Source organism: Pseudomonas japonica, assembly GCF_900188455.1.
Classification (GTDB): Bacteria; Pseudomonadota; Gammaproteobacteria; order Pseudomonadales; family Pseudomonadaceae; genus Aquipseudomonas; species Aquipseudomonas japonica.
In genome coordinates this window covers 1-52,630 of the sequence record NZ_FZOL01000035.1, presented here as the reverse complement: position 1 = coordinate 52,630, position 52,630 = coordinate 1, and the positions used below count along the sequence as shown (strand labels likewise).

Below are 52,630 nucleotides of genomic sequence, written 5' to 3'. Positions count from 1 at the left end.
ACGGGAACGAACCATTCGATACGGCCAAGCTTTTCAGCTCTGATCACCTCAAAAAAGCTTGACCGCCAACAGAGTATCTACATTTGTTGCAACGTGCCATGGCCTGTGAGAGCGGCGTTGCCAGCCTTTGGGGCCTGGCGATTCATCGTGGGGAGGCTGTTGGGGTCGACGCGATACCGCGTCGTACACACAAGGCGGGCAACCATGGCCTGACAGGCATAGGCACGTTGCAACAAATGTAGGAGCGAGCGTGCTCGCGATGCGCCGCGCGGGCGGCGCTCGATCTGGAGAGCGCCGCAAGGCCCAAGACAGGCACCCGGAAGTCTCGACGCAGCTCGAATTGCCTATTCCTCCAGCGTCCTTGTCCAATCCACGCAATTCATCCCGGTTCACTTGAATCAGCGCACAACCGGCGTAGATTGGACAATCCTTCCCCCCAGGACAGCCGATCTTGAAACTCCCCCCGCTGCTGCGTGCGCCGATCGCCAACCATGACCATTCGCCCCAGGCCCGGCAGGGACGCTTTCACAACCTCACGCCGCGCCCGGCCGACTCGCCCGAGCCCAATGCCCGGGTGATCTGGAACCTGCTGTTCAACAAGCCGCGCTCCACCGTGCCGCGTGTCGCCTTGCCAGTGCAGCCACTGAGCCGTGCGGCGCTGGACGCCGCCGCCGATGGCAGCCTGTTCCGCCTCGGCCATTCCACCGTGCTGTTCAAGCTGGAAGGCGGCTGGTGGCTGACCGATCCGGTGTTCTCCAAGCGCGCCTCGCCGTTTTCCTTCGCCGGACCCAAGCGTTTCCACGAACCGCCGATCAGCCTCGCCGAGCTGCCGCCGATCCGCGGGGTGATCCTCTCCCACGACCACTACGACCACCTCGATCGCGCCACCATCCGGGTGCTCGCGCCCAAGGTGGAACTGTTCGTCACCCCGCTGGGCGTCGGCGATCGCCTCCTGGCCTGGGGCGTGCCGGCGGACAAGGTGCGCCAGTTCGACTGGTGGCAGGGCACCGAGGCCGGCGGCCTGCGCCTCACCGCGACCCCGGCGCAGCATTTCTCCGGGCGCGGCCTGCGCGATGGCAACCGGACCCTGTGGTGTTCCTGGGTGATCGAAGCGCCGCGCCTGCGCCTGTTCTTCAGTGGCGACACCGGCTATTTCGACGGCTTCGCCGAGATCGGCCGGCGTTTCGGCCCGTTCGACCTGACCTTGATGGAAACCGGCGCCTGGAACGAGCACTGGCCCTATGTGCACATGCACCCACGGCAGACCGTGCAGGCCCATCTCGACCTCGGCGGACACTGGCTGCTGCCGATCCACAACGGCACCTTCGACCTGGCCATGCACGCCTGGTACGAGCCCTTCGAGGCAGTGCTGGAGCAAGCCGCCGAACACGCCCTCAGCGTGACCACGCCGGGCATGGGCGAGCGCCTCGACCTCTATGCGCCGCAGCCAGGGCAGCGCTGGTGGCGTGAAGCGCAGGTGGCGGAAAGGCTCGCGCAGACCCAGGGCAGTCCGCGTTGCGGCTGCCTGCATGAAGGGCGTTGATCGAATACCGCGAGGTACTTCAAAGACTTTCATGTTCGTCGTGCAATAGAATGCGCGGCTGCTGAACTGAAAATAGGCCAGACATGCCCAGCGTTTCTCCAGAACTACAAGCCAGGGAATGGCACAGCCTGGTTGCGCAATTCCCCCGCGCCCTGACCCGAGCCCTGCAAAGCCTGGTCGAAAGCCACAAGGTCACGCTCGCCGCGCGTTTCTACGAACATATGCTGGCGGACCCGAATGCTTCGCTGATTCTTTCCCACGATGAAGTCAAAAGCCGCCTCGGCAGCTCGATGCAGGCCTGGCTGGTGAAGGTCTACTCCGCCAGTGCCGAGGACGATTTCCTGCCCCTGGTGGCCCTGCAGAAGCAGGTCGGCGAGGTGCATGCGCGCATCGACGTACCGCTGCACCTGGTGCTGAGCGGCGCGCGTCACCTGAAAAAACAGTTGTTCCAGCTGATCGTCGAGCAGGGCTGGGCGGCCGAGGAACATGCGCAGATCCTGCGTCTGTCCAGCGAAACCATGGACCTGGCCATGGAGATCATGAGCCATGCCTACAGCCGCTCCCACGACCGCAATTCGCGCAACGAGGAAGGCTATCGGCTGTTCTCGGTGCTGCAGAACATCACCACCGAGCGCGAGCGTCAGCGCGGCGCCTTGCTCGACTGGGAAAACAGCCTGATGTTCGACCTGGCGATGGGCTCCAACGGCGTCAACCTGCCGCGCCTGGCCGCCTCGGATTTCGGCCTGTGGTTCCGCCACAAGGGTGCCTATGCCTTCCAGAACACCAAGCAGAGCGAGCAGATCCTGAGCATCGTGCGCAACATGGACGATGAGCTGCTGCCGATGTTCCTCGCCGCCGGGGAGGAGCAGCGCATGTCCGTGCTGCGCGAGATCCGCGACCAGACCAAGAGCCTGATGTTCAACCTCGACAGCCTGTTCAACACGGCGAACGAGCTGGAAAGCGGCCGCGACGTGCTTACCCGCATGCTCAACCGCAAGTTCCTGCCGGTGGTGATCGGCAACGAGATCACCATCGCGCAGAAGAGCGCCCAGGGCTTCTCGGTGCTGGCGGTGGACATCGACCGCTTCAAGTACATCAACGACACCTTCGGCCACGATGCCGGCGACCTGATCCTGCAGCAGACCGCGGAAATCCTCAGCAGCCACAGCCGTGCCGGCGACTATGTGTTCCGCATGGGCGGCGAGGAGTTCCTGATGATCCTGGTCGACATCAACCACGCCAATGCGCTGAAGGTCGCGGAAAAGCTGCGTCGCCAGGTCGAGGCGGAACCGCTCAATCTCACCGAGGGCCGCCGGCACCCGGTGACGGTGAGCATCGGCGTGGCCACCTACAACGGTCACCCGGACTACCAGCACCTGCTGCGCCAGGCCGACCAGGCGATGTACCAGGCCAAGCAGGGCGGGCGCAATCGGGTGGTGTCCTACGAGGCCGTCGCCGGCTAGACGACAAAGGCCGCGGCGTGCTCGCGGCCTGGCAGTCGAGGGTGTCGCTCAGAGATGCCTGAGCATGCCCTCGACCTGCTGCCGTTCCCACTGGCTCATGAATTCCACCGGGTTGCTCCCGTAGGGATGCGCGGCATCGAAGATATAGGCCTCGCCGGCGGGGCTGTAGCAGCGGTCGCAGTGCCCCAGGGCATCGCCATCGTTGTAGAGGGTGAAGACCCAGCCGTCCACTTCCACGGTGAGCAGGCCGTTGCGCACTTGCGCCCAGTTCTGCTCGCCGATGCGCCGCATCGGGCGGATGCCCTGGGCGATATCACGAAGAATCTGGTAGGCCTCGCGGGGTGTCAGGGGTCTGGTATTCAAGATGGGCGGGTATCTGGTGAAATTCGCCGGCTAGGGTAGCGCAGGGCATGGCCGAATTCACTCGCTATCGCACGTCCGTCACACCCGTCCGGCGGAAATATCCGCGACCTATCTATTTGAAATTCCACTGCATTCGCCCTTCAACTTGTCCAACTGAACAAACAAGCCTCCCGCGTCTTGTGCACTCGACAGAAGCTGACCCGCGCAACAACTGGCAGGATGCTGGCATCTGCAACAGGAGCCCCTCATGAAAATCGTCATCGCCCCCGACTCGTTCAAGGACAGCCTCAGCGCCGAGGGAGTGGCCGCGGCCATCGCCGGCGGTATCGCCGCCGTGCTGCCCGAGGCGCAACTGCTGTGCTGCCCGATGGCCGATGGCGGTGAAGGCACGATGCAAGCCATCGTCGCCGCCTGCGACGGCGAGCAGCGCACGCTGTCGGTACGCGGGCCGCTGGGCCGTGAGGTCAGCGCCGACTGGGGCTGGCTGGCCGGGTCGCGCACCGCGATCATCGAAATGGCCCAGGCCAGTGGCCTGCAGTTGCTCGAACCGAGCCAGCGCGACGCCTGCCGCACCAGCAGCTACGGCACCGGCCAGTTGATCGGCGCGGCGCTGGATGCCGGCGCCGAGCGGATCATCCTCGCCATCGGCGGCAGCGCCACCAACGACGCCGGCAGCGGCATGCTCCGCGCCCTCGGTCTGCGCACCCTCGATGCCCAGGGCGCGGCGCTGGAGGAGGGCGGCCTGGCCCTGTGCAACGTCAGCCGCCTCGATGCCAGCGGCCTCGATCCGCGCCTGGCCGGCGTGCGCGTGGAGGTGGCGGCGGACGTCGACAACCCGCTGTGCGGCGGCAACGGCGCCTCGGCGATCTTCGGTCCGCAGAAGGGCGCCAGTCCCGCGCAGGTCGAACTGCTCGACCACGCCCTGGGCCATTTCGCCGATCACTGCGCGCAACTGCTGGGGCGCGATGTGCGCGACTTCCCCGGTTGCGGCGCCGCGGGCGGCATGGGCTTCGCCGCCAAGGCGTTTCTCGACGCGCAGTTCCGTCCGGGGATCGACGTGGTGGCGGAGTTGGCCGGTCTGGACCACGCGGTACAGGGCGCCGACCTGGTGATCACCGGCGAAGGCCGCTTCGACGCCCAGACCCTGCGCGGCAAGACGCCGTTCGGCGTGGCGCGCATCGCCAAGCGCCATGGTGTGCCGGTGCTGGTCCTGGCCGGGACGCTGGGCGAGGGTTACCAGGCGCTGTACGAACATGGCATCGATGCCGCGTTCGCCATCGCCAGCGGGCCGATGAGCCTGCAACAGGCCTGTGCCAACGCCGGCGAACTGCTGGCGGCCCGCGCCGGCGATATCGCGCGGCTGTGGCGGGTCGCCAGGGGCGTCTGATTCACTGCGGCAGGCGCGGCAGTACCGGAGAAAGCAGTTCCAGTTCGCCGAACGAGGCGCTGGCGTCCACGTAGCGCAGCGCCGACTTCACATCGCGCCAGCCGACATGGCTCATCAGTGCCTTGGTGTCCCAGCCGCTGGCCGCCGCCCAGGTGGCGAAACCGCGGCGCAGCGAGTGGGCGCTGTAGATCTCCGCGGGGACGCCGGCGTCGGCGAAGATGCGCCGCAGCAGGGCGATCAGGCTGCCGCTGTGCAGCGCCTCCTCGCCCAGGTTGCCCCAGCGGTCCAGTTTGCGGAACAGCGGCCCGTGGGCAATCCCGGCGATGCTGATCCACTCCAGGTAGGCCTGTACCGGGCACAGGCTCTTCAGCGCCGGCATGCGGTGCGTGACCCCGTGCCCCTGGCGATCGCCCTTGCTGCGCGGCAGGTACAGCTGCATGCCGCCACCGGCCTGGGCCTGGATATGCTCGACGCGCAGCCGCGCCAGTTCATCACCACGAAAACCACGCCAGAAGCCGATCAGCAGCAGCGCCGCATCGCGCCGTGCGCGCAGCAGATCGGCCAGGTGCTGCTCGCGCCGAGCCTCGTCGGCGCAACGTTCGAGATGGCTGACGGTCCGTTGCAGATGCTCCAGGCTCAGCGCCGCGGCCTGGCGTTCCTGCACCGGGTGCAGGGCGCGGATGCCCTTGAGCATCTGCCGCACCAGCGGCGCCTTGGTCGGGTCGGGGAAGCCCTGGCTGAGATGCCACTGCGCCAGCGCGGCAAGGCGCTGGCGCAGGGTATTGATGGAGTGTTCGCCGGCGAAGTCCGCCAGGTAGCGGGCGATGCTGTCGGCGCTGGCGGGCAGGAAGCCGCCCCAGGTCACTTCGAAATGCTCGATGGCCGAACGGTAGCTGCGTCGCGTGTTGTCGCGGACGGCGGCCTGCAGGTACTGGTCGATCTTGCTCATGGACGAAGAGGGTATGCCGATGCGGGGTGGCAGCGAGTTTAGCCTCTCGCTGTCCACCCTGCCTATGCCGGCGTCTGGCCGATCAGAACTTCCAGTCCAGCGCCACTTCCAGGCTGCGCGGCTCGCCCAGGTAGTACTGGGTATTGCTCTGGTGAATGAAGCTCGCATAGACCTCGTCGGTCAGGTTGCGCAGGCGCGCGCTGACCTTGGTGTGCTTGTCCAGGTCATGGCTCACGGACACGCCGTACAGCGTGTACGACGGCACCCACATGCTGTTGGCCGTATCGGCGTACACCGAGGCGACGTAGCGCGCATCGGCACCGACCTGCCAGCCGGGGGCGACGTCATAGGTCAGCCACAGGTTGGCGGTGCGCTCGGGAATGTTCACCGGGGTCTTGCCCTTGCGTGAATACACCACGCCGCCAATGGTTTCGTTGAACTCGTCGTACTCGGCGCGGACCCAGGCGAAGTTGCCGGAGGCCAGCAACTGCTCGGTGATCTTGAACGACGCCGCCAGCTCGATGCCGGTGGAGGTCTGCTGCCCGGCCTGTTCGGTGACGTTGGCGCGGGTCGAGGAGGGCACCGAGATGTTCTTGCGCACGATGCGGTAGGCCGCCGCGGTGGCACTGCCGCGACCGTCGAGGAAGTCGAACTTGCTGCCCACCTCGACCTGCCGGCCGCGGCTCAGGTCGAAATTGCCGACCTGGCTGATCGAGGCACTGGTCAGGGCGCCGCCCGGCGGTTCCGCCGAGGTGCTGTATTGGCTGTACAGGCTGAGGTTCGACGTCAGGTCGTAGACCAGACCGAGGCGTCCGGTGATCGCGTCCCAGCGCCGGTCCAGCCCGGTCCGCGCGACGTGATCGACCACGTCGAAGTCGATATGGTCGTAGCGCAGCGCGCTGACCAGCGCCAGGCGGTCGGTCAGGCGGGTGCGGTTCTCGACGAAGGCCGACGAGGTATCGGTGGTGGTGCTGCGGCCCTTGGCGCGTGGCACGGCCATCCCCGGGATATCGAGGAAGTGCCCCGGTTCGAAGGCGCCCGGAACGACCGTGTCGAAGGCGCCCTTGGACAGTGGGTAGTTGGTCTGCCGGTTGTGGTTGTAGTCCAGGCCGAAGGCCCAGTCGCTGGTCAGGCCGAACAGCTCGCCGAGATGGGTCAGTTCGACGCGGTTGCCGTTGACTTCCTGGTCGTGGCGCTGGCGATAGCCGCTGGAACGCAGTATCGCGCTGTTGCCGGCGTTGTAGCGGTAGGCCTCGAGGTTGCGGTAATCGCGCTGGCCTTCGTAGTGGTAGAAGGTGTTGCGCAGTTGGGTGTCGTCGCTGAAGCGGTACTCGGTGATCGAGCGCAGCCAGCGGGTGCGCTGCTCGTAGCGGCCGTCCTCGACGTTGTAGTTGTTGAAACGCTGATGCTTGTCGATGTGCAGCGTGCCGGACAGCGGGCGCAGCACCGGCGTGCCCCAGTACGGGCTGTCTTCCTGTTCTTCCAGGTACTCGATGGCCAGGGTGTGGGACAGGCGCTCGTTGAAGTCACTGAGCAGGGAAAAGGCCAGGTTGCCGGCATTGTTTTCCTGGCGATCGATATAGCCGTTGCTGCCGGTGCGACTGTAGTCCAGGCGCGCGTAGTGACGTGGGCCATCGCCCTGGTTCAGCGCCTGGTTGATGCCGATGGCGGTTTCCCGGGTGTCGTAGCGGCCATAGCTGACCCGGCCTTCGAAGCTGTCCGCCTCGCGGCTGGCCAGGCGCGTGACCATGTTCAGACTGCCGCCGACCGCGCCGCTGCCGTTGAGGAACGAGGACGGCCCGCCGAGCAGTTCGACCCGGTCGTAGATCCACGCCCCGACCGGCCGCGCGGCCGAGCCATATTGCAGGTTGATGCCGTTGAACAGCTGGGCGATCTGCGCGCCGTTGAAACCGCGATAGGCGACATAGCCGCCCAAGCCTGGCGGTGCCGAGGCGTTGACCCCGGGCAGGGCGTTGGCGGCGTCCTGGAAGGTGCGCGCGCCGATGCGCTGCATGGTCGCGCGGTCGGCGACGCTGACCGAGGCAGGGTTTTCCCGCGGGCTCAGGTGCAGGCGCGAGCCGCTGTCGATGGGGCGATCGAGGTCGAGGCGGGTGCCCTCGGCGGGCGTATCGCCGTTGGCGGTCACGCGGCTGGCGGGCAGGGTCAGGCTGTCGTCCTGCGCCCAGGCGCAGGTAGTGGCGCTGCTGATCAGCAGCGCCAGGGTGGTCAGGCGAAACATGCAAAGGCTTCCTGGCTTGATTTGGATAGGCTCGCGCGACCCGCCCGGTTCAAGGCAGGGCAGGCGCGGCGATGTCAGATCACAGCGATGGAAGCGGGGGCGGCGCGGGGGTTGAGCCTGGGCCACTGCTCGCGGGGCAGGGGCAGCAGATGGCCGGGGTCGAGCAGCAGGGTCTCGGGCCAGTAGCGCGGGAACAGGTGGCGGAAGTAGTCGCCGGGCAGCGCGGCGTGAGCGGCGTGGCCGCAGCAGCAGTCGCCGCTTTGCACCTTGCTGCTGGTCTGGCCGTCGAGTTCGGGGAGTTCGGCCTTGAGTTGCGCCAGCAGGGATTTGGGCAGGCTCTGCACGCCGTGGAGGGTACAGAAACTGCCGAGGATCAGTGACTGGTTATCCACGGTGGGCGGGCGCAAGGCACGGTCGAGCGGCATGGCCAGCAGATTGAACAGCACTGCGATGCATGCGAGCAGGATGATGTGGGTGCGCAGGCGTGAAAGCATGGAGTAGCCCGGGGCGAGAGGCGGGCATTAAGCCGGATCGAATGGCCTTGTGCAATCCCTGTTGGCCCTTTTTACCGCCGCGATCTCCGTAGGAGCGTGGCTTGCCCGCGAAAGGACCGCGCAGCGGTCCCAATTCGGCGGAGACTGGATTGGGCCTGCTGTGCAGGCCTTTCGCGGGCAAGCCGCGCTCCTACACCTTGAACTGCGCCACCATCCCGTTCAGTTCCACCGCCAGGCGCGACAGGTCCTGCGCCGCGGCGCTGGTCTGGTTGGCCCCGGCCGAGGTCTGCTGCGACAGATCCCTGATGTTCACCAGGTTGCGATCCACCTCGCGGGCGACCTGGGCCTGCTGTTCCGAGGCGCTGGCGATCACCAGGTTGCGCTGGTTGATCGCGGCGATGGCTTCGGCGATCAGTTCCAGCGCCTCGCCGGCGGCGCGGGCCACGTCGAGGGTGCCGCTGGCATGCCCCTGGCTGCTTTGCATGGCCTCCACGGCGCGGCCGGTGCCGCTCTGGATCTCGGCGACGATCTGTTCGATCTCGCCGGTGGACTGCTGGGTGCGATGGGCCAGGGCGCGCACTTCGTCGGCGACCACGGCGAAACCACGGCCGGCCTCGCCGGCACGCGCCGCTTCGATGGCGGCATTGAGGGCCAGCAGGTTGGTCTGCCCGGCGATCGCGCCGATCACGTCCATGACCCGGCTGATCTCGTTGGCACTGGCCGCCAGCTTCTCGATATCACCCGCGGTGCCGGTCACTTCGTGCACCAGCAACTGGATCGAGTGCAGCGCCTGGGTGACCCGCTCACGTCCATCGCGAGTGGTCTGGTCGGCGCCCTTGGAGGCATCGGCGGTGCTCACTGCATTGTTCGCCACGTCCTCGACGGCGGCGGTCATCTGGTTGACCGCGGTGGCCGCCTGGTCGATCTCGGCGCTCTGCTGGTGCAGGCCGCGGCTGGTGTCCTCGGTCACCGAATGCAGTTCTTCCGAGGCCGAGGCCAGTTGATCGGACGAGGCGCTGATCCGCGCCAGGGTCGAGCGCAGGCTGCTCTGCATGCGCTTCAGGGCGCCCAGCAGCAGGGCCGGTTCGTCCTTGCCGGCGGTCTCGATGTCGCGGGTCAGATCACCGGTGGCGATACGCTCGGCCACTTCCACCGCTTCGGCCAGCGGCACCACGATGCTGCGGGTGAGCAGGGTGGCGATGACGGCCAGCGCGAGCATGATCAGCACCAGGGCGCTGATGATCAGCAGGAACGACTCCCGCGAGGCATCGGCGCTGCGCTGCGAAGCCTTCTCGGCACCCTCGGCGTTGTACTTGACCAGGGCGCGCAGCGCGGCCTGCATGGCGTCGGTGGCTTCGCCCAGCGGTCCGTTGATCAGTTGCCGGGCATTGTCCAGGCGATTGTTCAGCACCGCGTCGCTGACGCTGGCCTGGATCTGCGCATAGCGCTCGCGGGCACTGACGAAGGTGTTGAACAGGTTGCGATCCTGTGGCTCGAAGATGGTTCTTTCGTAGGTGTCGAGGGTGTCTTTCAGGTTCTGGTTGAGCTGTTCGGCACGCTTGAGGGTCGCGGCGCGGGTTTCCGGCTGCTCTTCGAGCAGGCTGCGCATGGTCATGGCACGGGCGCGGTTGATGTCGGTGCCGACCTCGCCGAGGGACACCACGGCAGGCAGCCAGGTCATGCGAATGTCGGAGGATGCCCGGTCCATCTGCCGGGTCTCGTAGAGCGATATCAGGCCAAGCGCCAGAACCAGTAGGCCGAGCAAGGTGAACATGCCGGCAGCGCGCTTGCCGATTTTGATTTGCCTGAACTGCATGGAAACTCCTTGGGAAAAGGCTGAAGCCTTCATTCGATGATGTCGTTTCGACATCGTCCCCAAGAATACCGTGAATTGTTGACTGATTGAGTCGGAAAAGTGATTCGTTTCAGCCCCTTAAGCCGCAGCCCTAGCCGGAATCCCGGGCAGGGCCGCGCAAACCTTAAGCCAGACGCTCGAAACGATACGGCGCGGGGTCGATGATCGGCGTTTCGCCTGACACCAGGTCCGCCGCCAGGTGCCCCGCGGCCGGCGAGGTACCGAAGCCATGGCCGGAGAAGCCGGTGGCCAGGGTCAGACCGGGCAGGGCCGCGACCGGGCCGATCACCGGGTTGGAATCCGGCGTCACGTCGATGGTCCCGGCCCAGGCCTGGGCGATCTCGGCCTTCTCGAACACCGGCCAGGCCGCGCGCAGGTTGCGCAGGGCGTCGCCGTTGAGCGTGGCGTTGGCCGCCGGATCGGTGACCCGCACCCGTTCGAACGGGCTCACGCTGTCGGCGTTCCAGCGTCGGGCCAGGGCCAGGTCGTTGAAGAAGTACTTGCCGAAGGAAATCTTCAGGAAGTCGCGCTGCGCTTTCAACTGCGGCAGGTAGCGGCGGCCGAGCAGCAGGTGATCGAGGGTGAGGAAGGCGTCCAGCTTGCCGCGCTGGGTGATGATGAAGCCGCCGTCCTTGTGCTTGCGGAAGGAGAAATCCGGGGCGCCGACGGCGGTCTCGGTCGGGCCTTCCATGGGCTGGGTACGCAGCACCGAACAGACCAGTGGCAGGGTCGGCAGGTCGATGCCGTGGTTGCCGAGAAAGCGCCGCGACCACAGGCCGCCGGCCAGCAGCACCTGCTCGCAGCGGATCTCGCCGCGCTCGGTGACCACGCCGCTGACGCGCCCAGCGCTGGTCTGCAGGGTGCGCACCGCGCAGTTTTCGATGATGACCGCGCCCTTGGCCATCGCCGCCCTGGCAATGGCGCTGGAGGCTTGCGTCGGCTCGGCGCGGGCGTCGGACTGAGTGAAGATGCCACCCAGCCAGTCGCCCTTGCCGCCGGGCACCTTGTCGGCGATTTCCCGGGCGCTGAGCAGGCGTGTATCGAGATCCAGGTGCTCGACGCTCTTCAGCCAGTTGGCATGCATGTTCATCTGCGCTTCGTTGCGCGCGATGAACATGATCCCGGCCTGGCGATAGCCGACATCCGCGCCGACCCGCTCCGGCATCTGCGCCCACAGGCGATCCGCGGCCAGGGCCAGGGGGATATCGTCGGCGTGGCGGCTGGTCTTGCGTACCCAGCCGAGGTTGCGCGACGACTGCTCGCCGGCGATCCGGCCCTTTTCCAGGACCACCACGGGAATCTTGCGCTCGGCAAGGGTCAGGGCGGCGGTCAGGCCGATGATGCCGCCGCCGATGATCACCACGGTGGTTGCGGGCGGCAGTTGCTGCTGGGTCTGTACGGGGTCGATGGTCGGCGACATGGAGTGCTCTGCGTTGATGCCAGGGGGACGGTTCAGCGGATCACTGGCCGAGGTTGATGTACACGGCCTCGGCCTTCGAAGCACCGCGGTAGGCGGTGACTTCCAGCTCGACCTTGTAGACGGTCGAGCCCAGCGGCGGGCAGGTCACGGTGCTGGCCGGGTCGATGCCGCGGAACTTGCCGCCGATGAAGTCCATGACCTTCGGCACATCGGCCGGGTCCTGGATGAACACCCGCGAGCAGACCACGTCGGCCAGGCTCGCATCGACCGCGGCCAGCGCCCGCTCGATGTTCTGGAACACCTGCTCGGCCTGCTCGATCACGTCTTCCGGGATCAGCTTGGTGTCCGGGTTGCGCCCGGCGGTGTTGGATACGTAGATCCAGTTGTCGACCACCACCAGCCGCGAGTAGCTGGCTTTTTCTTCGAAAATGGAACCGCTTTTCACCTTGACGATCTGGGTCATGGGGATTGCCTCGTGTCTGTATGAAGGAAAGGGATCAGCTGAGGACCGGGGTGTCCCACAGGTTGAGCTTGACGCCGATGCCCAGCTCGACGGCCTTGCGGTACACCACGGTGCCCCAGGCCAGGTCTTCCACCGGCATGCCGCCGACCGACATCAGGATGATTTCCTCGTCGTTCAGGCGGCCCGGCGCGTCGCCGGCGATGATCTTGCCGATGTCCTCGACCTGCTCGGCCTGCAGTTTTCCTTCGGCGATCATGTCCATGTAGCGCACGCCCACCAGCGGCACGTAGTTGTGCGCGGGCTTGGGCAGCTCTTCGAACCAGGCCTGGTACAGACCGGTGTTGTCGACCACCTTGCGGATATCGTCCTGTTCCATGCCTTCGCAGATGCTGCAGGGGGCCGGCATGGCGAGGAAGGCGCCGGGCTTGACCCACTCGCGCCGCACCAGCGGGTACTTGCTCGGGTCGCCGACTTCACCGGTGCTGCAGTAGGTGACCAGGTCGGAATCGCGCACCACTTCTTCCAGGCTGTCGACCACCTTGATGGTGGTGATCCGCGGGTAGGTTTCCTTGACCCAGGCGATGAAGCTGTCGAGGCTGCGCTGGCCGCGGCCCTTGATCTTGATGGTGTCCACCAGCGGGCAGGCGGCCATGAACGCGGCGACGGTGGTCTTGCCCATCACGCCGGGGCCGAGCAGGCCGATGACTTTCGAATCCTTGCGCGCCAGATGGCGCGCGCCGACACCTGGAATCGCCCCGGTGCGGTAGGCCGAGAGCAGGTTGGCCGACATGTAGGCCAGTGGCGCGCCGCTGTCGGCGTCGTTGAGGGTGAACATCAGGATCGAACGCGGCAGGCCTTTCTCGCGGTTGGCGATGTTGGAGCCGTACCACTTGCAGCCGGAGGTGCGGAAGTTGCCGCCCAGGTAGGCGGGCATGGCCATCATGCGGCGGTCCGCGGTGGGCTTGGGCATGTGCGGGAACGGCGAATTTTCCGGGAAGGTGATCATCGCGCCGTGGGAATCGTTGTTCGGCCCGGCCATGCGGTAGTCGCCCTGGTACAGCAGCCCGAACATTTCCTCCATGGTGTCGACGCAGGCCGGCATATCGGTGACACCGGCGCGGATCATGTCCTGCTCGGAAAGGTAGATGAAGTCGATTTTTGTGGTCATGGGCGATCTCGTGGTACAGCGAGCATTTTTGGAGTGTCGATGAGGACGGGCGAAGTCTCTGCATCGTTGCTTTCGCAGGTGTCCGGAGGGACTGGGGGAAGTTTTACTAACGAGCGGTAGGCTGTCTTGAGTGTGAGCGCCAGCGGGTTTGACTGTGCGTGACATTGGCGGGCTCATCGCGGGCATGGGTATCTACACATCTTTGAGGGCTTGCGGGGGAACCGCATCAAGGCCGCGAGGTGCCTGTCTTGAGTCTTGCAGCGCTCTGAAGATCGAGCGCCGCCCGCGCGGCGCATCGCGGATGAATCCGCTCCCACATTTGTTGCAACGTACCTATGCCTGACAGGCCATGGTTGACCGCCTTGTTGGCTCGACGCGATACCGAGCCGTACCCAACAGCCTCCCCGCGATGCATCGCCGCAAGACAAAGGCTGGCAACTCAGCTCTCACAGGCCATGGCACGTTGCAACCGATGTGGGAGCGGATTCATCCGCGATGCGCCGCGCGGGCGGCGCTCGATCTGGAGGGCACTGCAGGACTCAAGACAGGCACCTGGCGGCCTTGATGCGGTTCCCCGGCAAGCCTTCAAAGATGTGTACATACCCATGCTCAACGCGGGCGTTGCCCGCGATGAGGTCGTCGAAGCCCGGGAAAATGCTACTGTTGCCCACCCATGGCCCAGGCGGAGCCCGACCTTGCAACACCTCCAACCCCACTGGCACGGCACCCTCTGGCTGGCCCCCGATCATTGCCTGATCGCCGGCCAGGCCGGGCACACCGGCAGCCACGCCCACTATCCCCACCAGGTGCTGATTGCCCGGTCCGGGGAGGTAGAAGCCCTTGTCGACGGCAAGGCCGAACGCGGCCCGGTGCTGCTGATCGAGTCGGGCCGGGAACATGCCATTCTCACTGCCGAGCAGTCCCTGCTCAGCCTGTACGCCGAGCCGCTGGCCTTCGAACTGCCCCTGCTGCGCAAGGTGTGCGAAGGCGTCGGCGCGGATGTCGAGGGCCTGGTCGCCGCCTTGTCCCGGCTGCCGCGCCGCACGCTGCAACCCCGGTTGGCCAAGGCCGTGCAGCGCATTCGCGAGCTGGATGCCGACGCCTTGCCCGCCGCCGAGCTCGCCAGTGCAGCCGCCTTGTCCCTCAGCCAGCTGGAGCGCCTGTTCAGTGGCGAACTGGGCGTCTCCGTGCGCCGCCTGGTGCTGTGGCAGCGTTTGCGCCTGGCCCTGCAACTGGCGCTGTCCGGCCACAGCCTGACCAGCGCCGCCGCCACGGCGGGGTTCGCCGATTCCGCCCATCTGTCCCGAACCATCCGCCGGCACTTCGGCATCCGCGGCGACCACACCTTGCGTCACCTACAACTGCGCGTGATCGGCTAGCGCATCGCGCAACCCGGGTGGCAGCACTGCCGGTGGATGGCTGGCCTGGGGCCCGACGAAGGGTTGCAGCAACTGCTCGGTGTACGCCACCGGGTAGTCGGGGCAATCGCCGATGCCGAGGTCATCGTCGGCCAGCTCGTACCCGGGCAGGTACAGCGCCGTGCCCAGCAGCCGGTCCCAGCCACTGAAGAACAGGGCGAAGTTGACGTCGCCATTGCTGCCGTACTTCAGGTGATGCAGGCGATGCACCGGCGCCCAGGCGAAGACATGGCGCAGCGCACCCAGGCGCATATCGACGTTGCTGTGCTGCAGCAGCAGTTGGATGGCGATGGCGAAGGCCAGCAGCGCCGTGGTCTCCTGTGGCAGCCCGCAGAGCAGCAGGGGCAGGGTGCCGCCAAGGGCTTCGAGCAACTGGTGCAGGGGATGTTTCATCAGACCGTTGAAGCCGTACATGCGGGTGACACTGTGGTGTACCGCGTGCAGGCGCCACAGCAGCGCCGAACGATGGCTGGCGTAGTGCACCAGGGTGATGCCGAGGTCGGCGATGGGGATGGCCAGCAGCAGTTGCCAGGCCAGCGGCCAGTGGCTCGGCCAGATACCCAGGTTCGGCAGGAAAGGCGCGATCAGGGGAATGGCGGATACGCTGAGGATGTTCAGGGATTCGTTGACGCCGGCATGCAGGACGTCGCGGGTGGTGTCCTTTTGTGGCCGGTTCCAGAAGGGACGATAGGGCCACAGGCGCTCGCAGGTGGCGCTGACTGCGATCGCCGCCAGCAGAAGCGGCAACAGCCAGGCGAAGCCTGCGCCCAGGCTGGCCAGGATTGTTGCCGTGCCGATGAAGCCGAAGAAGAAGAGGGGACCGTACAGGCTGCGCATTTGGCTGCTCCATGAAAGTTGGAGCAGTGAGTGTCGGTTTTTCCTTGTCATGCACGCTTGAACGAACGGCGCATGAGGTGGACGCCGCTGGCTTTGTAGGAGCTGGCTTGCCTGCGAAGGACCGCGAAGCGGTCCCGGTTCCTGATCTACAGGCAGGCCAATGGTCCTCTCCCGGCTAGAAATTGGGAACCGGGACCGCTTTGCGGTCCTTCGCAGGCAAGCCAGCTCCTACGAGGCCAGTTAGAGCTGCACCCGACGCAGCCTGCCGGTCAGCGGCAGGACACCGCCCTCCGGCGTGGGCAACGGCCTTCCCGACAACCCCATGCCTTCGCTGACCAGCACCCCGCCAGGCACTGCACACAGGTTGGACGGTGTATCCAGCCCCCCGGCAAGCACCGTCACCTCGGCACTGTCCAGATCGCAGCGCAACAGCCGCCCGCTGAAGCGGGTAAACCCGCCATGCCGCGGCTCGCCGTTCCAGTCGGCGGTCAGGGGTTGCTGCAGGCTCTCGCAGAGTTCCAGCACCAGCACCCGCCCCTGTGGGTCAAGGGCCAGCCCGGTGGGCAACTGCAGCCCGGCGATCACGCACTCGATCTTCCCGCTGCCCGGCCAGACCCGGATCACCTGGCCGGCCTTGTCGGCAAAATCCACGCCCTTGCGGCTCGGGTCACCCCGCAGCTCACCGGAGAACAGGCTGATCAGCACTGCATCCGTCGCCGATTCATAGACCAGGGTAACGGGCACCGCTTCCTGGCCCTGCTCCAGATCCGGCAGTTCCACCAGCACCTGCTCCCCCTGGCCGGGGCGCAATTCCACCAACTGGTTGGTATCGGGTTTGACCGCCAGCCAGCTGCGGCGGGTCGGGTGGTAGCACAGGGCATTGAGGTTGCCCTGGCTGTGGCACACCGGTTCCGGCGGGCTGTATTGCAGGTCAAGAAGTTTGGAACCTTCGACGTAATCGGTCTGGCTGACCAGGCAGCGCCCGTCGCCGAAGGCGATATCCGATAGCCCCATGATTTCGTCCCGCAGCATGCGGGCCTGCATGTTCATGGAGCGGAAACCCTGTGCCACGGTCTCCCGTGGCAGGTAGGCGCCCGGCCTGGCCGGATCGGCTCGCAAGCGGCTGATCCGGCCACTGAACGGCTCGCCCGCCTGGCCCGAGCCGGCTTCGGCGACCAGCAGGCTGCCGTCGTCCCGCAGGTGGACGCCGCGAGGATTGAGCAGGCCTTCGGCGATGAGGGTGGAGGGGCGCAGGTCCTCGCGGGGCTGCGCCGGGATGGTAATGGGCATGAGTCTCTCTCCGTGGACAAATGCCGGGTGACCGCGAGGTCACCCGGCGCATCTGTGTCAGATGCTCGCGTAGTCGCTCATGCTGAGCGGTTGCGGCGGGTAGTTGCGCTTCACCAGCTTCTGCGCCCAGAGCTCGAGGATCGCCCGGCGGCTTTGCGGCAGGTCGCGGGTGATCGGCATCGCCAGGGTGCTTTCCTCCTGGTACGGCTTGCTGATCAGGACGATGAACTGGTCGATGGCACCCTCAATCCGCGGCAGCGAGTTGAGCGGCATGTATTTGTCCATGATCGGGTAGAGGTAATAGAAGGGCTCCAGGATGCGCGGATAGATGAAGGTCTCCCAGATCAGCGCGCCGCAATCGGGGTCGTGATAGATGGCGTTCCAGGCGTCGACGAAGTCCTGCTGCATCTGCGGCTCCTGGGGCAGGACGCGGATCGGCGCGAGGAAGTCGGTATAGGCCTGCTGGAACTTGAAGCTGAACGGCGTCTCGGCCGACGGCGTACCGTCCTGCAGGAAGAAGCGCAGGGTCGGGAAGCCGGCCGCCCGTGCCGTGATATTCAGATGGGCGATGCCGTTGGCGTCGGTCTGGACCTGCGTGTAGCTGTATTGCACCGAGCTGGTCTGGGTCGCGCCGTCCTGCTGCCACTCGATGGTCTTTTCCTCCACGACCGGATCGTCGAACGACAGGCACGGGCTGAGGGCCACCGCGCCGGGGGTCGTCAGGTAGTCCTGGTAGCTCACCGGCTGCCCGGCATCGCTGGTGACAGCGGCGCGCACCGCGACCAGCTGGCGGCCGCTGCCGTCGTTGATCTGCTGGCTGATCGCCGGCATCTCGACGAAGTTCGGCAGCACGGCGCTGTTGTTCCCGCGATCCGCCGGGTAGTCGTTGAACAGGGTGAAGTCGGCCGGGTTGCTGAAGGCCAGGTAGTAGTCGGAGGTGCCTACCAGGTAGGGGTTGTTGTATTCCGCCACCGACAACACCGTGCCCGCCGGCGCCGGCAGGCCGTCGTACTGCACCATGATCTGCAGGGTGCGGGTGTCGCCCACGTCGATGAAACTGCCGCTCTCGACCACTTCGGCGGTCCACATCTGCTGGGTGGCGGCGGTCAGCGGCGTGGTGCCTTGCAGTTGCAGTTCCAGCGCTCCGCTTTGCAGCAGTTTCTGCGCATCGGTGCTGAGGGGCAGGTCGAGGATGCCGGCGCGTTTGACGAACTCGGACTGCTTGTAGTCATCGAAGCCGAAGCTGGCCACCGAGGTGAAGTTCGCACCCTGGCGCACACCGATCTGGTAGCTGCCGGCATCGAATTTCTCGGCGTCCGGCACGTCGGCATTCCTGTCGAGCGGGTAGAAGGGGAAGCCGTTGAGCAGGTCCAGGGACAAGGTGTTGTCGTGGGCCTGGACCGAGATGACCCCCAGCGTCTGCGACGCGTCGCCTGCGCCGGGGCGCTTGAGTGGCACGCTCCGGGTCGGGAACAGGCGGCGGCCGGCCGGCGCCGTCGGGTACTCGTCGGCGAACCACAGGCCCAGGGTGCCGACGGTGCGGCTGTAGGCCGGGTTGAAGAAGATGCTGCCGACGTTGTCCAGGCCCTTCTGGTACATGTCCTGCACCTGGGCCATGTCCAGTGGCGCGGTGGAGTGGGTATTGATCGGCGGATAGTTGTTGAAGATGCCGTTCTTGTCGTAGCAGGTCAGGTACGAGGAGAAGCGCAGCATCAGGCCCTGGGCGCCCTGCTGGTCGATCTGCTGCTGCAGGTTCTGCAGCAGGGCCGAGCCGCCGAGTGCCCAGGTCAGGTTCTCTTTCGGGAAGCAGGTCTGCCAGGTGGTGGTCACGTAGAACAGGCCGCCCAGCGCGCCCCAGTTGAAGTTGAGGAAGCGGTCGAGCATGCGGTACTGCCGCTTGGCCGTCAGGCCGCACTGGTCGTTGCCCAGCACCAGCCTGTCGAAGTACAGCGCGGTAAAGGTGTTCTGCCAGGGGCTGACGTCGACGAAGCGCGCCGGGGTCGGCGCGCTGCTGCCAAAGGGGTTGCCGAACAGGTTGAAGCCCTGGTTGATCAGCGGATCCTGGCTGACGTAGCCACCGCCCGGGAGTTCGCCGCCGCTGATGACCGACTGGATGTTGTTGTAGCTCACGGTGCCGCAGGCGTTGTCGCCGAACAGGTCCCACTCGCCGGGAATCAGCGTGGGCGGGCTGTTGGAGACATTGCCCGGCACCTGGGTGACGTAGTCGGGTGCTTCGTGCAGCACCCGCGGCGTGATCAGCCACGGCATCAGGTAGGTGTCGGCATTCTCCGGGGTGATGTTGTAGTACTTCAGGAACGGCCAGTTCAGCTCCATCTTCACCGCGTCGTAGAGCGGGTAGGTGTCGTTGTTGTTGCCGGTCGGCGGGTTCCAGTACATGTGGCCGTCGAGGTAGATGCGGGGGAAGTTCAATACGCTCATGTCGTTCTCCTTAACGTTGCCACTGGGCGCGTTTCAACGACCAGACGAAGTCCAGCCGGTTGTAGCCGGCAAACTCCGATGCCGGCACCAGGGACGTCGGGTAGACGATCCCGTCCTGTTGTTTCAGGGCGAAGTTGAAGTAGCCCTTGTCTTTCGAATACGCGGCCGTGTCGTGACAGGCGAAACACGAGGACTGGCTCTGGAAGGCCGATTCGAGCTGCGAGTTGGCGAGCAGGGTGGGGGTGGTCTGAATCTGCGTGCCGATCAGTTCGTACTGCGATAGGTTCTCGTAGCTGCCCTGGTACGCGCTGTTGACCGGTTGCGCCGCGGCCGTCGGCCCGGTGCTGTTGGTCATCGGGGTGGGTGGAATCGCGTTGGTCACGGTGTACTTGTGGTTGTTGACGTTCTCGAAGGTGGTCCAGACCCAGCCCGGATTCAGCTTGTTGATGACATGCAGGGCACTGAGCGCGGCATAGCCGACCTGATAGTCGTTGCCATCCTGATACCAGGCCTGGGCGATGTAGTAGCCATCCTTCTGCAGTTGCGCCTGGTAGGTCGGGTCGTCGCCGATCCACAGCCATCCGGATTTCAGTTCCCAGGCCGTGGGCGGGAACGACAGATCGCCGGTCAGGGCGGCCTGGCCGTTCATGTTGTAGACCTGCTGCTGGACGATGTAGTCGAAGGTGTCTTCGCTCATCAGCAACTGGAAACGCACCGGTTTGCCGCGTTCCTGCTCCGGCACCGCGCCGCCCATCTCCAGGATCAGTCCGTCGACCTGCTGCACGGCGTTGAGGTTGTGGAACACCCGGCTCAGGTTCATGTTCTGCTGCTGTGCCTTGTCCAGCACCGCCTGCGGAGGCGCCACGCTGGCGCTGTACGGCCCGGGTGCGGCGCCATTTTTCAGGTAGACCTGATCCGAGGGTTTCAGGGTTTCCCAGACCAGGTTGGGGCTGCCCGCGACCGGCTGGTTCAGACAGGCGAACCATTTCCAGCTCATGCTTTCCGGGTTCTGGGCGAAATCTGCCCGGGTCTTGTTCAGGTCTCCACCGAATTGCAGGAAGGTTTCGCAAAAGGGGTCGGCAGTCCCAGCCTGGGCCAGTCCGGCCAATGTACTGAGAACGGTTATAGAGATGGCTCGCCGCATGTAAGCTCCTTGGCATTGGCCAGGTCGGTGTAGGACTGCCCCAGGAAGTGCGCCAGGAGCAGTTGTTTGACCTCTGCCGCCGCAAGGCGCGGGGGCAACGGCAGGTCGCAATCGGTGATGAGCAACGGGCCGGCCTGCTCGCTGGCCGGCGCACGGCCATGGCTGCCGCGGACCAGTGCGGTGTCCAGCGGGATCAGGTCCATGTAGTAGCGAAAGCCGAGTTTTTTCTGCAGCAGGCGGCGCGCGACCTTCAATCCGGGGAAACGGATCGCCGGGTCGATGAACAGCTCCAGCGGGTCGTAGCCCGGCTTGCGGTGGATGTCCACGGTGCGGGCGAAGTCGGGGGCCTTGCGGTCGTCGAACCAGTAGTAGTAATCGAACCAGTGACCCGGCGCCGCCACGGCCACCAGCTCGCCGCTGCGCGGATGGTCCAGCTGGAAGGCGCGCTGTTCGTTCCTGTCGAGGACCTGCTCGATGCCGGGCTGCCCCTGCAGCAGCGCCTTGACCCGGGGAATGTCCTCGGCCCGCTTCACGTAGACATGGGCGATCTGGTGGTCGACCACGGCGAAGGCGGCACTGGCCCCCGGATCGAGCAACTCCCAGCTCAGTGACTGACGCACCTGCAACAGGCCTTCGGCGCGCAGCAGGCGATTGATCGACACCGAACGCTCGACGGCTTCTATACCGTATTCGGACAGTAGCACCACCGCCGCCCCCTGTTCCCGGGCAAAGCTCAGCAGGCGCCCGACTTCATGGTCGATGGCCCGCACTTCGTCGACGATCGACGGATGCTCGGGGCCGACGCGCTGCAGGCTGTAGTCCAGGTGGGGCAGGTAGACCAACTGCAGGTCGGGGCGGTTCAGCTGGAATTCGAGCAGGGCGCAATCGACGATCCAGCGGCTCGACGCGATGCCGGCCGCCGGCCCCCAGAATCCGGGGAACGGAAACGCGCCGATCCGCGCCTCGATCCGTTCGTGCAGGCCCGGCGGCGACGAATACAGGCCGAACAGCTTGCGCCCGTCGGCCGGGTAGTGCGGACGCGGGGTGATGGAGGCGTCCACGTCGGCGTACATGTTGTACCACCAGAACAGCTGACTGCAGCGGAACCCGGGCAGCTCGCGCTGCAGCGTATGCCAGACCTTCTCGCCCTGGATCAGCGCATTGGGCTGCAGCCAGAAGCGCACCTCGCCCTGGTCGCGAAAGTACCAGCCATTGCCGACGATGCCATGCCCGGAGGGCGGCAGGCCGGTGAGGATCGAGGCCTGTACCGTGGAGGTCACGGCGGGGAACGAGGGCTGAAGGCTGGCCATTTTCGCTGTTTTCAGCAGCGTGTTGATGTGTGGGGTCGATGCTCCCAGCAATGATGGGGTCAGGCCGACCACGTTGATCAGCAGCAGCGGCTGGCGGGGGCGATCAGCAGACATCGGCAGGTACCTCCGGTGCGTGTTCCCGCAGCAGGTGTCTTACGCGCAGTTGCGCTTCGACCCAGTCCAGTTCGGCAGCGATGCCCTGCAACAGGGCCTGCTCGTCGGCAGGGCGCAGTTGCGCGGGGAGAACGCTCCAGCTGTAGGTTTCCACTTCCAGCACGGGGCGGAAGTCTTCGTGCTCGGCCAGATAGTCGAAGGTCTGCATCAAGGCCACCTGGCTGCCACTGAGTTCAGGCAGCAGCAGATGGTCGCTGAACAGCGGCACATGGAAATGAATCCGCAACTCGGGGTAGCGGCCCGGATGTTGCGCGCAAGCGTCGAGGGCGGCCGGCAGGTCCGGCCACTGGCCGTCGCGGGCCTTGACCTGATGCAGGTAGGTGGCTTCGGAAAAGCTGGCCAGCACCTCGAGTACCTCGGCGCGACGGCTTTCGTCGGCGCCGGGCACGCGACAGATCAGGGCGTTGGACAGCTGGATCTTGCCGATCGGCACCCCTGTCTGACGCAGCCGGGCCAGCGACTGGTAGCAGTCCTCGAACATCACCGCCTGGTGGCAGACGTCGAAGCACAGCGCCAGGTAGCCATGGTTCGTATCGCTGCCCTGCCAGTGCTGGAAGAAGGCGATGGCCTGATCGGTGTTCTGCAGCACGCAGTCCGGTTCCATTTCCAGGCAGAACACGATCTTCCTGCCGGTCTCCCGGTGCAGGCTGGCCAGCGCGGCCGTGAGCTGGCGCAGCTGGTCCTCGGCGTGCTGCTGCAGCAGCGGGCTCCAGCCAGCGGCATAGCCCAGGGGCACGCTGGAAATCACCCCTTGCGGGCAGTCGGGCGGCAAGGCCTCGGCCAGGATTCTCGCCAGGTCCAGGCTGTAGGCCAGGCGCTCGGGCATGCTCCAGTCGGGCAGGTAGACCTCGGCCTTCACCGCGCCCTCATGGAAGCGGCCATAGGGGAAACCATTCAACGAAGTCAGGCGCAGCCCGGTGTCGTGCAGCAGGTCGAGGAACTGCGCCCGGGCCGCCGGCTGTTGCAGTTCGAGCGCGGCACGGGCGCAGATCCACAGGCCGCTGTCCTGCCGCTCCAGCCCGCGCAGCCGGCGTACCCCCTGGAAGTGCCGTTCGATGGAGGAACGCAGCCCGGCCAGGTCATGGGCCGGGTGCACATTGCTGCAGTAGCCGAGCTGCGCGGCCTTCATTTGACCACCGGATCCTGGCCACGCAGGGCGGAGTTTTCCTGCCATTGCTTGCGCTGGTCGATGGGCAGCGGCTTGCTGACATCGTTCTTGTCCAACTGACCGCTCTGGGCAAAGAAGTCCACCGGGTTATGGAACAGCACTTGCTCCACCTGGGCCTCGGTAAAGCCGGCGGCGAGCATGGCCTGGCCGGTCTTCGGCACCTTCAGCGGGTCGCTGATGCCCCAGTCGGCGGCGCTGTTGACCACCATCTTCTCGGTGCCGTACTGCTTGAGCAGGGCGACCATGCGCTCCTCCGACATCTTGGTGTTGGGGTAGATGGAGTGGCCGCGCCAGCAGTCGCTGTCCAGCACCAGCGGCAGGGTCAGCTCGTTGAGGTGGTCGATGATCACCAGATGCTCGGGGATGCCGACTTCGCGGATCACCGCCAGGGTGCGCTTGGTGCCGCCGATCTTGTCGCGGTGCGGGGTATGCACCAGCACTGGCAGGTGGAACTGGCGGGCCAGCTCCAGCTGGGCGGCGAAGAAACGATCCTCCTCGGGGGTGATGTCGTCGTAGCCGATCTCGCCGACCGCCACCACGCCGTCCTTCACCAGGAAACGCGGCAGTGCCTCCAGGACTTCGTGGGCGAGCGAAAGGTTGTTGGCTTCCTTGGGGTTGATACCGAGGGTGCAGAAGTGATGGATGCCGAACATGCTGGCGCGGAAGCGCTCCCAGCCGAGCAGGGTGTCGAAGTAGTCGACGAAACTGCCGAGGCTGGTGCGTGCCTGGCCCTGCCAGAACGCCGGCTCGATGACCCCGGTGATGCCGGCGGCCGCCATGTTCTGGTAGTCGTCGGTGGTGCGGCTGACCATATGGATATGCGGATCGAAGTACTTGGGCATGGGTGCATCCTCTTCAAAGGCAGAGTGTGATGTGCATGGGATTTCGTTCAGGCGCTCGCCAGGTACTCGTGCCATTCCCGGGGCAGGCGTTGCTGCCGGTCCAGGCCCGCCAGGCGCTGGCGTTGCGCCGGGCTGAGCAGATCGAAGGCGATCAGCCGGGGCAGGCTGGGGGAGACCGTTCGGTCGGCGGCCAGTTGCTCGTCCAGCAGGTCGATGGCCAGCTGGTTGAGGGTGACGCCGTGGCGCTGTGCCAAGCCGATCACGCGGGCGCTGTCCAGCCCCATGCCCAGCGCTTTGAGCACCAGCTGGTGGAAGGCCCGTTCCGGGTAGTGGCGGGACGGGTAGGGCGTATCGAGGGCGAGGGCGGCGAAGACCTGGGGGTTGCTGGTGCGGCCGGCCAGCAACGCCAGCTCCAGGCACTGGCCGCGGCTGTCGAGCCAGTCGAGGGCCTTGAGCAGGACGATCTTTTCCTGGTCGTCACCCCACAGGAACAACTGGTTCAGCAGGGGCACCTGGTCGCCGCCGGCCTGCTGCCCGACGACCTCGGCCAGCAGCAGGGCGCGGGCCAGTTGCACGGTGCTCCAGCCGTCCGTGCCGGGCTGGTCACGCAGGTGGCGTCCGCACTGGCTGATCAACACGCTGGCCTTGATCGCCTCGGCTGTCCGGGCCAGCTGCTCCCGGGCCTGTTGCCACCACTGCAGCTCGTCCGGATCGAGTTGTCGGGTCAGGTCCTGATGCCGTTCAGCCAGGCATTCGTGGCGTAGTTCGAGCGAATCCATGCTCATGTCGGTTTGATCCAGCGCTGGAAGTGAGGGAGCAGGAAGAACACCAGGACGCAGAACAGGCTGCCCAGCGGCTGATCGGCCACGGCCATGACCAGGGCATCGAACAGCGGCAGCGCCGCCAGCCCCGCGCCGATGAAGGCGCGCACCTGGCGCTTTTGCGGATCGGCCAGGTGCAGCCGGTAGTGCCAGCCCAGCCAGCCGAGCCACAGTGCGAGCACCGGCCAGAACCACAGGGTGTCGGCATACAGCGCCAGGGCCAGCGGGCTGAGCATCAGCAGCACGGGCAGGCGGCTGATCAGCTGGTTGCGGTGTTCCTGGCGGGCGAGGTAGGTCAGCCCGCTGATATACACCCCGAGCAGGGCAGCGCAGAGCCAGATGGGGCCTGGCGGTATCGCCAGGCTGGCTGCCGCGGTGAGGTACAGCGCCGAGCGGCAGGCGCCCATCAGCCAGACGCTGTGGACGTGCTTCTTGTGCAGCAGGTTGTAGCCGAAGATGCAGCCCACCAGCAGGACCACACTCCCCAGCAGCCAGTGCGGCTGGTCGATCAGCTGGCTCAGGAGCAACGCCGAGGCCGCGGCCAGGGCGAGCAACAGCACGCTGGCAAGGCGCACCTGCTGCCGACTGACCAGACCCAGGGTAATGGGGCGGGGATTGTGGTGCTGTTCATCCCAGTCGGCATCCAGCAGGTCATTGAGCAACATGCCGGCCAGGTACAGCAGCGACAGGGTGACCAGCAGCAGGACCCAGACCAGCGACGACGGTGGCGTCAGGGCCCCGGCACTGCTGGCCAGGAGGGTGGCGGCCAGGGTGTTGGTCCATACCGTCGGCAGGTTGGAGATGCGGCCCAGGGTCATCCAGGTCTTGACCTGCGGCATCTGGCTCATGGCGTGCAGCCCTCGTTCAGGGCCAGTGCCGCGCTGCCGCGGGACGACAGCCGCAGCAGCGCCTGCTCCATCAGGCGGTCATCGATTTCATGCAGGTCGATGGAGCTGCCGATGCGGTTGAGCATGGGAATGGACAGCTGTCCGCCCAGGTGCTGGCGGAACTCCTCCAGCCCGAGCAGCACCAGGGAACGGCCTTGCGCGTCCTTCAAGCCCAGCTCCGGCGGGCACAGGTTGAAGCCGAGCCTGGCCAGCAGGTCCATGAGCCGTTCCGTCTCGGCATCGCTCAACAAGCCCAGGGCATTGGCATAGAGCCCGTCCAGGGCCATGCCCACCGCCACCGCCTCGCCGTGGCGCAGACGGTGCTGGCTGAGGTTTTCCAGCTTGTGCGCGGCCCAGTGGCCGTAGTCCAGCGGCCGGCCGTTGCCGCGCTCGAAGGGATCGCCGGCACCGGTGATATGCGCCAGGTGCAGTTCGGCGCAGCGGCGGATGGCATGGCGGCTGGCGGCATGATCGAAGCCGGCGAGCGCGTCGGCCTGCTGCTCCATCCACTGGAAGAAGGCCTCGTCCTTGATCAGGGCCACCTTGACCGCCTCGGCCAGTCCGGCGATCTGGTCGCGACGGCCCAGGCTGGTCAGCAGCTGGAAGTCGTTGATCACCGCGGTGGCGGGGTAGAAGGCGCCGAGCAGGTTCTTCTGGCCGAAGGCGTTGATGCCGTTCTTCACCCCGATCCCGGCATCGTTCTGCGCCAGTACCGTGCTCGGCAGGCGGATCAGGCGAATGCCGCGGTGGAAGGTGGCGCAGGCATAGCCCACCGAGTCCAGCAGGGCGCCGCCGCCCATGGCCAGGACATAGCAGTGGCGGTCCAGGCCATGGTCGAGCATGTCGCGGTAGAGCTGCTGCAACACGTCGGCGGTCTTGCTCAGCTCACCGGCCGGGACGGCTATGGGCGGCGCTTGCAGGTGCAGGTCGGTGGCATGGGCGGCGAACCAGCTCTGGATCTGCGCCGCCAGCTGTGGATTGCAGTGCAGCAGGTGTTCGTCGGCGAAGATCAGCACCGTCACCCGGCCGTGCCGCCCGGCGGTGAGTTGGCGGTGCAGGCAGGAATTGCCCGGGTCGAACAGGTGATCGGTGAACAGCACCGGATAGTCGTAGCTGACCTCGAAGCGGCCGCGCAGCGCTTGTTCCGGCGCCTGTCGCAGGCGCTTGAACAGGCTGTAGCCGGCGATGAACAGGCCTGGCAGGACCATGCTGGCGAGCAGCGTCACCAGCAGCGCGTTCTGCGCCACCAGATAGCTGCCGATGGCGCTGTAGGCCAGGGCCAGGCCAGCATTGGCCAGGGTGGTCACCACAAGGAAGGCGCGCAGCGGATAGCGCTGCATGCCCGCGGCCACCACCGAGGTTTCCGCCAGCACCGGCACGCCGCGCAGGCAGATCAGCGACAGGGTGCCCAGCGTGTAGGCCAGTTGTCCCGGCTTGCGCTGGTGCAGCCCGAGGCGCCCGGACAGCACGCGGAAATAGCCGGCGCCCAGGGCATAACCGAGCCAGGCGCCGAGGCACAGGCCGATGAAGATCACCAGGTAACCGCCGACACCGCCCAGGGCGGCCACGGCCAGCAGCGCCACCATGCTCGACGGGACGGGCAGTACCACGTCCAGCGCGAGCAAGGCGATCACCAGCAGCGCCAGGTTGAACTGTTGCGCAGGGGTTTGCGGAAGGTACAGGTCGAGCTGGGCGACGAGGTCCTGGATCTGTTGTTCGAACAGCAGGAAGCTGGCGATCACCAGGACGGAAAAGCAGATTACAGACACCCAGAAGTGTTCGGCAGGCCCTCGTTTCGAGAGCACACCACGCCATAGGCCGCGCATCATCAAGCATCCCTCTTGATATTTTTTGACTGATATCCGTTTCAGTTTCTACAGACTGATCGTTGTTCTTTTGAGGGAGTGAGGTGTCTTTTGATTGATAGTGTTTTGATGGCACCTCATCAGGTCACTCACAAAACTTAGACGCTTGCGGGGCTTTTGCAAGGTCGGGGGTCGGGGATTTCACGAGGGCTGGAGGGGGGCAGCCGGTGTCGTTTGCCTGTGTCGCGAAGCCTGGTGTTCGAGGATGCCCTCGGGCCTCCGTTCCTCAATGAATACTCGACGCCAGCTCGAAGATCGGGATGTACATCAGGATCACGATCACCCCGATCAGCAGCCCGATGAAGGTCATCAGCAGCGGCTCGAACAGGCGCACGAACCATTCGATCCAGCGGCTGATCTCTTCGTCGTAGAAGTCCGCGCTGCGCTCCATCATCTGCCCGAGGTTGCCGGACTGTTCGCCCGCCCTGAGCAGGCGCAGGGACACCGGTGTCACCAGTTGATTGCGCTCCAGCGCCGCCGACAGCGATTGGCCCTCGCGCACCCGTTCGCAGGCCTGGTCCAGGCGCAGGCGGGAGGCGCCGCCAAGCAGGCCGCGGACCATGCCCATGGCGGTGACCAGCGGGATTCCACCCTGCAGGAGAATGCCCAGGGAACGATAGAAGCGCGCCAGTTCGTACATGACCAGGCGTTGGTGGACCGCCGGCAGTTTTTCCACCAGCCGCCCGATTGCGCGGCGAAACGCCGGGCGGCGCTGGAGCACGGCGAGGCCGCCGAGGCCGGCCACGAGCAGGGCGAACAGCTCGCCCTGGCGGGCATGCAGGAACATGCCGCCGTTCATCAGCATCCGCGACAGCCACGGCAGGTCGTTGCCCAGCCCTTCGAACACCAGGCTGAAGCGAGGGACGACATAACCCATCAGGAACAGCACCACGCCACTGCCGACGACCAGCAACAGCACCGGGTAGATCGAGGCGCTGACGATCTTCTGCCGGACCTCGTCCATGCGTTGCCGATAGCTGACATAGCGCCCCAGCGCCTCGCCCACCGCACCGGTCTTTTCGCTGGACTGCACCAGGGCGATGTAGAGCGGCGGGAATACCGGCGCAAGCTGGGCCAGGGCCTGGGAGAACGACTTGCCTTCGTACAGCAGGCGCACCAGCCCATCGAGGGTCTTGCGCGCCTGGGAGGCCTGTTCTTTCTCCGCGAGGCTTTCCAGCGCGTCGATCAGCGGCAGGCCGGCGTTGAGCAGGGTGGTCAGTTCCTGGCTGAACAGGACCAGGTTGAAGGTTTCCCGCGGGCGCGGGCGCAACGCGCGCCAGTGCCGCTCGGCGCGCAGGCTGAGGACGCGCAGGCCCTGGTCTTCGACGATACGCCGGGCTTCGCCATCGCCCGGAGCCTCGATGGTCAGCGAGACGACGCCGGCCTTGCCGACGGCCTTGAGATGGAAGCGCATGGGCCGGACTCCGCTTATTGCCAACTGGTGACTTCGGCGTTTTCGCCGTCGCCGCCGGGTTGACCGTCCTTGCCCATGGACAGCAGGTCGTACTCGCCGTGTTCGCCGGGCTGGCGGTAGAGGTAGTTGCGCCCCCACGGATCCTGGGGCAGTTGCTTCTGCAGGTAGGGGCCCGTCCAGCGGTTTTCGTCCGCGGGCGCCGTCACCAGCGCCTGCAGACCCTGTTCGGTCGAGGGGTAGTGGCCGACCTCCAGGCGATACAGGTCCAGCGCCTTGGCCAGTCCCTCGATCTGCGCCTTGGCCACTTTCGCTTCGGAGCGGCCCAGTTGGGCGAAGTACTTCGGCGCGACCAGGCCGGCCAGCAGCCCGAGCACCACCAGCACCACCAGCAGTTCGAGCAGGGTGAACCCGCGCTGGGCGCGCGGGGTATGACACGGATGCCGATTCATGATGACCTCACACAGTCGATAGCGGAGTCGCCGGCAGGGCTCATGCAAGCGCCGTGCTCAGGCTCCGCGATTGTCGCCATGGCCCGCGGCAGCCGGGCTTCGGCGCGGCGGCACGCTGCTTGCGTAAGGCAGGTTCACGACCGCCCAGTGGGGCATTACCCCCAATTTCCGGGGCTGGTCGGGGGAGGCGAAGATGAACCGCAAACTTGCTGCCGCACTGCTCGGCGGGCTGCTGCTGACGGGCGTCGGCCATGCCGATGTGTTCGTGTCGGTGGATGCCAACGGCAGCTACGTGCTGTCCAACGTCCACCGTCCCGGGCGTCATTACGAGCGGGTGATCCGCGACGCCGAGGTGGTGCGGGCCGGGCCCGCGGCGCAACCGCAGATGATCGCCGGCCAGCCCTATGCCGAGCTGGTACGCGCCGCGGCCGAGGCCAATCGCTTGCCGGAAGCCTTGCTTCACGCGGTGATCCGCCAGGAGTCGAACTACGACTCCGGTGCCACCTCGGCCAAGGGCGCGGGTGGGCTGATGCAACTGATGCCCGACACCGCGCGGGAAATGGGGGTGACCAACGTCTACGACCCCCAGGCCAACATCCAGGGCGGCGCCCGTTACCTCAAGCGCCTGATGACCCTGTTCGGCAACGACATCACCCTCGCCGTGGCCGCCTACAACGCCGGTCCCCAGGCTGTGCTCAGCCGTGGTGGAGTGGTGCCGCCGTTCGCCGAGACCCAGCGTTATGTGCCCAGTGTGCTGCGCCAGTATCGGCGCCTGCAGGGGCTGGCGGTGGATGCGCCGTTGTGAGGGGGTGGGTTCCCCGACTTTGGGGGGGGGAATCGCGTTATGGCTTTATGGTGCCTGTCTTGAGTCTTGCAGTGCCCTTGAGATCGAGCGCCGCCCGCGCGGCGCATCGCTTGTGCATGTCGATGTTTCTCTAGCGCCCTTGAGATCGAGCGCCGTCCGCACGGCGCTTCGCGAGCAAGCTCGCTCCCACAGTTTGTTGCAACGAACCTATGTCTGATAGACCGCCATTGACCGCTTTGTGCGTTCGACTCGATACCGAGTCGAACACAACAGCCTCCCCGCGATACATCGCCGAAAAAACAAAGGCTGACAACCCAAATCCCACAGGCCATGGCGCGTTGCAACAAACTGTGGGAGCGAGCTTGCTCGCGAAGCGCCGCGCGGGCGGCGCTCGATCTCAAGGGCGCTAGAAAAGCATCGACATGCACCGCGATGCGCCGCGCGGGCGGCGCTCGATCTTGAGAGCGCCGAAAGCCTCAAGACAGGCAACCACCAGCAACCACGCAAACTGGGGAAACGGGTGGGGAATCTCCCCCAACTTTTCCAGAACCTGATTCAACCATCTGAAACCAAACGAAATTATTCATGGCACACAGATTGCTCAAAAGGCTTTAGCGCGAATTCATTCCCCCATGAGCTCCAGCAGCGAGGCCCGTGATCATGACCGGCATTCCCCACGCTCATCGGTTGTTCCCCCTGATGTTCCTGATCGCCCCCTTGTTCGGCATCGAGACGGCGCAGGCCGCCGCCCGTTGCGAACGCAACCTGGTGGCGAACGTCGTGGCGCTGGACCAGCCGCTGATGTTCAACCGCCTCGGGGCGCAGAACGCCAACGGCATGCTGTTCGCCCTGCGGCGCGATGTGGTCGATGAGCATGACCGCCCGCTCACCCAGGGGGGCGCGGCGGTGCCGGGCAAGGTCTCGCTGCGTCCCGACAAGCGCCCGCGGCCCCTGGTGCTGCGGGTCGCCGCCGGCGACTGCCTGACCATCAACCTGCAGAACCTGCTGGCGTACCAGGCCAATCCCGGCAGCCACGACCATGACGACGAGGGCGAGGAAGGCGAGGAGGGCGAAGAGGGTTTCGGCGACGATGACTTCAAGGTCGACGAGCAGGTGACCGACCGCCATGTCGGCTTCCAGGTCAACGGCATGCAGGCGGTCAACAGCATCGACGACATCGCCAGCTACACCGGGCGCAACCCCAACACCCTGATCGCCCCCGGGGCCAGCCGCAGCTACACCCTGTACGCCGAGCGCGAAGGTGCCTTCGCCGCCAGCAGCCGGGGCGCGACCTTCGGCGGCGAAGGCGATGCCGGCAACGTCGCCAACGGGCTGTTCGCCACCGTGGTGGTCATGCCCAAGGGCGGGCGCAGCTATCGCAATACCGTGACCGAGGAAGAAATGCGCCTGGCGTCCAGCGCCCGCACCCCCGCCGGCCAGCCGATCATCGACTACCAGGCCCGCTACCCGCAGCGCGAGCCGTGGCTCGGCGAGGGCAAGGCCGGCACGCCGATCATCAACATGGTCGATGGCAATGAAATCATCTCCAGTGAAAGCGATGCCATCGTGATGGGCAGCAACGCCGACGGCAGCTTCCCGGCCTCGACCTACCCGCTGGAGTCCATAGGCAAGCGCAACCCGGCGCTGCCCAACCGGCTCGAACCGTTCCGCGACTTCGCCTCGCAGTTCCAGGATGAAACCGCTGCCACCCAGGCCTTTCCCGGCTACTGGGCAGACCCGGTGATGAGCCACGTGCTGGAGCCGACCCGCGACTCGTTCATGATCAACTACGGCTCGGGCGGCATGGGCGCCGAGGTGATCGCCAACCGCCTGGGCGTGGGCCCGATGCACGACTGCCTGTCCTGCGCCTACGAGGAGTTCTTCCTCAGTTCCCACACCGTCGGCGATGTGGCGATGCTGGTGGACGTACCGGCCAACGCCGGGCTGGAGAACATCCGCCCTGGCGAGGTGCCCCGCGCCGACCAGATCGGGGTCAAGGCGAGCATGGCGCTGTACCCGTCGGAGCCGTCGAACGTCAACCACAGCTACATCGGCGACTTCGTCAAGTTCCGCAATACCCACAACGGCCATGAGCAGCACATCTTCCACCTGCATGGTCACCAGTGGCTGTTCAACCCCAACGATGACAACTCCGACTACGTCGACGCCCAGGGCATAGGTCCGGGGGCCGGCTACACCTACGAGATCGCCAACGGCGGTTCGGGCAACCGCAACCGGGTGGCCGGCGACGCGATCTATCACTGCCATTTCTACCCGCACTTCGCCCAGGGCATGTGGTCCATGTGGCGGGTGCATGACGTGTTCGAGGAAGGCACCCGCCTGGAGGTTTCCCAGCAGGGCAGCGATGGCTATCACAGCGAGCCGTTCGCCCTGCGCAGCGGCAAGCCGGCCGCGGGCGCGCGGGCCTTGCCCGATGGTGAAATCGTCGCCGGCACGCCGATACCCGCCGTCGTGCCCCTGCCCGGCAAGGCCATGCCGCCGATGCCCGGCAAGGTGGCGGTGGTGCCCAAGGTGAGGGAAACCCTGCTCGCCGAAGACGACGATGATGATGACGAGGAGCATGACGACCACGATGGCGGGCATGACGGCGGCGTCCGGGCGATCGGCTCGCTGGCCCTGGTGGACCGCAGCGAAGCCAACCGCAACGCCGACGGCAGCCTGAAGAACCCGGGCTATCCGTTCTGGATCGGCGGCATGGAAACCTCGGTCGGCCAACGTCCGCCGACGCCGCCGCTGGACATGCTCGATGCCAGCACGGCGCAGGCGCTGAAAGCCAGTGGCAAGGCCTTGTGGGCCAACCTCGACCCGGCCCAGTCCGGTGGTTGGGACGGTGGCCTGGGCCGGCATTCGCTGGACGGCTTCTCCGCCGGTGGCGAGGCGCACACCGTGACCACGTCCCTGGACTTCTCCAAGGAAGTGACCCGGGCCAAACCGCTGTATCTGCCGGAGGAGGGCACCGAGGTCGAACAGGCCGCCATGGCGTTCCACGCGAAAAAGGATCACCCCAGCTTTGCCCTGCTGCCCGGCAGCCAGATCGTCGCGCGCAACTTCCGCACCAATGGCGCCTTGCCGATCGCCGGCGCGCCGTATTACGAGCCGTGCATGGACGATCGGCAGAAACGCCTGACCAGCAGCGCCGGCAGCGGCGAGTTCAACAGCGGCGAACGCCTCGACGGGCTGTCCTTCACTGGCTCGTCCACCTTCACCGCTGACCGTCCGCGCCTGTACAAGGCGGCGAACATCCAGTTCGACGCGGTCTACAACAAGGTCGGCTACCACTTCCCGCAGGCGCGCATCCTGGCCCTGTGGGAGGACGCCTGGCCGGTGATCACCAAGCAGCGTCCGCCGGAGCCGCTGGTGATGCGGATGAACACCTTCGACTGCGTGCAGTACCAGCAGACCAACCTGGTGCCGGCCACCTACGAGATGGACGACTACCAGGTGCGCACGCCGACCGATGTGATCGGCCAGCACATCCACCTGCCGAAGTGGGACCTGACCGCCGCCGACGGCTCGGCCAACGGCTGGAACTACGAAGACGGCGTGCTTTCGCCCGGTGCGGTGCAGGAACGCATCCATGCCATCCGCGCCTTCAACCAGTGCGCCGAGGCGGACCCGCGGGACGGCACGCCAGCCTGCCCGAAAGCCCGCAGTCACCCGTATTTCGGCCAGTTCGGCCGGGCCGACTGGGTCGGGGCGCGGACGGCCATGCAGCGCTGGTTCGTCGATCCGGTGGTGAACGTCAGGGGCATCGACCGCGGCCTGGGCACCATCTTCACCCACGACCACCTCGGCCCATCGACCCACCAGCAGATCGGCCTGTATGCCACGGTGCTGGCCGAACCGGCCGGTTCCACCTGGTTCCACGCCGAAACCGGCGAGCCGCTGTACAGCGGCGCGCGCCAGGACGGCGGGCCGACCTCGTGGCAAGCCGTGGTGTCCACCGGCGACCTGGATGGCGACGGCAAGAACGACAGCTTCCGCGAGTTCTTCCTCGAATACAGCGACTTCCAGCACGCCTATGAAGCCGGCGTGTACGTCGGCGCCGGGCCCGACGGGCGGCCCAACCCGCAATCCTTCCCGGCAACCGCGGACAGCTTCCGCTACGCCATCAACCCGCCGGTGCGCAACAACGCCAGCAACCTGCTCGAAGGCATCGTCGAAGTGCAGGGCGGCGAGGTCCCGGGCTGTCCGAGCCGGCCGTGCCCGCAGGCCATCTCGGTGGATGATCCGGGCATGTTCGTGATCAATTACCGCAACGAGCCGCTGGCCCTGCGGGTGTACGACCCGAACAAGGTCGGCCCCGACGGCAAGCGCGGCATGCAGGCGGACGGCCTCGGCGGCGACCTCGCCTATGCCCTGCAAAGCCGCACCGACCGTGCCATCCCGGCGATGAACCTGGCGCCGAACCTGGTCACCTCCGCGGTCGGCCCCACCGGCGGCACCACCCTGTTCCCACCGCATATCAACCGTGGCGGCGCCGAGCCGGGCGATCCCTTCACCCCCATGCTGCGCACCTACACCGGGGACAACGTGAGGTTGCGGGTGCACGCCGGCGGCCATGAGGAGGAGCACAACGTGACCTTGCACGGGGTCAAGTGGCTGCAGAGCGGCTCCGGCTTCGGCAACAGCTCCAACTCCGGCTGGCGGGCCTCGCAGATGATCGGGATTTCCGAGCAGATGGGCTTCATCGCGCCGGTTTCGATGCTGTCCAGTTCGGCCGCCACCACCGGTGACTACCTGTACTCGATGGACGCATCGCTGGAAGGCTACTGGAGCGGCATCTGGGGCGTCATGCGCAACTACACGGCGCAGCGTGCGGACCTGTTCGCCTTGCCGAACAATCCCAAGCCGGCCGGCATGCGCAACACCGTGGCCTTCGACGGCACCTGCCCGCGGATCGGCGCCAACCCCAACGGCATCGGCACCCGGCCGACGGTACAGCGCAACTACGAAGTGGTCGCGGCACTGGCCAACGACATCCTGGGCAACCCGCTGGGGCTGACCCTCGGCGATCCGGCCGGCCTCGGCCAGCATGTGGGCGGGCCGCTGAACCCGGCGGGCGGGACCCTGGTGTTCAACTCGCGGCCGGTGAGCATCCCGCAGGTCACGGTGACCGATCCGGAGGACGGCGTGACCATGACCATCGGCGGGCAGAGCGGCCCGCTGCATGACCCGACCGCGATCCTCTACGTGCGCAAGGCGGATCTCGACCCGGTCAGCGGCAAGCTCAAGCCCGGCGTGCCGGTGGAACCGCTGGTGCTGCGCGCCGCCGCCGGCGACTGCATCAACGTCACCCTGGAAAACCGCCTGCCGAGCGTCATGCCCGACCTGACCCAGACCGCGGTGATGCAAGGCGTGGTCAAGCGCGATCGCAACGGCAGCGACGGCTCGACCACCTTCAGCAACAACCTGATCCGGCCGTCCAGCCATGTTGGCCTGCACGCGCAGTTGCTGGCGTACGACATCACCAAGTCCGACGGGGTCAACGTCGGCGCCAACCCGCTGCAGACCGTCCCGCCACGGGTCGGCAACAGCGGTGCCTGGCCGAGCCGTACCTACCAGTTCTACGCCGGGCACCTGGAACGCGAAGGCAAGCCGGTCACCCAGCTCGGCCGCAGCGTGGACAACATCAATGCCACGGCCGTGGAGTTCGGCGGGCTCAACCTCACCCCGGCGGACGTGATCAAACAGCCGCAGAAAGGCCTGGGCGGCGCCATGAGCATCCTGCCGCTGGGCGCGACCTGGGTCGATGACACCCGCAAGGTCAACGCCACGGTCAGCGCGCCGGGGCAGACCAGCTACCGCGACTTCGCGATGGTCTGGCAGAAAGCCCTGAACCTGCGCTGGGCCAACGGGCGTCCGGTGGAAGGCATCGCGGCCGAAGGGCTGGGGGTACCGACCGATCCGCAGGACAACTCCAGCATGGCCATCAACTACCGGAGCGAGCCGCTGTGGTATCGCTTCGGCCTGGCCCCGGATGCGCCGTTCGGTCATGCCGATGGCGCGGGCTACGGCGACGTGCCCAACGCCCATATGGCCTACAGCAATGCCCTGGTGGGGGGCGATCCGCAGACGCCGGTGCTGTACGTCAAACCGGGGCAACCGTTCCGCACCCACATCCTGATGCCCACGGGCGGCAGTCGCGGCACCACCTTCCAGCTCGACGGACATGTCTGGTCGGCCAACCCGTTCCTGCCGGAGAAGAGCGACACCGGCGGTTACCCGATGGGTGCCCCCGGCGTGGGCTCGGTGCGCTTCGGCCTGAACCCGATGTCGATGTACATCGGCGCCCATGAAAGCGTGCTCCCGGCCGCGCACTTCAGCTTCATGCACCCGAGTGCGGGGGGCATCAATGCGATACCGGGCGACTACCTGTTCCGCGACTACGCGGCCTACGGCAACACCGCCGGCCTGTGGGGCCTGCTGCGGGTGACCAACGACCAGGAACCGGCCCCGGCGCCTTGATCGCCGGTGCAATCCGAGGGGGAGGAAGGACATGGGCAAGGGCATACGCGGGTGGTGGATCGGGGCGCTGTTGCTGGCCCTGGGGAACGCGGCCTGGGCGGCCGGGGACGAGGGCACGCTGGTGCGCGACGGGGTGGCGGTGGCGCTGCGGATCACGCCCCTGGCCGCGGATGGCGTGCTGCGCGAGGGCGAGTTCGCCGATGTCGGTTTCCGCATCAGCGACAGTGCCTCCGGCCAGCCCCTGGCGGGGTTGGCACCGGGCGCCTGGCTCGACCCGCAGGCCGTCGCCGCGGACCTCGCCCAGGGCCGCGAGCACAGTTGCAAGTCGCGGGTCGGGACCTTCCTCAAGTCGAATATCGGTGCCCGGTCGCTGCTCGATCTGAACAGCTACTTCCTGCTGGTCATGAACCGTGATGCCAGCGTGTCGGTGGTCGATCCGCAGGTGTCGGTCGGCGGGATCACCAGCACCCGGGCGCGGATCGAGCTGAAACAGGCGCCGATGGACTGGGTGACGCCGAAGGACAACAAGCGGGTGTTCGTCTCCATGCCCACCGCCGGCGAAGTGGCGGTCATCGACAGCGAGCGCTTCAAGGTCATCGACAGCATCGCCGCCGGCGACGAGCCTGTGCGGCTGGCCCTGCAACCCGACGAGCGCCTGCTGTGGGTCGGCAACAATGCCCGCACGCCCGTACGCTCCGGGGTCACGGTGATCGATGCGCAGAGCCTCAAGCCGCTGAAGCACCTGGCCACCGGTGCCGGCCACCACGAAATCGCCTTCAGCCAGGACAGCCGCCACGCCTTCGTCAGCAACCGCGACGACGGCACGGTGAGCATCATCGACATCGCCAGCCTGACCCTGAGCAAGCAACTGAAGACCGGCTCGCATCCGCTGTCGCTGGCTTGGTCGCCGCTGTCCCAGGCGGCCTATGTCGCCGACGGCAAGGACGGCACGGTCACGGTCATCGACGCCGCCAGCCTTGCGGTGCGTCGGGTGGTCCAGCTGAAACAGGGGCTGGGCCCGATGGGCTTCAGCCACGACGGACGCTTTGCCGTGGTGCTCAACACCCTGGAGAACCAGGCCTCGATCATCGACGCCGGCAACGACGCCCTGATCCACGACCTGGCGGTGTCCAGCGAGCCTTACCAGGTGGTGTTCAGCCAGGCCTACGCCTATATCCGCGGGCTGTCGTCGGCCAAGGTGACGATGATCAACCTCGCCTCGCTGAGGGCCGGGCGTACGCCGATCAGCCAGGGCTTCGACGCCGGTCCCCAGGCACCGCGCCTGGCGGGCGACCTGCCGCTGGCCGCGAGCCTGGCGGTGACGCGGGACGACAACGCGGTGTTCGTGGTCAACCCGGTGGACAACACCACCTATTTCTACGCCGAGGGCATGAACGCGCCGATGTCCGGCTACCCCAACCGCGGCCAGATGGCGCGCGCCGCGCTGGTGATCGACCGCAGCCTGCGGGAGGTGGCGCCGGGGCTTTACAGCACGCGGGTCAAGCTGCCGCCCGCCGGCCGCTTCGATGTCGCGTTCCTGCTCAACCAGCCGAATATCGTCCATTGCTTCAGTACCCTGGTCGAGCCCGCCGGCGACAGCGCCCGGCTGCCCGGGGTGCCCAGGGTCGAATTCATGCTCGACAGCGCCAGTACGGCCCTCGGCAGCCCGTACCGGGTGCGCTTTCGCATCGTCCAGGGCACGCAGGAGGTGCGCCGGGGCGGGCTCAAGGACGTTCAGGTGCGCTACTTCCGTGCGCCCTCGTCGCGCGCCCGCAGCGTGGCCGCGCGGGAAGTGGACGAGGGCATCTACGAGGTGCCGCTGACCCTGGACCAGCCCGGTGCCTGGTACCTGCATGTACGCGCCGCCTCCCTGGGCGCGGACTTTGGCGACAAGACTTTCGCCAGTGTCCGGGTCGTCCCCGGCGTGGCCCACTGAAGAGGAAACCGACATGAACCGATTCTTGCTGACGCTCGGCCTGCTGTTCGCCGCGATCACCCAGGTCCAGGCACATTCGGCGGGTGAACACGCCGGCCACGGCACGACGGCCGCTCCGTCCAGCGCCCAGGCGACCCAGGTGAGGTTCGCCGACGTCGCCTTGGTCGACCAGGACGGCCGTGCGGTACAGCTGGAAAACGACCTGGTGAAGGACCGGATCGTGGTCATGAGTTTCATCTACACCAGTTGCACCACGGTTTGCCCGGTGGTGTCGTCGATCCTGGGAAAGGTGCAGAAGCAACTGGGCGAGCGGGTTGGCGGCGAGGTGCAACTGGTCTCGATCAGCATCGATCCGCAGCGCGACGATGCCCGGCGCCTCGCCGATTACGCCCGGGCGTTCCAGAACGGTCCCGGCTGGAGCTGGCTGACCGGTTCGCCGAGCGCGGTGACGGAAACCCTCAAGGGCCTGGGCAGCTTCAGCGGCGACGTCAGGAGCCACGCCCCGTTGATCCTGGTGGGCGATGGCAACAGTCGCAACTGGACCCGCTACTACGGCTTCACCGACCCCGAGGTGTTGATCCGGGAAGTGGAAAAGCTGAGCGCGCAACGTCATGCGCAAGCCAGCCACCACGCGCTCGCCCTGGAGCAGCAACCATGAAGATCAGCGACTGGATTGTTCTGTGGGTGTGCTTCTGCGTCTTCACCGCCGTGGTGTTCGCCCATGAACAGCACGCCCCCGAGGCGACGGCGGAACCGGAGAAAACGCTGGCCGCGGAACCGACGGTCCGCGGCACCCACGATGCCCGGACCTGGTTCACCGATACCCCGCTGCAGGACCAGAACGGCGAGACCCTGCGGTTCTACAGCGATGCCCTGGAAAACCGCGTGGTGCTGCTCAACGTGATCTTCACCAGTTGCACCGATGCCTGCCCCCTGATCACCCGCAAGCTCAAGGAGGTGCGGGACATGCTGGGCGAGCAGGCCGAGGGCATTACCTTCATTTCCCTTACCAGTGACCCGCTGCGCGACACGCCGGCGGTGCTCAAGGCCTTTACCCTGAAGCAAGGGGTCGATGATCCCCACTGGCTTTTCCTCACCGGCGACAAGGCGAAGATCGACCTGGTGCTGCGCCGCATCGGGCAGATCGTGCCGTCGCCCGAGCAGCACTCCACGCAACTGATCGTCGGCGATGTGGCCAACAAGCGCTGGAGCAAGATCCGTCCGGATGCGCCGGCCGCCGCCATCGCCCAGCGCCTGCAACTGCTGACCATGCCCGTGGTCGGCCGGTGAGCACGGGCCATGAAGACCTTCCTTGTCCTCGGCCTGTGCTGGCTGGCCGCCCTGGCCAGCGGCGCCTGGGCGCTGACGCTGGACCCCAGCGAGAGCGCCGGCAAGCGCCTGTACCGTGAAGGCCTGTCGGCGAGCGGCGAGCCGCTCATGGCGCGGGTCGGCGCGGCGGGCACGCTGCTGCCGGCCAGCCACCTGCCGTGCGCCGGTTGCCATGGCGCCGACGGCCGCGGGCGACCGGAGGGCGGGGTACGGCCGGTGGACCTTGGCTGGTCGCGGCTGAGCAGTGTGCATGGCCAGCAGCAGGTCAATGGCCGCAGTTACCCGGCCTATGCCGACGGCACCCTGGCCCGGGCGATCCAGGAAGGTCTCGATCCGGCGGGCAACCGGCTCGACCCGAGCATGCCGCGCTTCGTCCTGTCGCTGAACGACCAGCGCAACCTGACCGCCTACCTCAAGCGCCTGGCCGAGGACCGCGATCCCGGCGTGGAGGCCGACAGCGTGCACCTGGGCACCCTGCTGCCCGGCAGCGGGCCTCTGGCCGAGGAGGGCGCCACCGTGGCCGCGCTGCTCCAGGGCTGCATCGCGCGCATCAACCAGGCGGGCGGTATCCATGGCCGCCGGTTACGCCTGACCATCGTCGATCCCGGCCCGGACCGGCACAGTGCCGGGCAGGCCCTCGACCGGCTGCTCGACGAGGAGCAGGTGTTTGCCGTGGTCGCGCCACTGGCACCAGCGCTCGGGCCGCTGCTGGCCCCGCGCCTGGAACGGGCCGGGGTGCCGTTGATCGGCGCGCTGTCGCTGCTCGGCGACGCCGAGTCGAGCCGGCAGATCTTCGAGCCCTTGCCGGGGCTGCGCGAGCAACTGATCGCCCTGGCCGACTACGCCGCACAGCCCCTGGACGCGCGCCAGGGACCGACCCTGATCACCTACCCGGACGAGGCGGACCTGCAACGGGCGGCGCAGAATCTTGGCCAGTACCTGCGGGCCAACGGCTGGCAGGATGTGCGCCTGCAGGCCTCGGACCCGGAGCAGGCGGCAGCGCTGCCGATGCCGCGCTCGGTCTTCTACCTGGGCAATGGCAGCGGTTTCAGCGCGTTCGCCAGCCGCCTGCAGGCGGCCGGACAGACACCTTACCTGTTCGCCGTCGCCAACCAGGTGGCCGGCGATCTGCTGCAGGTGCCGGAGGGTTTTTCCCGCCGGGTCTTCCTGGCCTATCCCTTCGTGCCCGGCGACTGGACGCCGGCCGGGCGCCAGGCACTGACCCAGGTCCGTGCAGCGGCGGGCCTCGACGGGCAGTACGCGGTGCTGCAAGTGGCGGCGTTCAGCTCGATGCTGCTGCTGGGCGAGGGCATGAAGCAGGCCGGCCGCGACATCAGCCGTGAACGGCTGGTCGACGCCCTGGAGGGCCTGCATGACTTCGCCACCGGCCTGACCCCGCCGATCAGCTTCGGCCCCGGCCGCCGCCTGGGCCTGAACGGCGCCCATGTGGTGACCCTGGAACTGCCCGAGCAGCGCTTCTACCTGGTGGCGCCCTATAAACCCGTTGCCGCGATGCCGTGACCGGAGTCCGCCCATGAAACTCAATGATTGCCTGATCCTGCTGGTCCTGTGGACACCCTGGGCGCTGAGCGCCAACGAGCCGGTGGTCGCGCGGGTCAATGGCGAGGAGATTTCGGCGTTTCGCCTGGAACGCTATTTCGCCGAGTACCTGGAGGACCAGGGGCGGGCGCTGGGCAGCATCCGCAGTCCCAAGGCCTACCAGCAGTTGCGGCGACAGGCGCTGGACGCCCTGATCGACAAGGAACTGCTCTGGCAGGAAGCGCTCCGGCGCGGGGTGCGGATCAGCGACGAGGTGGTCGCCACCCAGATCGAGCAGACCCGCCAGGCCATGGGCGGCGCCGAGGTGTTTGCCCGGCGGCTGGCCGACGCGGGGTTCGACGAGGCCGGTTATGCCGACTACACCCGGCGCGAACTGGCGGCCCGGCAGATGTTCGACGAACTGACCACGGTCGCCGCGCCGGACGACGGGCAGGTCCGGGCCTTCTATGCGCAACACCGCGCCGAGATGAGTCGGCCGGAGCAGGTCCAGGCCCGGCATATCCTGATCAAGGTCGCCCGTGATGCCGATCCCGCCGCGGTCGAGGCCGCGCGGCTACGCTTGGAAGAAGTCCGCCGGGAAATCGATGCGGGCGAGGACTTCGCCAGTGTCGCCAGACGCCGCTCCGAAGATGCTTCCGCCGGCGTGGGGGGCGACCTGGGTTACTTTCCCCGGGGCCGCATGTTTCCGGAGTTCGAGGCCGCGGCCTTTGCCATGGCTTCCGGCGAGATCAGCCAGGCAGTGCGTACGGATGTGGGATGGCACCTGATTCTCTTGCAGAACCACTTGGGGGCAGCCGATGTCTCAGAACAACAAGGATTGGAAATGGTTCGCACTTACCTCGCCCGCGAGCAACGGGCGAAGGCCCGGCAGCACGCCCTGGCGCAGTTGCGCTCGAGCAATCGGATCGAACGGATCGACGATGACCGCAGCCGTTTTCCCCACTAGTGGGGCAAACGCCCGAGACCCTGTCCGCAGATGCCCCCGTGTTTGGGGGAGAGCCTTTCGAGTGTAGAAAAATACTTATGGATATCAATCATATGCAGCGCTGGCTGGAGCGTTGTGAAGCCTGGCATGAAGTGTGCTCAAGCCTAAGCAAGGCACACACTCCACCAGGCCCGGCTCTCGGATCCGCGGCTACAAGGAGACCGCCTTGTTGAACAAAGTACTGGTTGTTGAAGACGAACAGCTGCTTGCACGGAACCTCCAGGATTACCTGCAGGCGCAAGGGCTGGAAGTCCTGATAGCGCACGACGGCGCCACGGCCATCGGAGTTGCCGAAGGTTTCGCGCCCGATGTGATGGTGTTCGATTACCGCTTGCCCGATATGGAAGGTTTTGACGTTCTCGATGCCGTTCGCCAGGACAGGAAATGCCACTTCGTGCTGATTACCGGGCACCCCACCACGGAAGTCTGTGATCGGGCCCGGGCGCTGGGAGTCAGTCATATCCTGTTCAAGCCGTTCCCCCTGGCGGAGCTGGCCCGAGCGATCTTCGACCTGCTGGGGGTGGAGCGCGAACCCGGAGCAGCCGTGACCCGCGCCGAGGGCTTCGTCGAACGCCGCCAGAACAAGACTGAGAGCTTCCCGCTGCAGATGTACGACGGCAGTTGGGTGCTGGCGGACCGCCGACGAAGCGCGACCTCCCTGGCCCCAGACGACGAACACTTGCTCACCGGGGAGTAGTGACGCGACAAGACGTTCCGGCCTGGGCCGAAATGGCTCGCCGCGTCGATAGGGCTCAAAGCCCCCCGGCGTTGGAGAGCAAGCCATGGACCGTCTGTCCCTTGCCTTGGAAACGGTGCAGTCAGCCCCTGTACCGTTGCGTTTCAGCAGTGAACAGCTGGCTCAGGCCCGCGCCCGTGCCGCCAGTTCCGGCGAACGACTGCTCGACGCCCTCGGGGCGCTCAGCGAACTGGCGCCCATGCCTTTCATCCACTGCCTCGGCGCCACGCTGCACTACCCGGTGCTGGACAGCGACGCCCTGTTCAGCGCCACCCCGGTGTTCGACCGGGTCACCCTGGCGCAATGCCTCAAGCGCGAATTCATCCTGCTGCGTCACGACGAGAGCGTCATCGGCGTGTTCGCCGATCCCTTCGACAATGCCCGCCTGGCCTGGATCGACGATTGCCTGCACGGTGCCGCGCTGTACCTGGTGCATGCCGACGACCTCAAGGCCTACCTGGCCCGTCACGAAGAAAGCTTCCATGCGGTGGAGTCGCTCAACGCCCAGGCCGACACCCAGACCGAAAGCGACACCCTGCAGAGCCTGTCCCTGACCAGCATCAGCGAAGACGCCAGCGTGGTGGTCAAGCTGGTCAACTCGACCCTGTACGACGCGCTGAAAATGCACGCCAGCGATATCCACCTGGGCACCACCGGCAACGGCCTGGTGATCAAGTACCGGATCGACGGGGTGCTGAACAACATCAGCAAGATCCAGGGCAACGAATTCGCCGAGCAGGTGATTTCCCGGGTCAAGGTCATGGCCGAACTGGACATCGGCGAAAAACGCGTGCCCCAGGACGGGCGTTTCAAGATCGGCATCAGTGGCCGGCAGATCGACTTCCGGGTCTCGATCATGCCGAGCATCTTCGGCGAAGACGCGGTGCTGCGGGTGCTGGACAAACAGGACCTGGCCGACAAGGTCTGCGGCGTGCAACTCCAGGCCCTGGGCTTCGCCGAGGCGACCCTGGCTCAGTTGCGCCGGCTGGCCGCCGAGCCCTACGGCATGGTGCTGGTCACCGGGCCCACCGGCAGCGGCAAGACCACCACCCTGTACGCGATGATCACCGAGATCAACCACGGCGTGGACAAGATCATCACCATCGAGGACCCGGTGGAGTACCAGTTGCCGGGTGTCCTGCAGATTCCGGTCAACGAGAAGAAGGGCCTGACCTTCGCCCGGGGCCTGCGTTCGATCCTGCGTCACGACCCGGACAAGATCATGGTCGGCGAGATCCGCGACCCCGACACCGCGCAGATCGCCGTGCAGTCGGCCCTTACCGGGCACCTGGTGTTCACCACCATCCACGCCAACAACGTGTTCGACGTGATCGGTCGCTTCACCCAGATGGAAATCGACCCCTACAGCCTGGTCTCGGCGCTCAACGCGGTGCTCGCCCAGCGCCTGGTGCGCCTGGTCTGCACCAGCTGCGCCGTGCCGTGCGAGCCCGATGCCGACGAGCTGCAACGCTCCGGGCTCGATCCCCGGCAGGTCGGCCACTACCGCTTCGTCCATGGCAAGGGCTGCGGCCATTGCCGCGGCAGCGGCTATCGCGGCAGAACCGCGATCGCCGAGTTGCTGCACCTGGATGACGAGCTGCGGCAGATGATCGTCGAGCGCCAGCCGGTGGTGAAAATCAAGGCGCTGGCCTGTAGCCGCGGCTTGCGCCTGCTGCGCGAATCGGCCCTGGAACTGGTGCAGGAAGGGCGTACCACGCTCGAGGAGATCAACCGTGTCACTTTTATCGCGTGATCGTTATATCGCCGTGCTCGGTGCCAACGGTGTCGGCCTGGGTCAGTGCCAGGCCGGTGCGCGGCGCTGGCTGGGCAGCGTCGGCTTCATCGACGAAGGCTTCCACGGCTGGGCCGTCGCCCTGGAAACCCTCGACCTGCTGCTCGCCGAACACACGCGCGCCGGTGCCCGTCTGGACGTGGTGATCTCGGCGCACTTCAGCCGCTTCTGCCTGGTGCCGTGGAGCGAGCAGATCAACCGCCCGGATGAACTGCAAGGTTTCGCCAGGCTGTGCTTCGAGGACCTGTACGGCACGCCGGAGCAGGCCTGGGACCTGGTGCTGTCGGCCGAAGCGGCCGGCCACCAGCGCATCGCCAGCGCACTCCCGCACGCTCTGCTGGAGCACCTGCGCGGCCTGGCCCGCAGCCGCGGCCTGCGCCTGCGCTCGGTCCAGCCGTACCTGATGGCGGCGTTCAATCGCTTCGACCGGCAACTGAGCGGCGACGACTTTCTGTTCGTCGTCGCCGAGCCGCTGCGCAGCGTCCTCCTGTTGGCCCGGGAAGGGCGCTGGACGGCGGTGCGCTCGGTGGGTGGCAACGACAGCGATGCGGCCCTGGCGGCGTTGATCGGTCGTGAAAGCCAGTTGCAGGCGTCCGCCAGCGAGCGCCCGTTGCCCCTCTACCTGCACGCGCCCGGTCGTATCGAGTCGCCGCCCCAGGTACCGGGGGTGACGCTGTGTGACCTGGATGACGCCGCCGATGGCGTGCGCGACAGCCTGTATGCCATGTGCCGGGCGGTGGCCTGAGATGCGCCCGCTCATGCTCGACTTCCAGCAGGGGCGCCGCTCGGGGCCCCTGGGCTGGGGCCTGCTGATCGCCGGGGGACTGCTGGCCCTGGTCTGCCTGGCCGGCCAGTGGTACCTCGACAGCCTGACCGGACAGCAGCAGGGCCACCTGCACAGCACCCGCCGCGCGCTCACCGGCGACAACGACGCCAGGCCCGAACTGAGCCCGGCGCAAACCCGCGAACAGGCACAGAACCTCGCCGAGATGCGCAAGGTGTCGCAGCAACTGCGCCGGCCCTGGGAGCGCCTGTTCGCCACCCTGGAGAGCCTGCCGCGCAAGGATATCGCCTTGCTCAGCCTGACCCCGGACGCGCGCAAGGGCCAGTTGCGCCTCAGCGCCGAGGCCCGTGATCTCGAGGCCATGCTCGACTTTCACCGGCGCCTGGAGGCCAGCGACGAGCTGTCCGATGTGTCGCTGCTGAGCCACGAGATCGTGGTCGGCGTGGCGGAGCATCCGGTGCTGTTCAACCTGTCGGCCACCTGGGAGATCGGCGATGCGAATCCCTAGATTGATCGTCCACGAATACCTGCAAGGCCTCGGCGCTCCCGGCCTGCTGGGCGCCGCGTTGCTGCTGGTGGCGCTGCTGTACGGCCTGGCGGGCCTGGTGCCGGACTGGCGCTCGCTGCAACAGCTCAGGCAGGAAACCCGCGAGGCCAGCGAATACCTGGCCAGGGTCGAAGACGGCAGCCTGGCGGCGCCGGCGGTACCGCAACGCCAGCTCGACGACTTTCGCCGCAAGCTGCCGTCCCAGCCCCTGGCGACGGTGGCCATCGACCGCATCTACGCCCTGGCCGCCCAGGAGCACATCACCCTGGCGCGGGGCGAATACGCCCTGGGCATCGACCCGAAAACCCACCTGGCGCGCTACCAGATCCTCTTGCCGGTGCGCGGCAGTTACCCGCAATTGCGGCGCTTCCTGCATGCCTTGCTGGGCCAGTTGCCGGCGGTGGTGGTGGAGGACGTGGAGTTCCAGCGCAAGAAGATCGCCGACACCGACCTGACCGGGCGGATCCGTATGACCCTTTATCTGTCGAGGTCGTGATGAACGGCAAACGCGCGACGGGCTGGTTGGCGTTCCTCGGCGTGGCGGCCGTGCTGGCCTGGGCGCCTGGCTACTGGCTGGACGAGCGGCAAGCCGACGAGGCGGGCGTGGCCCTGGCGACCCCGGCGAAACAGGCGCCGCGCAGCGCGCCGCCGGCAGCCCCGGCCAAGGGCGAAACCGCGCCGATCCGCGACCTCAGCCCGGTCGGCGATCTGTTCGCCAGCCACAGCTGGAAGGCCGCGCCGACCCTGGCCACGGTCACCGAGCAGCCGGTCAGCCCCGCCCCGGCGGTGCAGGCGCCGAGCGTGCCGGACATGCCGTTCCAGTTCGTCGGCAGGCTCGATGACCGGCGTGACCTGCAGGTGTTTCTGCAGGATGGCGAAAAAATCTACGTCGTGCGCAAGGGCGACGTGATCGACGAAACCTGGCGGGTCGAGGGCATTTCCGAGCTGGAACTGAGCTTCGTCTACCTGCCGCTGCACGTGTCCCGGACACTGTCCGTGGGGAGCTCGCAATGAACCGAAACCGTCTGATGATGAGCCTTGGCCTGTGCGCCGCGCTCGCCGCATGCAGCTCCGCGCGGGTCGCCAACGAAGAGGCCAGCGACCTGATCGAGTCGGGCCAGTACGAGGCCGGCCTGGCGCGGATCGAGGAAGGCCTGCGCGAGAATCCGCGCGATACCGAGTTGCACCTGGCCCTGAACACCGGGCGGGCCCGGGCGATCACCGCCTTGCTCGGCGAAGGCGATCGCGAACGCGCCCAGCGCAATGTAGCCGCGGCCCGCCTGGCCTATGGCCGGGCCCTGAATATCGAACCGAACAACCGCCGCGCCCAGGACGCCCTGCGCCAGTTCGACTACCTGCGCAGCCAGGACGAGCAGATCGAACGGGCCCGTGGCGACCTGCGTCGTGGCGACATCCTTGGCGCCGAGCGCCAGGTTCGGCAGATCCTCGAACTGGATCCGAAGAACGAGGCGGCCCTGGAACTGCAAAGCAATATCCGCCTGGTGCAGAGCCGCAATGTCGTGCAGTACCCGCAACTGCGCACGCGCCTCGAACGGCCGGTGACCCTGGAATTTCGCGACGCCAACCTGAAGACCATCTTCGAAGTGCTGTCCCAGGTCGCCGGCCTCAACTTCATCTTCGACAAGGACCTGCGGCCGGACATGAAAGCCACCATCTTCGTGCGCGACGTGCGCATCGAGGACGCCGTGGCCCTGCTGCTGCAACAGAATCAGCTGCACCAGAAAGTGGTCAACGAGAACACCCTGCTGATCTACCCGGACTCGCCGCAGAAGCTCAAGGACTACCAGGAACTGGTCATGCGCACCTTCTACCTGACCAGCATCGACGCCAACACCGCCCTGAACATGATCAAGACCATGCTCAAGACCCGTGACGTGTTCGTCGACGAGCGTCTCAACACCCTGACCATGCGCGACAGCGAGGATGCGATCCGCATGGCCGAGAAGCTGTTGCAGTCCCAGGACCAGTCCAACCCGGAAGTGGTCCTGGAAGTGGAAGTGATGGAAGTGGCCCGACAACGCATTCTCGACCTCGGCCTGCAATGGCCGAACACCTTCGGGGTGCTGAACAGTGACGGCGGGGCGGTGACCGTGCTCGATCAACTCAAGGGCATCAATTCCAGCCGGATCAGCATCTCGCCATCGCCCCAGGCCAAGATCAACGCCCAGGACAACGACATCAACACCCTGGCCAGCCCGGTGATTCGCGTCAGCAACCGCGAGCAGGCGCGTATCCACATCGGCCAGCGGGTACCGATCATCAGCGCGACCTCGGTGCCGTCGACCCAGGGCCCGGTGATCACCGAAAGCGTCACCTACCTCGATGTCGGCCTGAAGCTCGAAGTGCAGCCGGTGGTGCACCTGAACAACGAGGTGGCGATCAAGATCGCCCTGGAAGTCAGCAACGCCACGCCGCTGGAGCCGACCCGCCAGGGCACCATTCCGGTCCAGGTCGATACCCGCAATGCCCAGACCACCCTGCGCCTGCACGACGGCGAAACGCAGATTCTCGCCGGCCTGGTGCGCAACGACCATGGCGCCACCGGCAACAAGATTCCCGGGCTGGGCGACATCCCCGGGCTGGGGCGTCTGTTCGGCAGCAACAAGGACACCTTCGGCAAGTCGGAGCTGGTGCTGTCGATCACCCCGCGCATTGTGCGCAACCTGCCGTACCAGAGCCCTTCGGACATGGAATTCCCGACCGGCACGGAAACCAGCATGCACATCCAGGCGCCGGACCGGCGGCTGAACGAGGCGAGCGTCGGCGCAACCCCGGTGGCGGCCAGCACCGCTGTCGTCGTCGAGAAGCCCTGATCATGAACGCCTCGCAACGTGGTTTCACCCTGATCGAAGTGGTCGTCACCCTGGCCCTGATCGGTCTGCTGGCCGGCCTCGCGGCGCCGCTGACCGAAACCGTGGTACGCCGGGGCAAGGAGCAGGAGCTGCGCACCGCGCTCTACCAGATCCGCGATGCCATCGATGCCTACAAGCGCGCCTTCGATGCCGGCTACATCGAAAAGTCGCTGAACAGCAGCGGCTACCCGCCGAACCTGCAGGTGCTGGTGGAAGGCGTGCGCGATGTGCGCAGTGCCAAGGGCGCCAGGTTCTATTTCCTGCGGCGCCTGCCTCACGACCCGCTGACCCCGGCCAAGGCCGAGGACGGCGGTGGCTGGGGGCTGCGCGCCTACGACAGCCCTGCGCAGAACCCGCGGGAAGGCGCGGACGTCTTCGACGTCTACTCCAGGGCCCGGGGCAAGGGTCTCAACGGCATCGCCTACCGGGAGTGGTGAGCTTATGCACCGGGAAAAGGGCTTCACCCTGCTGGAACTGATGGTGGTCATGGCGATCATCGCCACCCTGATGACCATCGCCATGCCGCGCTACTTCAACAGCCTCGACGCCTCCAGGGAAACCACCCTGCGCCAGAGCCTGTCGGCCATGCGCGAAGCGCTGGACCACTACTACGGCGATACCGGGCATTACCCCGAGTCCCTCGAACAACTGGTGGAACAGCGCTACCTGCGCAACCCGCCGATCGACCCGATCACCGAGCGCAAGGATTCCTGGGTGATGGTCGCGCCCCCCGAAGGCGTCGCCGGTGGCGTGGCCGATATCAAGAGCGGAGCCAGCGGGAGGGCGCGCGATGGCAGCCTGTACGCCGAGTGGTAGCACCGCGCGGGAAGGGGGCTTCACCTACCTGGGCGTGCTGTTGCTGATCATGCTCATGGGGGCTGCCCTGGCCGGAGCCGGCGAAGTCTGGTCGATCGTTGCCCAGCGCGAGCGGGAACGCCAGTTGCTCTGGGTCGGCACCCAGTACGCCCAGGCGCTGCGCAGCTACTACCGGGCCTCGCCGGGCCTGGCCCAGTACCCGAAAGCCCTCGAGGACCTGGTGCAGGACGACCGTTTTCCGTCGGCCAGGCACCATATCCGCCAGCTCTACCCGGACCCGCTCGGCGCCGGCGAGTGGACCCTGCAGCGCGGTTTCGACGGACGCATCACCGGTATCGCCAGTTCTTCCACCGAGACCCCGCTGAAGCAGGCGGACTTTCCCGTCCAGTGGTCCGACTTCAACGGCCTGGGCCGCTACAGCGACTGGCAGTTCGTCGCCGAAAAGGCCTTTCTCGAAAGCGCCTCCGGTCGCAGCAAAGGGCCGCGGCCATGAACCGTCACGCGCTGGTCGCCCTGGCCCTGGCGGTGCTGATGCCCTTCGCCGTGGCCAGGGCGGACGAGGAAATGCTCGGCTTCATCGTCGACGACACCATTTCCCATATCGGCCACGACTTCTATTACGCCTTCAGCGAGCGGCTGCGGGCCACCAGCCCGATGGATTTCAACCTGGTGGTACGGGAACGCCCGTCGGCACGCTGGGGCAGCCTGGTCACCGTCGAATATCAACAGCGCCTGGTGTACCGGCGCTTCCTCGCCCCGAACACGGTGGAACTCAAGGACGAGGCCTATCAGGCCGCCGATTGGGTTCGCGGGCAGATCGCCCAGCGCAAGCTGGAAAACCTGTTGCAAGACACCACGGACCTCGAGAGGGACGAACTATGAACACCACCACACCTGGCCGGCGCGCCTGCCTGCTGCTGGCCGGCCTGGGCAGCTGCGCCCTGGTCCAGGCCACCGAGCTGGTCTACACCCCGATAAATCCGTCGTTCGGCGGCAACCCGCTGAACGGCACCTGGCTGCTGAACAACGCCCAGGCACAGAACGACTACGACGACCCCGACCTCAAGGCTCGCACCACGCCGGCCGGCACCACTGCGCTTGAGCGTTTCACCGCGCAATTGCAGTCGCGGTTTCTCGGGCAGTTGCTGGACAACATCTCCAACGGCGGCACGGGGACCCTGTCCACCGACGCCTTTATCGTCGATGTCACCGACGACTCCGGGGCACTGACGATTGTCGTGACCGACCGGGCGAGTGGCGAGATATCGGAAATCCAGGTCAATGGCCTCGCTCCCTGACGGGAGCCTTGGGCCGATGGGGAGTAACGGTCATGAAAAAAGTACTGATGCTGGGGCTGTTGGTCGCCGCGCTGCAGGGTTGCAGCCTGCGCGACACCATGCCGGCCGAGCAGGACACGGAGACACCGACCCTGACACCGCGGGCCTCGACCTATTACGACTTGCTCAAGATGCCCCGGCCCAAGGGCCGGCTGATGGCCGTGGTCTATGGCTTTCGTGACCAGACCGGGCAATACAAGCCGACCCCGGCCAGTTCCTTCTCCACCAGCGTGACCCAGGGCGCGGCCAGCATGTTGATGGATGCCCTGCAGACCAGCGGCTGGTTCGTGGTGCTGGAGCGCGAGGGGCTGCAGAACCTGCTGACCGAACGCAAGATCATTCGCGCCTCGCAGAAAAAGGCCAACACGCCCGTCAATATCCAGGGCGAACTGCCACCGCTGCAGGCGGCCAACCTGCTGCTCGAAGGCGGCATCGTCGCCTACGACACCAATGTGCGCAGCGGGGGGGAGGGTGCGCGCTACCTGGGGATCGACCTGTCCCGCGAATACCGTGTCGACCAGGTGTCGGTCAACCTGCGGGCCGTGGATGTCCGCAGTGGCCAGGTCCTGGCGAACGTCATGACCAGCAAGACCATCTACTCGGTGGGACGCAGTGCCGGGGTGTTCAAGTTCATCGAATTCAAGAAGCTGCTGGAGGCCGAGGTTGGCTACACCACCAACGAGCCGGCGCAACTGTGTGTCCTGTCGGCCATCGAAGCGGCGGTCGGGCACCTGCTGGCCCAGGGGATCGAACGCAGGTTGTGGCAGGTGGCGGGAGATGGCTCCGCGCCGGTGCAGAATGAAACGCTGGAGCGGTATCTGTCGCAGAGCATGATTGAGCCGGAGGGGGAGTGAGGGTGGGCATGCTCCATAGGTATCTACACAAATTTGAGGGTCCGGAGGGAAACCGAGTCAAGGCTGCCAAGTGCTTGCCATGACAGGTGCAGTGCCCTTGAGATCGAGCGCCGCCCGCGCGGCGCATCGCTGTGCATGGCGGTGCTCTTCTGGCGCCCTCCAGATCGAGCGCCGTCCGCACGGCGCTTCGCGAGCAAGCTCGCTCCCACAGTTTGTTGCAACGAACCTATGTCTGATAGACCGCCATTGACCGCTTTGTGTGTTCGACTCGATACCGAGTCGAACCCAACTGTGCTGGTCTAATGGCTCCGGACACCTCAATTAGGGAGAATCCCCCTACTGAGGAGTACCCCCGATGACCAAGAAGTACAGAAGATTCACCACC

The 52,630-nt window shown here is 66.4% G+C and carries 44 protein-coding genes; 24 read left to right on the top strand and 20 right to left on the bottom strand.

The window, feature by feature from the left end:
* Positions 1-451: 451 nt before the first annotated feature.
* Together CHB99_RS27900 and CHB99_RS27895 are read left to right on the top strand one after the other, a co-directional pair.
* Positions 452-1,543, top strand: a complete 1,092-nt coding sequence (locus CHB99_RS27900) for an MBL fold metallo-hydrolase (protein WP_042130163.1) — start codon at positions 452-454, stop codon at positions 1,541-1,543.
* An 83-nt stretch (positions 1,544-1,626) separates the two neighbouring features.
* Complete coding sequence (locus CHB99_RS27895) at positions 1,627-3,006, top strand: diguanylate cyclase (RefSeq protein ID WP_042130166.1); 1,380 nt, start codon at positions 1,627-1,629, stop codon at positions 3,004-3,006.
* 48 nt (positions 3,007-3,054) lie between these two features.
* Here CHB99_RS27895 and CHB99_RS27890 read toward each other — a convergent pair whose 3' ends face one another.
* Positions 3,055-3,369, bottom strand: coding sequence for a DUF7693 family protein (locus CHB99_RS27890; protein ID WP_042130168.1), 315 nt, complete (start codon positions 3,367-3,369; stop codon positions 3,055-3,057).
* Positions 3,370-3,616: 247 nt separating this feature from the next.
* Here CHB99_RS27890 and CHB99_RS27885 point away from each other — a divergent pair, with 247 nt between their 5' ends.
* Positions 3,617-4,756 (top strand): glycerate kinase, encoded by a 1,140-nt coding sequence (locus tag CHB99_RS27885; protein ID WP_042130170.1) that lies wholly within the window; start codon positions 3,617-3,619, stop codon positions 4,754-4,756.
* A gap of 1 nt (position 4,757) precedes the next feature.
* Here the strand turns inward: CHB99_RS27885 and CHB99_RS27880 are convergent, their stop codons facing one another.
* From CHB99_RS27880 to CHB99_RS27850, 7 genes are all read right to left on the bottom strand, one after another.
* Positions 4,758-5,705 carry a site-specific integrase gene (locus tag CHB99_RS27880; protein WP_042130172.1) on the bottom strand — a complete coding sequence of 316 codons (948 nt, stop codon included), beginning with the start codon at positions 5,703-5,705 and terminating at the stop codon, positions 4,758-4,760.
* A gap of 82 nt (positions 5,706-5,787) precedes the next feature.
* Entirely contained in the window at positions 5,788-7,944 is a 2,157-nt protein-coding gene (locus CHB99_RS27875; protein WP_042130175.1) for a TonB-dependent receptor, read from the bottom strand.
* A 74-nt stretch (positions 7,945-8,018) separates the two neighbouring features.
* Positions 8,019-8,438: a DUF2946 family protein gene (locus tag CHB99_RS27870; protein WP_042130178.1), complete on the bottom strand. Its 420-nt coding sequence runs from the start codon at positions 8,436-8,438 to the stop codon at positions 8,019-8,021.
* Between the two features lie 190 nt (positions 8,439-8,628).
* Entirely contained in the window at positions 8,629-10,212 is a 1,584-nt protein-coding gene (locus CHB99_RS27865; protein WP_428977852.1) for a methyl-accepting chemotaxis protein, read from the bottom strand.
* Between the two features lie 205 nt (positions 10,213-10,417).
* A complete protein-coding gene (locus CHB99_RS27860) occupies positions 10,418-11,713 on the bottom strand; it encodes an NAD(P)/FAD-dependent oxidoreductase (protein ID WP_042130182.1) in 1,296 nt (431 codons plus the stop codon).
* Positions 11,714-11,753: 40 nt separating this feature from the next.
* Complete coding sequence (locus CHB99_RS27855) at positions 11,754-12,176, bottom strand: RidA family protein (protein WP_042130184.1); 423 nt, start codon at positions 12,174-12,176, stop codon at positions 11,754-11,756.
* A 34-nt stretch (positions 12,177-12,210) separates the two neighbouring features.
* Positions 12,211-13,344 carry an ornithine cyclodeaminase family protein gene (locus CHB99_RS27850; protein WP_042130187.1) on the bottom strand — a complete coding sequence of 378 codons (1,134 nt, stop codon included), beginning with the start codon at positions 13,342-13,344 and terminating at the stop codon, positions 12,211-12,213.
* A 695-nt stretch (positions 13,345-14,039) separates the two neighbouring features.
* On the opposite strand from CHB99_RS27850, the gene CHB99_RS27845 reads away from it, so the two are divergent.
* On the top strand, positions 14,040-14,723 hold the full coding sequence (locus CHB99_RS27845; protein WP_042130107.1) for a helix-turn-helix domain-containing protein: 684 nt from the start codon (positions 14,040-14,042) through the stop codon (positions 14,721-14,723).
* Here the strand turns inward: CHB99_RS27845 and CHB99_RS27840 are convergent.
* The 12 genes from CHB99_RS27840 to gspG form a co-directional block, all read right to left on the bottom strand.
* Positions 14,700-15,599 (bottom strand): sterol desaturase family protein, encoded by a 900-nt coding sequence (locus tag CHB99_RS27840; protein WP_042130105.1) that lies wholly within the window; start codon positions 15,597-15,599, stop codon positions 14,700-14,702. The two genes, CHB99_RS27845 and CHB99_RS27840, sit on opposite strands and share 24 nt — an antisense overlap.
* A 240-nt stretch (positions 15,600-15,839) precedes the next feature.
* On the bottom strand, positions 15,840-16,889 hold the full coding sequence (locus CHB99_RS27835) for a hypothetical protein (protein ID WP_042130103.1): 1,050 nt from the start codon (positions 16,887-16,889) through the stop codon (positions 15,840-15,842).
* A gap of 57 nt (positions 16,890-16,946) precedes the next feature.
* On the bottom strand, positions 16,947-19,328 hold the full coding sequence (locus CHB99_RS27830; RefSeq protein WP_042130101.1) for a hypothetical protein: 2,382 nt from the start codon (positions 19,326-19,328) through the stop codon (positions 16,947-16,949).
* Between the two features lie 10 nt (positions 19,329-19,338).
* The gene (locus CHB99_RS27825) at positions 19,339-20,472 is read right to left on the bottom strand and encodes a hypothetical protein (protein ID WP_042130099.1); all 1,134 of its coding nucleotides are present in this window, start codon (positions 20,470-20,472) and stop codon (positions 19,339-19,341) included.
* Positions 20,451-21,896 carry an alkaline phosphatase family protein gene (locus tag CHB99_RS27820; RefSeq protein ID WP_042130097.1) on the bottom strand — a complete coding sequence of 482 codons (1,446 nt, stop codon included), beginning with the start codon at positions 21,894-21,896 and terminating at the stop codon, positions 20,451-20,453. Before CHB99_RS27820 ends, CHB99_RS27825 begins: the two co-directional genes overlap by 22 nt.
* A complete protein-coding gene (eboE, locus tag CHB99_RS27815; RefSeq protein WP_042130095.1) occupies positions 21,886-23,085 on the bottom strand; it encodes a metabolite traffic protein EboE in 1,200 nt (399 codons plus the stop codon). The genes CHB99_RS27820 and eboE overlap by 11 nt, the downstream gene beginning before the upstream one ends.
* Positions 23,082-23,966 carry a TatD family hydrolase gene (locus CHB99_RS27810; protein ID WP_042130093.1) on the bottom strand — a complete coding sequence of 295 codons (885 nt, stop codon included), beginning with the start codon at positions 23,964-23,966 and terminating at the stop codon, positions 23,082-23,084. The genes eboE and CHB99_RS27810 overlap by 4 nt, the downstream gene beginning before the upstream one ends.
* Positions 23,967-24,013: 47 nt before the next feature.
* Positions 24,014-24,751, bottom strand: a complete 738-nt coding sequence (locus CHB99_RS27805) for an EboA domain-containing protein (RefSeq protein ID WP_042130091.1) — start codon at positions 24,749-24,751, stop codon at positions 24,014-24,016.
* Positions 24,748-25,635, bottom strand: coding sequence for a UbiA family prenyltransferase (locus tag CHB99_RS27800; RefSeq protein ID WP_042130090.1), 888 nt, complete (start codon positions 25,633-25,635; stop codon positions 24,748-24,750). Before CHB99_RS27800 ends, CHB99_RS27805 begins: the two co-directional genes overlap by 4 nt.
* On the bottom strand, positions 25,632-27,503 hold the full coding sequence (locus CHB99_RS27795) for a 3-dehydroquinate synthase (protein WP_042130088.1): 1,872 nt from the start codon (positions 27,501-27,503) through the stop codon (positions 25,632-25,634). Before CHB99_RS27795 ends, CHB99_RS27800 begins: the two co-directional genes overlap by 4 nt.
* Before the next feature lie 262 nt (positions 27,504-27,765).
* Complete coding sequence (locus CHB99_RS27790; RefSeq protein WP_042130085.1) at positions 27,766-28,953, bottom strand: type II secretion system F family protein; 1,188 nt, start codon at positions 28,951-28,953, stop codon at positions 27,766-27,768.
* Between the two features lie 14 nt (positions 28,954-28,967).
* Complete coding sequence (gene gspG / locus CHB99_RS27785) at positions 28,968-29,402, bottom strand: type II secretion system major pseudopilin GspG (RefSeq protein WP_042130084.1); 435 nt, start codon at positions 29,400-29,402, stop codon at positions 28,968-28,970.
* A 193-nt stretch (positions 29,403-29,595) separates the two neighbouring features.
* Between gspG and CHB99_RS27780 the strand changes: the two genes are divergently transcribed.
* The 20 genes from CHB99_RS27780 to CHB99_RS27685 all read left to right on the top strand — a co-directional run bounded on the left by CHB99_RS27780 (position 29,596) and on the right by CHB99_RS27685 (position 52,245).
* A complete protein-coding gene (locus tag CHB99_RS27780; RefSeq protein ID WP_042130082.1) occupies positions 29,596-30,207 on the top strand; it encodes a lytic transglycosylase domain-containing protein in 612 nt (203 codons plus the stop codon).
* A gap of 660 nt (positions 30,208-30,867) precedes the next feature.
* Positions 30,868-36,696 (top strand): manganese-oxidizing multicopper oxidase MnxG, encoded by a 5,829-nt coding sequence (gene mnxG, locus CHB99_RS27775; RefSeq protein ID WP_042129881.1) that lies wholly within the window; start codon positions 30,868-30,870, stop codon positions 36,694-36,696.
* A 31-nt stretch (positions 36,697-36,727) separates the two neighbouring features.
* Positions 36,728-38,632 (top strand): YncE family protein, encoded by a 1,905-nt coding sequence (locus tag CHB99_RS27770; protein WP_084702993.1) that lies wholly within the window; start codon positions 36,728-36,730, stop codon positions 38,630-38,632.
* 13 nt (positions 38,633-38,645) lie between these two features.
* Positions 38,646-39,290, top strand: a complete 645-nt coding sequence (locus tag CHB99_RS27765; RefSeq protein ID WP_042129879.1) for an SCO family protein — start codon at positions 38,646-38,648, stop codon at positions 39,288-39,290.
* Positions 39,287-39,922 carry an SCO family protein gene (locus tag CHB99_RS27760; protein ID WP_042129877.1) on the top strand — a complete coding sequence of 212 codons (636 nt, stop codon included), beginning with the start codon at positions 39,287-39,289 and terminating at the stop codon, positions 39,920-39,922. Before CHB99_RS27765 ends, CHB99_RS27760 begins: the two co-directional genes overlap by 4 nt.
* 9 nt (positions 39,923-39,931) lie before the next feature.
* Positions 39,932-41,482 carry a cytochrome c/ABC transporter substrate-binding protein gene (locus CHB99_RS27755; protein WP_042129875.1) on the top strand — a complete coding sequence of 517 codons (1,551 nt, stop codon included), beginning with the start codon at positions 39,932-39,934 and terminating at the stop codon, positions 41,480-41,482.
* Between the two features lie 13 nt (positions 41,483-41,495).
* Positions 41,496-42,467 carry a peptidylprolyl isomerase gene (locus CHB99_RS27750; protein WP_042129872.1) on the top strand — a complete coding sequence of 324 codons (972 nt, stop codon included), beginning with the start codon at positions 41,496-41,498 and terminating at the stop codon, positions 42,465-42,467.
* A gap of 205 nt (positions 42,468-42,672) precedes the next feature.
* Complete coding sequence (locus tag CHB99_RS27745) at positions 42,673-43,203, top strand: response regulator (RefSeq protein ID WP_042129870.1); 531 nt, start codon at positions 42,673-42,675, stop codon at positions 43,201-43,203.
* An 85-nt stretch (positions 43,204-43,288) separates the two neighbouring features.
* Positions 43,289-44,995: a GspE/PulE family protein gene (locus tag CHB99_RS27740; RefSeq protein WP_042129869.1), complete on the top strand. Its 1,707-nt coding sequence runs from the start codon at positions 43,289-43,291 to the stop codon at positions 44,993-44,995.
* Entirely contained in the window at positions 44,976-45,779 is an 804-nt protein-coding gene (locus CHB99_RS27735; RefSeq protein WP_042129867.1) for a hypothetical protein, read from the top strand. Before CHB99_RS27740 ends, CHB99_RS27735 begins: the two co-directional genes overlap by 20 nt.
* 1 nt (position 45,780) lies before the next feature.
* Positions 45,781-46,326, top strand: coding sequence for a pilus assembly protein (locus CHB99_RS27730; RefSeq protein WP_042129865.1), 546 nt, complete (start codon positions 45,781-45,783; stop codon positions 46,324-46,326).
* On the top strand, positions 46,313-46,861 hold the full coding sequence (locus tag CHB99_RS27725) for a GspMb/PilO family protein (protein WP_042129863.1): 549 nt from the start codon (positions 46,313-46,315) through the stop codon (positions 46,859-46,861). The genes CHB99_RS27730 and CHB99_RS27725 overlap by 14 nt, the downstream gene beginning before the upstream one ends.
* Positions 46,861-47,379, top strand: coding sequence for a hypothetical protein (locus CHB99_RS27720; RefSeq protein WP_042129862.1), 519 nt, complete (start codon positions 46,861-46,863; stop codon positions 47,377-47,379). The genes CHB99_RS27725 and CHB99_RS27720 overlap by 1 nt, the downstream gene beginning before the upstream one ends.
* Positions 47,376-49,199, top strand: coding sequence for a type II secretion system protein GspD (locus tag CHB99_RS27715; protein ID WP_042129858.1), 1,824 nt, complete (start codon positions 47,376-47,378; stop codon positions 49,197-49,199). Before CHB99_RS27720 ends, CHB99_RS27715 begins: the two co-directional genes overlap by 4 nt.
* Positions 49,200-49,201: 2 nt before the next feature.
* Entirely contained in the window at positions 49,202-49,675 is a 474-nt protein-coding gene (locus CHB99_RS27710) for a type II secretion system protein (RefSeq protein ID WP_042129856.1), read from the top strand.
* Between the two features lie 4 nt (positions 49,676-49,679).
* Positions 49,680-50,054 carry a type II secretion system protein gene (locus tag CHB99_RS27705; protein WP_042129854.1) on the top strand — a complete coding sequence of 125 codons (375 nt, stop codon included), beginning with the start codon at positions 49,680-49,682 and terminating at the stop codon, positions 50,052-50,054.
* On the top strand, positions 50,029-50,547 hold the full coding sequence (locus CHB99_RS27700) for a type II secretion system protein (protein ID WP_042129851.1): 519 nt from the start codon (positions 50,029-50,031) through the stop codon (positions 50,545-50,547). Before CHB99_RS27705 ends, CHB99_RS27700 begins: the two co-directional genes overlap by 26 nt.
* Positions 50,544-50,936 (top strand): curli production assembly/transport protein CsgE, encoded by a 393-nt coding sequence (gene csgE, locus CHB99_RS27695; protein ID WP_042129850.1) that lies wholly within the window; start codon positions 50,544-50,546, stop codon positions 50,934-50,936. The genes CHB99_RS27700 and csgE overlap by 4 nt, the downstream gene beginning before the upstream one ends.
* Entirely contained in the window at positions 50,933-51,352 is a 420-nt protein-coding gene (locus CHB99_RS27690) for a curli assembly protein CsgF (protein WP_042129848.1), read from the top strand. Before csgE ends, CHB99_RS27690 begins: the two co-directional genes overlap by 4 nt.
* Positions 51,353-51,384: 32 nt before the next feature.
* Positions 51,385-52,245: a CsgG/HfaB family protein gene (locus CHB99_RS27685; protein WP_042129846.1), complete on the top strand. Its 861-nt coding sequence runs from the start codon at positions 51,385-51,387 to the stop codon at positions 52,243-52,245.
* The last annotated feature ends 385 nt before the right edge of the window (positions 52,246-52,630 follow it).

What these genes read in the sequence shown, in the direction of transcription:
- CHB99_RS27895 (WP_042130166.1), top strand. Translation starts at nt 1,627, where the DNA reads ATGCCCAGCGTTTCTCCAGAACTACAAGCCAGGGAATGGCACAGCCTG.
- CHB99_RS27885 (WP_042130170.1), top strand. Translation starts at nt 3,617, where the DNA reads ATGAAAATCGTCATCGCCCCCGACTCGTTCAAGGACAGCCTCAGCGCC.
- CHB99_RS27880 (WP_042130172.1), bottom strand. Translation starts at nt 5,705, where the DNA reads ATGAGCAAGATCGACCAGTACCTGCAGGCCGCCGTCCGCGACAACACG.
- CHB99_RS27875 (WP_042130175.1), bottom strand. Translation starts at nt 7,944, where the DNA reads ATGTTTCGCCTGACCACCCTGGCGCTGCTGATCAGCAGCGCCACTACC.
- CHB99_RS27870 (WP_042130178.1), bottom strand. Translation starts at nt 8,438, where the DNA reads ATGCTTTCACGCCTGCGCACCCACATCATCCTGCTCGCATGCATCGCA.
- CHB99_RS27865 (WP_428977852.1), bottom strand. Translation starts at nt 10,212, where the DNA reads ATGTTCACCTTGCTCGGCCTACTGGTTCTGGCGCTTGGCCTGATATCG.
- CHB99_RS27860 (WP_042130182.1), bottom strand. Translation starts at nt 11,713, where the DNA reads ATGTCGCCGACCATCGACCCCGTACAGACCCAGCAGCAACTGCCGCCC.
- CHB99_RS27855 (WP_042130184.1), bottom strand. Translation starts at nt 12,176, where the DNA reads ATGACCCAGATCGTCAAGGTGAAAAGCGGTTCCATTTTCGAAGAAAAA.
- CHB99_RS27850 (WP_042130187.1), bottom strand. Translation starts at nt 13,344, where the DNA reads ATGACCACAAAAATCGACTTCATCTACCTTTCCGAGCAGGACATGATC.
- CHB99_RS27840 (WP_042130105.1), bottom strand. Translation starts at nt 15,599, where the DNA reads ATGCGCAGCCTGTACGGTCCCCTCTTCTTCTTCGGCTTCATCGGCACG.
- CHB99_RS27835 (WP_042130103.1), bottom strand. Translation starts at nt 16,889, where the DNA reads ATGCCCATTACCATCCCGGCGCAGCCCCGCGAGGACCTGCGCCCCTCC.
- CHB99_RS27830 (WP_042130101.1), bottom strand. Translation starts at nt 19,328, where the DNA reads ATGAGCGTATTGAACTTCCCCCGCATCTACCTCGACGGCCACATGTAC.
- CHB99_RS27825 (WP_042130099.1), bottom strand. Translation starts at nt 20,472, where the DNA reads ATGCGGCGAGCCATCTCTATAACCGTTCTCAGTACATTGGCCGGACTG.
- CHB99_RS27820 (WP_042130097.1), bottom strand. Translation starts at nt 21,896, where the DNA reads ATGTCTGCTGATCGCCCCCGCCAGCCGCTGCTGCTGATCAACGTGGTC.
- eboE (WP_042130095.1), bottom strand. Translation starts at nt 23,085, where the DNA reads ATGAAGGCCGCGCAGCTCGGCTACTGCAGCAATGTGCACCCGGCCCAT.
- CHB99_RS27810 (WP_042130093.1), bottom strand. Translation starts at nt 23,966, where the DNA reads ATGCCCAAGTACTTCGATCCGCATATCCATATGGTCAGCCGCACCACC.
- CHB99_RS27805 (WP_042130091.1), bottom strand. Translation starts at nt 24,751, where the DNA reads ATGAGCATGGATTCGCTCGAACTACGCCACGAATGCCTGGCTGAACGG.
- CHB99_RS27800 (WP_042130090.1), bottom strand. Translation starts at nt 25,635, where the DNA reads ATGAGCCAGATGCCGCAGGTCAAGACCTGGATGACCCTGGGCCGCATC.
- CHB99_RS27795 (WP_042130088.1), bottom strand. Translation starts at nt 27,503, where the DNA reads ATGATGCGCGGCCTATGGCGTGGTGTGCTCTCGAAACGAGGGCCTGCC.
- CHB99_RS27790 (WP_042130085.1), bottom strand. Translation starts at nt 28,953, where the DNA reads ATGCGCTTCCATCTCAAGGCCGTCGGCAAGGCCGGCGTCGTCTCGCTG.
- gspG (WP_042130084.1), bottom strand. Translation starts at nt 29,402, where the DNA reads ATGAATCGGCATCCGTGTCATACCCCGCGCGCCCAGCGCGGGTTCACC.
- CHB99_RS27780 (WP_042130082.1), top strand. Translation starts at nt 29,596, where the DNA reads ATGAACCGCAAACTTGCTGCCGCACTGCTCGGCGGGCTGCTGCTGACG.
- mnxG (WP_042129881.1), top strand. Translation starts at nt 30,868, where the DNA reads ATGACCGGCATTCCCCACGCTCATCGGTTGTTCCCCCTGATGTTCCTG.
- CHB99_RS27770 (WP_084702993.1), top strand. Translation starts at nt 36,728, where the DNA reads ATGGGCAAGGGCATACGCGGGTGGTGGATCGGGGCGCTGTTGCTGGCC.
- CHB99_RS27765 (WP_042129879.1), top strand. Translation starts at nt 38,646, where the DNA reads ATGAACCGATTCTTGCTGACGCTCGGCCTGCTGTTCGCCGCGATCACC.
- CHB99_RS27760 (WP_042129877.1), top strand. Translation starts at nt 39,287, where the DNA reads ATGAAGATCAGCGACTGGATTGTTCTGTGGGTGTGCTTCTGCGTCTTC.
- CHB99_RS27755 (WP_042129875.1), top strand. Translation starts at nt 39,932, where the DNA reads ATGAAGACCTTCCTTGTCCTCGGCCTGTGCTGGCTGGCCGCCCTGGCC.
- CHB99_RS27750 (WP_042129872.1), top strand. Translation starts at nt 41,496, where the DNA reads ATGAAACTCAATGATTGCCTGATCCTGCTGGTCCTGTGGACACCCTGG.
- CHB99_RS27740 (WP_042129869.1), top strand. Translation starts at nt 43,289, where the DNA reads ATGGACCGTCTGTCCCTTGCCTTGGAAACGGTGCAGTCAGCCCCTGTA.
- CHB99_RS27730 (WP_042129865.1), top strand. Translation starts at nt 45,781, where the DNA reads ATGCGCCCGCTCATGCTCGACTTCCAGCAGGGGCGCCGCTCGGGGCCC.
- CHB99_RS27725 (WP_042129863.1), top strand. Translation starts at nt 46,313, where the DNA reads ATGCGAATCCCTAGATTGATCGTCCACGAATACCTGCAAGGCCTCGGC.
- CHB99_RS27720 (WP_042129862.1), top strand. Translation starts at nt 46,861, where the DNA reads ATGAACGGCAAACGCGCGACGGGCTGGTTGGCGTTCCTCGGCGTGGCG.
- CHB99_RS27715 (WP_042129858.1), top strand. Translation starts at nt 47,376, where the DNA reads ATGAACCGAAACCGTCTGATGATGAGCCTTGGCCTGTGCGCCGCGCTC.
- CHB99_RS27710 (WP_042129856.1), top strand. Translation starts at nt 49,202, where the DNA reads ATGAACGCCTCGCAACGTGGTTTCACCCTGATCGAAGTGGTCGTCACC.
- CHB99_RS27705 (WP_042129854.1), top strand. Translation starts at nt 49,680, where the DNA reads ATGCACCGGGAAAAGGGCTTCACCCTGCTGGAACTGATGGTGGTCATG.
- CHB99_RS27700 (WP_042129851.1), top strand. Translation starts at nt 50,029, where the DNA reads ATGGCAGCCTGTACGCCGAGTGGTAGCACCGCGCGGGAAGGGGGCTTC.
- csgE (WP_042129850.1), top strand. Translation starts at nt 50,544, where the DNA reads ATGAACCGTCACGCGCTGGTCGCCCTGGCCCTGGCGGTGCTGATGCCC.
- CHB99_RS27690 (WP_042129848.1), top strand. Translation starts at nt 50,933, where the DNA reads ATGAACACCACCACACCTGGCCGGCGCGCCTGCCTGCTGCTGGCCGGC.
- CHB99_RS27685 (WP_042129846.1), top strand. Translation starts at nt 51,385, where the DNA reads ATGAAAAAAGTACTGATGCTGGGGCTGTTGGTCGCCGCGCTGCAGGGT.